56 protein-coding genes (2 of these 56 running past the window's edge) are annotated in these 55401 nt (G+C 73.1%); 24 read left to right on the top strand and 32 right to left on the bottom strand.

Translation table 11 applies throughout. From position 1 onward, the window contains the following. Positions 1 to 890, bottom strand: partial view of a methionine synthase gene (gene metH, locus M8C17_RS03145; RefSeq protein WP_256482080.1) — the 5' portion only. 2611 nt of this gene lie to the left of the window's left edge; only the first 890 of its 3501 coding nucleotides appear in the window; its start codon is at positions 888 to 890; its stop codon lies off the left edge, out of view. Between the two features lie 277 nt (positions 891 to 1167). Here metH and M8C17_RS03150 point away from each other — a divergent pair, with 277 nt between their 5' ends. Both M8C17_RS03150 and M8C17_RS03155 read left to right on the top strand, forming a co-directional pair. After that, the gene (locus M8C17_RS03150; protein ID WP_252414760.1) at positions 1168 to 2037 is read left to right on the top strand and encodes a PAC2 family protein; all 870 of its coding nucleotides are present in this window, start codon (positions 1168 to 1170) and stop codon (positions 2035 to 2037) included. A gap of 147 nt (positions 2038 to 2184) precedes the next feature. Next, positions 2185 to 2976: a GntR family transcriptional regulator gene (locus M8C17_RS03155; protein ID WP_252414762.1), complete on the top strand. Its 792-nt coding sequence runs from the start codon at positions 2185 to 2187 to the stop codon at positions 2974 to 2976. A 90-nt stretch (positions 2977 to 3066) separates the two neighbouring features. Here M8C17_RS03155 and mshC read toward each other — a convergent pair whose 3' ends face one another. The 4 genes from mshC to M8C17_RS03175 all read right to left on the bottom strand — a co-directional run bounded on the left by mshC (position 3067) and on the right by M8C17_RS03175 (position 6612). Continuing rightward, positions 3067 to 4305: a cysteine--1-D-myo-inosityl 2-amino-2-deoxy-alpha-D-glucopyranoside ligase gene (gene mshC / locus M8C17_RS03160; protein ID WP_252414764.1), complete on the bottom strand. Its 1239-nt coding sequence runs from the start codon at positions 4303 to 4305 to the stop codon at positions 3067 to 3069. A 66-nt stretch (positions 4306 to 4371) separates the two neighbouring features. Next, positions 4372 to 5190: an SCO1664 family protein gene (locus M8C17_RS03165; protein WP_252414766.1), complete on the bottom strand. Its 819-nt coding sequence runs from the start codon at positions 5188 to 5190 to the stop codon at positions 4372 to 4374. Beyond that, positions 5187 to 5771, bottom strand: a complete 585-nt coding sequence (locus M8C17_RS03170) for a DUF3090 domain-containing protein (RefSeq protein ID WP_252414768.1) — start codon at positions 5769 to 5771, stop codon at positions 5187 to 5189. Before M8C17_RS03170 ends, M8C17_RS03165 begins: the two co-directional genes overlap by 4 nt. A 118-nt stretch (positions 5772 to 5889) precedes the next feature. Then, positions 5890 to 6612 (bottom strand): MSMEG_4193 family putative phosphomutase, encoded by a 723-nt coding sequence (locus M8C17_RS03175; protein ID WP_252414770.1) that lies wholly within the window; start codon positions 6610 to 6612, stop codon positions 5890 to 5892. A gap of 968 nt (positions 6613 to 7580) precedes the next feature. Between M8C17_RS03175 and M8C17_RS03180 the strand changes: the two genes are divergently transcribed. Beyond that, complete coding sequence (locus tag M8C17_RS03180; protein WP_252414772.1) at positions 7581 to 8144, top strand: hypothetical protein; 564 nt, start codon at positions 7581 to 7583, stop codon at positions 8142 to 8144. 93 nt (positions 8145 to 8237) lie between these two features. On the opposite strand, the gene M8C17_RS03185 is transcribed toward M8C17_RS03180, so the two are convergent. After that, positions 8238 to 9074 (bottom strand): undecaprenyl-diphosphate phosphatase, encoded by an 837-nt coding sequence (locus tag M8C17_RS03185; RefSeq protein WP_252414774.1) that lies wholly within the window; start codon positions 9072 to 9074, stop codon positions 8238 to 8240. Next, positions 9071 to 10123: an LLM class F420-dependent oxidoreductase gene (locus M8C17_RS03190; RefSeq protein ID WP_252414776.1), complete on the bottom strand. Its 1053-nt coding sequence runs from the start codon at positions 10121 to 10123 to the stop codon at positions 9071 to 9073. The genes M8C17_RS03185 and M8C17_RS03190 overlap by 4 nt, the downstream gene beginning before the upstream one ends. Before the next feature lie 187 nt (positions 10124 to 10310). Between M8C17_RS03190 and M8C17_RS03195 the strand changes: the two genes are divergently transcribed. After that, entirely contained in the window at positions 10311 to 11282 is a 972-nt protein-coding gene (locus M8C17_RS03195; RefSeq protein ID WP_252414778.1) for an aldo/keto reductase, read from the top strand. A 24-nt stretch (positions 11283 to 11306) separates the two neighbouring features. Here M8C17_RS03195 and M8C17_RS03200 read toward each other — a convergent pair whose 3' ends face one another. Next, complete coding sequence (locus tag M8C17_RS03200) at positions 11307 to 12224, bottom strand: hypothetical protein (RefSeq protein WP_252414780.1); 918 nt, start codon at positions 12222 to 12224, stop codon at positions 11307 to 11309. Positions 12225 to 12244: 20 nt separating this feature from the next. Then, complete coding sequence (locus tag M8C17_RS03205) at positions 12245 to 12931, bottom strand: hypothetical protein (protein ID WP_252414782.1); 687 nt, start codon at positions 12929 to 12931, stop codon at positions 12245 to 12247. A gap of 32 nt (positions 12932 to 12963) precedes the next feature. On the opposite strand from M8C17_RS03205, the gene M8C17_RS03210 reads away from it, so the two are divergent. Both M8C17_RS03210 and M8C17_RS03215 read left to right on the top strand, forming a co-directional pair. After that, positions 12964 to 13116 carry a hypothetical protein gene (locus tag M8C17_RS03210; RefSeq protein ID WP_252414784.1) on the top strand — a complete coding sequence of 51 codons (153 nt, stop codon included), beginning with the start codon at positions 12964 to 12966 and terminating at the stop codon, positions 13114 to 13116. A 122-nt stretch (positions 13117 to 13238) separates the two neighbouring features. Continuing rightward, a complete protein-coding gene (locus M8C17_RS03215; protein ID WP_252414786.1) occupies positions 13239 to 13430 on the top strand; it encodes a DUF5703 family protein in 192 nt (63 codons plus the stop codon). Between the two features lie 88 nt (positions 13431 to 13518). On the opposite strand, the gene M8C17_RS03220 is transcribed toward M8C17_RS03215, so the two are convergent. Continuing rightward, the gene (locus M8C17_RS03220) at positions 13519 to 14181 is read right to left on the bottom strand and encodes a hypothetical protein (protein WP_252415073.1); all 663 of its coding nucleotides are present in this window, start codon (positions 14179 to 14181) and stop codon (positions 13519 to 13521) included. Positions 14182 to 14239: 58 nt separating this feature from the next. After that, on the bottom strand, positions 14240 to 15568 hold the full coding sequence (locus tag M8C17_RS03225; protein ID WP_252414788.1) for a M20/M25/M40 family metallo-hydrolase: 1329 nt from the start codon (positions 15566 to 15568) through the stop codon (positions 14240 to 14242). A 197-nt stretch (positions 15569 to 15765) separates the two neighbouring features. Here M8C17_RS03225 and M8C17_RS03230 point away from each other — a divergent pair, with 197 nt between their 5' ends. From M8C17_RS03230 to M8C17_RS03270, 9 genes are all read left to right on the top strand, one after another. After that, positions 15766 to 16368, top strand: coding sequence for a hemerythrin domain-containing protein (locus tag M8C17_RS03230; RefSeq protein WP_252414790.1), 603 nt, complete (start codon positions 15766 to 15768; stop codon positions 16366 to 16368). An 85-nt stretch (positions 16369 to 16453) separates the two neighbouring features. After that, a complete protein-coding gene (locus M8C17_RS03235) occupies positions 16454 to 17425 on the top strand; it encodes a LysR family transcriptional regulator (RefSeq protein ID WP_252414792.1) in 972 nt (323 codons plus the stop codon). A 186-nt stretch (positions 17426 to 17611) separates the two neighbouring features. After that, positions 17612 to 19153 (top strand): sugar ABC transporter ATP-binding protein, encoded by a 1542-nt coding sequence (locus M8C17_RS03240; protein WP_252414794.1) that lies wholly within the window; start codon positions 17612 to 17614, stop codon positions 19151 to 19153. Next, positions 19150 to 20154, top strand: a complete 1005-nt coding sequence (locus tag M8C17_RS03245; protein ID WP_252414796.1) for an ABC transporter permease — start codon at positions 19150 to 19152, stop codon at positions 20152 to 20154. Before M8C17_RS03240 ends, M8C17_RS03245 begins: the two co-directional genes overlap by 4 nt. Position 20155: 1 nt before the next feature. Next, positions 20156 to 21199, top strand: coding sequence for an ABC transporter permease (locus M8C17_RS03250; protein WP_252414798.1), 1044 nt, complete (start codon positions 20156 to 20158; stop codon positions 21197 to 21199). A gap of 34 nt (positions 21200 to 21233) precedes the next feature. After that, positions 21234 to 22424, top strand: coding sequence for a substrate-binding domain-containing protein (locus M8C17_RS03255; protein ID WP_252414800.1), 1191 nt, complete (start codon positions 21234 to 21236; stop codon positions 22422 to 22424). 81 nt (positions 22425 to 22505) lie between these two features. Next, positions 22506 to 23369 (top strand): sugar phosphate isomerase/epimerase, encoded by an 864-nt coding sequence (locus tag M8C17_RS03260; RefSeq protein WP_252414802.1) that lies wholly within the window; start codon positions 22506 to 22508, stop codon positions 23367 to 23369. 302 nt (positions 23370 to 23671) lie between these two features. Then, entirely contained in the window at positions 23672 to 27226 is a 3555-nt protein-coding gene (locus tag M8C17_RS03265; RefSeq protein ID WP_252414804.1) for a ThuA domain-containing protein, read from the top strand. A 76-nt stretch (positions 27227 to 27302) separates the two neighbouring features. After that, positions 27303 to 27548 (top strand): hypothetical protein, encoded by a 246-nt coding sequence (locus M8C17_RS03270; protein ID WP_252414806.1) that lies wholly within the window; start codon positions 27303 to 27305, stop codon positions 27546 to 27548. 51 nt (positions 27549 to 27599) lie between these two features. Here M8C17_RS03270 and M8C17_RS03275 read toward each other — a convergent pair whose 3' ends face one another. From M8C17_RS03275 to M8C17_RS03285, 3 genes are read right to left on the bottom strand one after another with little or no spacing between them, the layout of a single operon-like run. Then, positions 27600 to 27950 carry a DUF3140 domain-containing protein gene (locus M8C17_RS03275; protein WP_252414808.1) on the bottom strand — a complete coding sequence of 117 codons (351 nt, stop codon included), beginning with the start codon at positions 27948 to 27950 and terminating at the stop codon, positions 27600 to 27602. Continuing rightward, entirely contained in the window at positions 27950 to 28114 is a 165-nt protein-coding gene (locus tag M8C17_RS03280; protein WP_252414810.1) for a hypothetical protein, read from the bottom strand. Before M8C17_RS03280 ends, M8C17_RS03275 begins: the two co-directional genes overlap by 1 nt. 44 nt (positions 28115 to 28158) lie before the next feature. Next, positions 28159 to 30714 carry an ATP-dependent Clp protease ATP-binding subunit gene (locus M8C17_RS03285; protein ID WP_252414812.1) on the bottom strand — a complete coding sequence of 852 codons (2556 nt, stop codon included), beginning with the start codon at positions 30712 to 30714 and terminating at the stop codon, positions 28159 to 28161. Positions 30715 to 30851: 137 nt separating this feature from the next. Between M8C17_RS03285 and M8C17_RS03290 the strand changes: the two genes are divergently transcribed. From M8C17_RS03290 to M8C17_RS03310, 5 genes are all read left to right on the top strand, one after another. After that, positions 30852 to 31244, top strand: a complete 393-nt coding sequence (locus M8C17_RS03290; RefSeq protein ID WP_252414813.1) for a hypothetical protein — start codon at positions 30852 to 30854, stop codon at positions 31242 to 31244. A 152-nt stretch (positions 31245 to 31396) separates the two neighbouring features. Further along, entirely contained in the window at positions 31397 to 31657 is a 261-nt protein-coding gene (locus M8C17_RS03295) for a hypothetical protein (RefSeq protein ID WP_130400840.1), read from the top strand. Between the two features lie 6 nt (positions 31658 to 31663). Next, a complete protein-coding gene (locus tag M8C17_RS03300; RefSeq protein ID WP_252414814.1) occupies positions 31664 to 32674 on the top strand; it encodes a hypothetical protein in 1011 nt (336 codons plus the stop codon). After that, positions 32667 to 35342 carry an FtsK/SpoIIIE domain-containing protein gene (locus tag M8C17_RS03305; protein ID WP_252414815.1) on the top strand — a complete coding sequence of 892 codons (2676 nt, stop codon included), beginning with the start codon at positions 32667 to 32669 and terminating at the stop codon, positions 35340 to 35342. Before M8C17_RS03300 ends, M8C17_RS03305 begins: the two co-directional genes overlap by 8 nt. After that, the gene (locus tag M8C17_RS03310; RefSeq protein WP_252414816.1) at positions 35339 to 36004 is read left to right on the top strand and encodes a hypothetical protein; all 666 of its coding nucleotides are present in this window, start codon (positions 35339 to 35341) and stop codon (positions 36002 to 36004) included. The genes M8C17_RS03305 and M8C17_RS03310 overlap by 4 nt, the downstream gene beginning before the upstream one ends. A 117-nt stretch (positions 36005 to 36121) precedes the next feature. On the opposite strand, the gene M8C17_RS03315 is transcribed toward M8C17_RS03310, so the two are convergent. Beyond that, entirely contained in the window at positions 36122 to 37396 is a 1275-nt protein-coding gene (locus tag M8C17_RS03315) for a JmjC domain-containing protein (protein WP_252414817.1), read from the bottom strand. Between the two features lie 9 nt (positions 37397 to 37405). Then, positions 37406 to 37711, bottom strand: a complete 306-nt coding sequence (locus M8C17_RS03320) for a hypothetical protein (protein ID WP_252414818.1) — start codon at positions 37709 to 37711, stop codon at positions 37406 to 37408. 156 nt (positions 37712 to 37867) lie between these two features. On the opposite strand from M8C17_RS03320, the gene M8C17_RS03325 reads away from it, so the two are divergent. Beyond that, entirely contained in the window at positions 37868 to 38659 is a 792-nt protein-coding gene (locus M8C17_RS03325; RefSeq protein ID WP_252414819.1) for a DUF72 domain-containing protein, read from the top strand. Between the two features lie 34 nt (positions 38660 to 38693). Here the strand turns inward: M8C17_RS03325 and M8C17_RS03330 are convergent, their stop codons facing one another. From M8C17_RS03330 to M8C17_RS03370, 9 genes are all read right to left on the bottom strand, one after another. After that, on the bottom strand, positions 38694 to 39122 hold the full coding sequence (locus tag M8C17_RS03330) for a DUF2267 domain-containing protein (protein WP_252414820.1): 429 nt from the start codon (positions 39120 to 39122) through the stop codon (positions 38694 to 38696). A 293-nt stretch (positions 39123 to 39415) separates the two neighbouring features. After that, positions 39416 to 40288: a DUF72 domain-containing protein gene (locus M8C17_RS03335; protein WP_252414821.1), complete on the bottom strand. Its 873-nt coding sequence runs from the start codon at positions 40286 to 40288 to the stop codon at positions 39416 to 39418. Positions 40289 to 40336: 48 nt separating this feature from the next. Next, positions 40337 to 40735, bottom strand: a complete 399-nt coding sequence (locus M8C17_RS03340) for a TraR/DksA C4-type zinc finger protein (protein WP_203178243.1) — start codon at positions 40733 to 40735, stop codon at positions 40337 to 40339. Positions 40736 to 40899: 164 nt separating this feature from the next. After that, on the bottom strand, positions 40900 to 41547 hold the full coding sequence (locus M8C17_RS03345; RefSeq protein WP_252414822.1) for a uridine kinase: 648 nt from the start codon (positions 41545 to 41547) through the stop codon (positions 40900 to 40902). A 42-nt stretch (positions 41548 to 41589) separates the two neighbouring features. Further along, on the bottom strand, positions 41590 to 42192 hold the full coding sequence (locus tag M8C17_RS03350; protein ID WP_252414823.1) for a winged helix-turn-helix domain-containing protein: 603 nt from the start codon (positions 42190 to 42192) through the stop codon (positions 41590 to 41592). A gap of 247 nt (positions 42193 to 42439) precedes the next feature. Continuing rightward, positions 42440 to 42994: a winged helix-turn-helix domain-containing protein gene (locus M8C17_RS03355; protein ID WP_252414824.1), complete on the bottom strand. Its 555-nt coding sequence runs from the start codon at positions 42992 to 42994 to the stop codon at positions 42440 to 42442. 51 nt (positions 42995 to 43045) lie between these two features. Further along, complete coding sequence (locus M8C17_RS03360; RefSeq protein WP_252414825.1) at positions 43046 to 43534, bottom strand: rhodanese-like domain-containing protein; 489 nt, start codon at positions 43532 to 43534, stop codon at positions 43046 to 43048. A gap of 47 nt (positions 43535 to 43581) precedes the next feature. Beyond that, positions 43582 to 44037 carry a cysteine dioxygenase family protein gene (locus tag M8C17_RS03365; protein ID WP_252414826.1) on the bottom strand — a complete coding sequence of 152 codons (456 nt, stop codon included), beginning with the start codon at positions 44035 to 44037 and terminating at the stop codon, positions 43582 to 43584. Between the two features lie 108 nt (positions 44038 to 44145). Then, positions 44146 to 44523, bottom strand: a complete 378-nt coding sequence (locus M8C17_RS03370; protein WP_252414827.1) for a signal peptidase I — start codon at positions 44521 to 44523, stop codon at positions 44146 to 44148. Positions 44524 to 44586: 63 nt separating this feature from the next. Between M8C17_RS03370 and M8C17_RS03375 the strand changes: the two genes are divergently transcribed. Both M8C17_RS03375 and M8C17_RS03380 read left to right on the top strand, forming a co-directional pair. Next, positions 44587 to 44979 carry an ankyrin repeat domain-containing protein gene (locus M8C17_RS03375; protein ID WP_252414828.1) on the top strand — a complete coding sequence of 131 codons (393 nt, stop codon included), beginning with the start codon at positions 44587 to 44589 and terminating at the stop codon, positions 44977 to 44979. Positions 44980 to 45011: 32 nt separating this feature from the next. After that, the gene (locus M8C17_RS03380; protein WP_252414829.1) at positions 45012 to 45980 is read left to right on the top strand and encodes a DUF3500 domain-containing protein; all 969 of its coding nucleotides are present in this window, start codon (positions 45012 to 45014) and stop codon (positions 45978 to 45980) included. Between the two features lie 72 nt (positions 45981 to 46052). On the opposite strand, the gene M8C17_RS03385 is transcribed toward M8C17_RS03380, so the two are convergent. The 7 genes from M8C17_RS03385 to M8C17_RS03415 all read right to left on the bottom strand — a co-directional run bounded on the left by M8C17_RS03385 (position 46053) and on the right by M8C17_RS03415 (position 54716). After that, on the bottom strand, positions 46053 to 46811 hold the full coding sequence (locus M8C17_RS03385; protein WP_252414830.1) for a class I SAM-dependent methyltransferase: 759 nt from the start codon (positions 46809 to 46811) through the stop codon (positions 46053 to 46055). Between the two features lie 98 nt (positions 46812 to 46909). Beyond that, entirely contained in the window at positions 46910 to 47413 is a 504-nt protein-coding gene (locus M8C17_RS03390) for a DUF2231 domain-containing protein (protein ID WP_252414831.1), read from the bottom strand. A gap of 120 nt (positions 47414 to 47533) precedes the next feature. After that, positions 47534 to 48274: an ANTAR domain-containing protein gene (locus M8C17_RS03395; protein ID WP_252414832.1), complete on the bottom strand. Its 741-nt coding sequence runs from the start codon at positions 48272 to 48274 to the stop codon at positions 47534 to 47536. A 187-nt stretch (positions 48275 to 48461) separates the two neighbouring features. Then, positions 48462 to 50753: an accessory Sec system translocase SecA2 gene (secA2, locus tag M8C17_RS03400; RefSeq protein WP_252414833.1), complete on the bottom strand. Its 2292-nt coding sequence runs from the start codon at positions 50751 to 50753 to the stop codon at positions 48462 to 48464. A gap of 76 nt (positions 50754 to 50829) precedes the next feature. Then, entirely contained in the window at positions 50830 to 52572 is a 1743-nt protein-coding gene (locus M8C17_RS03405; protein ID WP_252414834.1) for an ABC transporter ATP-binding protein, read from the bottom strand. Positions 52573 to 52624: 52 nt separating this feature from the next. Beyond that, a complete protein-coding gene (locus tag M8C17_RS03410) occupies positions 52625 to 53713 on the bottom strand; it encodes a zinc-binding alcohol dehydrogenase (RefSeq protein WP_252414835.1) in 1089 nt (362 codons plus the stop codon). Next, on the bottom strand, positions 53706 to 54716 hold the full coding sequence (locus tag M8C17_RS03415; RefSeq protein ID WP_252414836.1) for a Gfo/Idh/MocA family protein: 1011 nt from the start codon (positions 54714 to 54716) through the stop codon (positions 53706 to 53708). The genes M8C17_RS03410 and M8C17_RS03415 overlap by 8 nt, the downstream gene beginning before the upstream one ends. Before the next feature lie 230 nt (positions 54717 to 54946). On the opposite strand from M8C17_RS03415, the gene M8C17_RS03420 reads away from it, so the two are divergent. Then, positions 54947 to 55401: the start of a glucosyl-3-phosphoglycerate synthase gene (locus M8C17_RS03420; protein WP_252415074.1), read on the top strand. The gene runs 529 nt beyond the window's last position; only the first 455 of its 984 coding nucleotides appear in the window; it begins with the start codon at positions 54947 to 54949; its stop codon lies off the right edge, out of view.

Raw genomic sequence — 55401 nt, forward strand, 5'->3', positions numbered from 1 at the left:
TCGGACAGCACCCGGATGTGCTCCGGGGTGGTGCCGCAACAGCCGCCGACCAGCGACACGCCGTACTCGGTGATGAACCGCTCCAGCGCGTCGGCCAGCTCGACCGGGGTGAGCGGGAAGTACGCCCCGTCGGCGGTCAGCACCGGCAGGCCGGCGTTCGGCATCACCGACAGCGGGATCCGGGAGTGCTGCGACAGGTACCGCAGGTGCTCGCTCATCTCGGCCGGGCCGGTGGAGCAGTTGAGCCCGATCAGGTCCACCCCGAGCGGCTCGATCGCGGCGAGGGCCGCCCCGATCTCGCTGCCCACGAGCATCGTGCCGGTGGTCTCCACGGCGACGTGGCAGATGATCGGCACCGACTGGCCCAGCTCGGCCATCGCCCGCTTCGACCCGACCACCGCGGCCTTGACCTGGAGGAGGTCCTGGCAGGTCTCAATGATCAGCGCGTCCGTGCCGCCGGCGATCAGCCCGGCGGCGTTCTCCTGGTATGCGTCGCGCAGTGTCGCGTAGGCGGCGTGCCCGAGGGTCGGCAGCTTGGTGCCCGGCCCGATCGAGCCGAGCACGAACCGGGGCCGCTGCGGCGTGCTGGCCGCGTCGGCGGCCTCGCGGGCGATCCGGGCTCCCGCCTCGGACAGCTCCCGGATGCGGTGCGGGATGTCGTACTCGGCGAGGTTGGCGAGGTTGGCGCCGAACGTGTTGGTCTCCACGCAGTCCGCGCCGGCGGCCAGGTAGGCGTCGTGTACGCCGCGCACCACGTCGGGCCGGGTGACGTTGAGGATCTCGTTGCACCCCTCAAGCCCGTCGAAGTCGTCGAGCGTGAGGTCAGCGGCCTGCAGCATCGTGCCCATCGCCCCGTCGGCGATGAGGATCCGGTCGGCCAGCACATCCATCAACGAAGTCCGCACCCGTTCAGGTTAGTGCGGGCCGTGCCTTGCTCAACCGCCCTCCGTGCTCGATCCCATATTGTGTCAGCGGGATCACCCCGTCCGGTTCGCCATCGTATGACCGGTCGTCGGTCGGGGCGGCCGGCGCGGCCGACGGGCCAGGCCCCCGCCCGGCACGTAGGCTGGCGGACGTGAAGCACAACAGGGACACCGCCGTGCCCTACGGCCCGACGACCGGGTGCGGTCCCGGTGCCGGCCGCGACGAGCAGGGTGAGGTGACGGCGTGACCGAGTTCGACGGACTGCCGGTGCTGCGGTCCCCGGTGGCCATCGCCGCGTTCGAGGGCTGGAACGACGCCGCCGACGCGTCCACGGCCGCCATCGAGCACCTGGAGCAGGTCTGGAACGCACGGCAGATCGCCGAGCTGGATCCGGAGGACTTCTACGACTTTCAGGTCAGCCGCCCCACCATCACGATGGCCGACGGGGAGACCCGCCGGGTGGAGTGGCCGACGACCCGGTTCATGGTCGCCAGCCCGGAGGGCACCGAGCGGGACGTGGTGCTGATCCGGGGCATCGAGCCGAGCATGCGCTGGCGGACGTTCTGCGAGCAGGTGCTGGAGATCTGCCACAGCCTCGAGGTGGAGCGGGTGGTCCTGCTCGGCGCGTTGCTCGCCGACGTGCCGTACACCCGGCCGCTGCCGATCAGCGGCAGCGCCTCCGACGCCCAGGCCGCGGAGCGCTACCAGCTCACCCCCACCCGCTACGACGGGCCGACCGGCATCGTCGGCGTGCTGCACGACGCCTGCACCCGCGCCGAGGTGGACGCCGTCTCGTTCTGGGTGCACGTGCCGCACTACGCCAACAACCCACCCTGCCCGAAGGCCACCCTCGCCCTGCTGCACCGGGTCGAGGAGGTCGTCGACCTGCCGGTGCCGATGGCCGACCTGGCCGAGGAGGCCGCCGAGTGGGAGCAGCGGGTGCGCAGCGCCGCCGAGCAGGACGCCGAGCTCGGCGAGTACGTCCGCGAGCTGGAGGAGCGCGTCGGCGACGAGGGGATCACCCCGCTGACCGGTGACGAGATCGCGCAGGAGTTCGAGAAGTACCTGCGGCGCCGGGGTGGCTCGGCCGGCCCCACGGCAGGCTCCTGGTAGCGCCTCTCCCCCGTTTCGAAACGGGCCTCGGACCTTCGGTGTCCGGGGCCCGTTTTCGTGTTCGCCATCCTTTTTGGTGTGTCCGGGGTGGCGGTGTCACACCCGCTAGGGCATCCTAGGAACCTAGCTGTGATCAAGGAGGCGGGCATGCAGATCAACCCGGGGGCCGCCGAGTTCCCGCACCGGCAGATCGCCGCGCAGCTCAAGGCCCAGGTCCGCCGTGGCGACTGGGGGCCGGGCGAGCGGCTGCCGTCCATCCCGGCCATCGCCGAGATGTTCGGCGTCGCCAAGCAGACCGTGCAACGCGCCGTCGACCAGCTACGGGTCGAGGGCATCCTGATCACCAAGCCCGGATCCGGTACGTACGTCCGGGGCACCAGGCGCCGACTCAACCGGCTCTCCCGCGGCCGGTACGGCGGCTTCCGTGGCTACCACACGGATCTCGCCGCCCGGTACCGTCAGCAACTCGTCTCGGTCGGCCGCGCCCCCGCCCCCGCCGAGGTGGCCGACGCGTTCGGCGTGCCCGACGGCACCGACCTGCTCTGCCGCCGACACCTGGTACGCACCGACGACTCCCCCGTCGAGGTCGGCGCCTCCTGGTTCCTGCCCGGCGACACCGCCGGCACCTCCCTGGAGCGCGCCGAGGCGTTCGGCCGGCCGCTCTACCAGGAGGCCGAGGAGGCCACCGGACGGCGCTACGTCTCGGCCACCGACACGATCAGCGCCCGCCAGCCCAGCCGGGAGGAGGCCGAGACCCTCCAGATCCGGCCGGACACCCCGGTGCTGCACCTGCTGCACGTCGCGTACGACAGCCACCGCAAGCCGATCGAGGTCGCCCAGGCCACCTGGCCCGGCCCGATGACGACCCTCACCGAGGAGTACCAGGTCCCCGGCCCGACCCCCGACCCGGAACCCGACCCCGGCCTGGTCCTGGGCTGACCGCGCCCATCGTTGATCATAAGGACGGGCCGAACAGTGACCGAATCCCCTGCCAGCCCCATGATCGACGCCCCTGAGGGGCGGGATTGGTCAGAGGCGGATGCCGAGAAGGGCGTCCACGGTCTTGGTGAAGAGGGCGGGGGCTCCAGGGTCATCAGTGGTGCCGGCGAGGGTCGCGTCGGCCCACCGGTCGGCCACCGCCAGGGCGCCAGGGGTGTCGAGGTCGTCGGCGAGGCGTTCGCGTACCCCGGCCAGCAGCTCGGCCCCGGACGGCCCGGCGGGCGCGGCGGCGGCCTGCCGCCAGCGGGCCAGGCGCTCCTGCGCGGCGGTCAGCAGCTCGTCCGTCCAGGTGCGGTCGCTGCGGTAGTGCCCGGACATCAGCGCCAGGCGGATCGCCATCGGGTCGACCTTGTCGGCGCGTAGCCGGGAGACGAAGACCAGGTTGCCGCGGGACTTGGACATCTTCTCGCCGTCCAGGCCGATCATCCCGGCGTGCACGTAGTGCTCGGCGAACGGCGCCTGGCCGGTGAGCCGCTCGGCGTGCGCGGCGGACGCCTCGTGGTGCGGGAACAGCAGGTCGTTGCCGCCGCCCTGCACGTCGATCCGGTCGCCGAGCAGGTTCAGCGCGATCACCGCGCACTCGATGTGCCAGCCCGGGCGACCCGGGCCCAGTTCCCCGCCCGGCCAGGACGGCTCGCCCTCGCGGGTGCCGCGCCACAGCAGCGGGTCCAGCGGGTCGCGCTTGCCGGCGCGGTCCGGGTCGCCGCCGCGCTCCGGGAAGATCTCCAACATCTGCTCACGGGTCAGGTTGGACTCGTAGCCGAACCGGGGCGTCGAGGAGATGTCGAAGTAGACGTCGCCGGTGCCGTCGTCGAGCCGGTACGCGGCGCCGTCCTTGAGCAGCACCTCGACCTTGTCGGCGATGTCGGGGATCGACTCGACCGCGCCCACGTAGTGCTCCGGCGGGATGATCCGCAGCGCCTCCATGTCCTCCCGGAACAGGGCCGTCTCGCGCATCGCCAGGACCACCCAGTCCTCGCCGTCACGGGCGGCCCGCTCCAGCAGCGGGTCGTCGATGTCGGTCACGTTCTGCACGTAGCGCACCGGGCGGCCGGCGTCGCGCCACATTCGCTGCACCAGGTCAAAGGTGATCATGGTGGCGGCGTGGCCGAGGTGGGTGGCGTCGTACGGGGTGATGCCGCAGACGTACATGCTTCCCGCGTCGGCGGGCTCACTCGGGTGGACGCCCTGCCGCGCCGAGTCGTACAACGCCAGTGGCTCGCCCCTGCCCGGCAGCCGTGGCACCTCGTGTCCCGCCCAAGACTCCATGGCCTCAGCCTAGCCAGCCCCGTGACCGCCCCGGGCCACCCCACGGGTGATCAAGATGACAGTGGATCACATGGGCGGCCAGGGCACCGCCGGCCAGTCCTCCGGAGGCTGCGGGAAGCGGCCGGTCTGCCGCAGCCGGTCGACGCGGGCGGCCAACTCGGCGATCTCGCTGATCGTCAGGTGGTCGGCCAGCTCGGCGCCGAGCGCCCCGGCGACCTGCCCGGCGAGCCCGTCGAGCATCTCCACGGCGTCCGGCGGCAGTTGCTTGCCGGCCCAGCCCCAGAGCACCGTGCGCAGCTTGTCCTCGACGTGGAAACTCACCCCGTGGTCCACGCCGTAGATCCGGTCGTCAGTGCCGACCAGGACGTGGCCGCCCTTGCGATCCGCGTTGTTGATCACGGCATCGAGCACCGCCAGCCGGGCCAGCCTCGGGTCGTCGGCGTGTGCGAGCACGTACGCGGCGCCGTCGTCGTCACGCGCCGCGGCGATCGGGAACCAGCGCGGCGGCAGCTCCTCGGCCGGCACGAAGCCGACCAGGGGCTCGGCGTCCTCCGGCTCGTCGATCCAGAGCTGACAGGACCCCGGCCCGAACGGGCCGTCCCGCAGCAGGGTGGGCGGCACCAGATCCCAGCCGGTGGCCCGGGACACCAGGTACGCCGACACCTCCCGGCCCGCGAGCGTGCCGTCCGGAAAGTCCCAGAGTGGGCGCTCGCCACGGACCGGCTTGTAGACGCAGCGGGCGGTGAGCCCGTCGAGCGTCAGAATGCCGCGCAGCGTCGTGTTCGACGCGTCGACCAGCCGCCCTTCCAGGTCGAGCGCGCCGTCGCGCAACAACCGCAGCGCGGCGTCGCCGTCCTGGCGGGGCTGGAGGCCGGACGAGGTCACCGGTGGTAACCGTTGTGCCGCGGGCAGAGGTGCCCGGCGGGGTCCAACGGCTGGCCGCAGAGCGGGCACGGGGGCCGGCCCGCGTTCACCACTCGCCGGGCCCGCTCGATGAACTGGCGGGTGGCCTGCGGGGTGAGCCGGACCCGGAGGCGATCCAGGTCCTCGTCGGGCTCGTCGTCCTCGTCCTCGTCGTCCTCGTCGTCGTCCTCGTCGCCCAGCTCGACCTCGGCCTCCACCTCGCCGGCGGCGATCGCCTCGATCACCACGGTCGCGGTGTCCACGTCGAAGGCCAACCCGAGGGTCCCGACCCGGAACTCCTCGTCGACCGGAGTGTCCAGTGGCTCGTTGTCGCCGATCACCGGCGCCAGCTCGGGCAGGTCCACCCCGAAGCGCCGCTGCGCCTCGGTGAGCAGCTCCTCCAGCTTCTCGGCGAGCAGGGAGACCTGGACCTTTTCCAGCGCGACGCTGACCAGCCGGCCGCCACCGCGAGCCTGCAGGAAGAACGTGCGCTCCCCCGGCGGCCCGACGGTCCCGGCGACGAACCGCTCCGGCGGTTCGAAGGCGTGCACCTGGTGGGTCATACCCACGACCCTATCCGGCCCGCCACGGCATCGCGCACCCCACCGACGCGAATCACCGCGCGCCCCGGCGCGCCCGGCGAATCGGGCACCACACCCGGGCGTGGCGGACGGCGGCCCGTCACCGCCCCGCCCCCGCGCCGCCGCCGACCGGCGCGTCGGAGTCGGCCGCTCCGGCCGCCCGCGCCGCCCGTCGACGACGCTTGGGCGGCGGCGGCACCAACCCCGTCAGGTCGCCACCGGTGTCGTTGAGCCGCAGCAGGAACGGCCGCAACGAGGTGTACCGGATCGCCGTCACCGACGCCGGGTCGGCCACGATCCGCTGGAACAGATCCAGGTGTACGCCGAGCGCGTCGGCCACGATGGCCTTGATCACATCGCCGTGGCTGCACGCCAACCAGACCGCCTCCGGGCCGTGCTCGGCCGTGATCCGGGCGTCCCACGTCCGTACGGCCGCGACCGCCCGTGCCGCCATCGCCGCCATGGCCTCCCCCTCGGGGAAGACGGCCGCGCTGGGGTGCTGCTGGACCACCGGCCAGAGCGGCTCCTTGGCCAGCTTCTTCAGCGGCTGCCCCTCCCACGCTCCGTAGTCACACTCGATCAGGCCCTCCTCCACCAGCGGGGCGGCCTCGGGCAGAGCCAGCTCCAGGGTCTGCCGGCACCGGATGAGCGGACTGGTCACCACCGCCGCAAGGGGGACGGGCCGCAGCCGCTCGCCGACGGCGGACGCCTGGGCCCGGCCCGTCTCGTCCAACTCGACCGGCTGGCGGCCGGCCAGGCCGCCGTCCGCGTTCGCGGTCGTCCGGCCGTGTCGCAGAAGCAGAAGGGTTGCCACGGTGACCACCCTAGGGCCTGCTCCCCGACCCCTGGCCTTGGCAGGCTCGCAGGCCATCTCGGGTTCCTTCATGCCGGCGTGCGGCTGGAGTCGGGGATGGGGTCGCTGTCATCCGTGGCCGTCATGTGCCGGGTGCGTGGGGGGTGGGGTGGGGCCCGCCGTGCCCGGCTCCGGGCGGTCAGGCTTGATCCCTGCGCCGGGCACGGCGGGCCCCACCCCGTCGGTGGTCGCTGTCCGTCCCGGCGCGGCAGGCTCACCCCGCACTATCCGTGCTGGTGTCCGCGCCGAGGCGCGGTAGCGCCCTGCCGGTGGTCCCGTCAGCCCTGACACCTACGGTGGGATGGCCGCGCCGCACCCGGGAGGCGGTCGCTGTCATGGCGGTGATACCTGTGAGGCATAAATATGCCTCTGAGGTATCAGGCGTCTTGCCGAGACCGGCCGGATGTCGCCTCCTGAGGTGATCGACTCGCGCTCAACGATGTCGGGGTGTCTGGGGTGAGGATGCCCCGATGTCAGGGATACCGAGTCGATCACCACCGCAGGGGCCGGTGTGACGCCGGAACGGTCGGGCGACTGACCCGGGAGTGGCCTTGTGTCCGGTTCATGCCGCGTTGACCTGTGACCCGGTGCACCCGTGCGCCGGAATGAGGGCCGGCCGGGGGTCGTTACATACCCTGACGATCGCAGCACCACGGCCCGCCGCCCCGACCCCCAGGGTTGGAATGCCAGGCCCCAGCCGGTCGTTACACATCCCCTGAACGACCGCACCAGCACCCGCACCACAGGGTGCCGCACCCCGGAATGACTCCGGCCCGGCGGTCGTTACACACAGACCCGGCGCCACGAGCCCTGCGCCCGTAGGCCGCCGAACTGACTTTTCCCCGTGTTTGAGAAGCGCCGGACGAGGTGCTTGCACCCCTATGCCGTTCCCCCGAGCGGCTCGATCGGGTGTCTACCCCCGTGAAGGAGCTACCCCCATGAACACGATCATCCGTAAGAGCATGCTGTCCGTTGCTGGTCTCGCGTTCGCCGGTGGTGTGTTCGCCGGCCCGATCGCCGCCCACGCCGCCACCCCGGTTGAGGGCAAGGCGGCCGCGGTTGCGGTGCAGACGGCCAAGCCGAGCCCGCAGGGCGAGCAGTCCCGGATCACCCTGAACGATGAGCAGGTGGCGAACGTGAAGGCGATCATCGCTGCGACGAAGAAGGCGGGTCTGCCGGAGCGGGCCGCGGTCATCTCGATCGCGACGAGCCTGCAGGAGTCGAAGCTGGAGAACCTGGGCCACCTCGGCGACCGCAACGATCACGACTCGCTGGGCCTGTTCCAGCAGCGGCCGAGTTCGGGTTGGGGTACTCCGGAGCAGATCACCGACCCCGACTACTCGACCACGGCGTTCCTGAAGGGTTTGAAGCAGGTTGACGGGTGGCAGGACATGCCGCTGACCGACGCCGCGCAGACCGTGCAGGTATCGGCGTACCCGGACGCCTACGCCCAGTGGGAGCAGCAGGCCACCGACCTCGTCGCCCAGCACTGGAACAGCTGACCCGCATAGAGAGCAACCGACCGCTGGCCGGCACCCGACACGGGTGCCGGCCAGCGGCATGTGGTGGTGCGGGCGGTCGACGGATCGGCCGGATCAGGTGGCCTCGATGGCGCCCGTCATCAGCAGGGCGAGGACCAGGGTGCCCAGCGCGACCCGGTACAGCACGAAGACGTACAGGGTGTGGTGGGCGACGTAGCGCAGCAGCCAGGCGATGGCCGCGTAACCGATACCGAAGGCGATCACCGTCGCCACGATCATCTGGGCCACGGACGGCACGGACGTGCCCGGGGCGGACGGCTCGAAGACGTCCCCGAGGCTGAACACGCCGGACATCACCACCGCCGGAATGGCCAGCAGGAACGAGTACCGTGCCGCCGCCTCCCGGGTCAGGTTGAGCAGCAGCCCTGCCGTCAGCGTGCCCCCGGAGCGGGACACCCCGGGAATCAGCGCCATCGCCTGGGCGAAGCCCATGACGACGCCGTCCTTCATCCGGAAGTTCTCCAGGGTGCGGGTCTGCCGCCCCCAGTACTCGGCGAACGCCAACACGAACGCGAACACGATCAGGGTGGTCGCCACCACCCACAGATTGCGCCCGGCGGTCTTGATCTGGTCCTTGAACACGAAACCGAACAGCCCGATCGGGATCGAGCCGACGATCACGTACCAGCCCATGCGGTAGTCGAGGCTGGAGCGGACCGACTTGTCCCGCAGCCCGACGAGCCACGTCCGGGTGATCCGCCAGATGTCCTTGGCGAAGTAGATCAGCACGGCCGCCTCGGTGCCGAGCTGGGTGACCGCCGTGAACGACGCGCCGGCGTCACGGTCGAAGAAGATCGCCGAGGTGATCCGCAGATGCCCCGAAGAGCTGACCGGAAGGAACTCCGTCAGGCCCTGGACGATGCCCAGGACGATGGCCTCGACCCAGGTCACTCGCCGACTCCCGAGAGGTCGAGAGCCTCGGCGACGGTACGCAGGGTCTGCACGCCGCTGTCCCGGTCGGCCACGAACAGGCTCACCGACAGCGTGGTGACGCCCGCGGCGGCGTACTCCCGCATCCGCTCGGCGATGCGCTCCTTCGGGCCGAGCAGCGAGGTGCGGTCGATGAACTCCATCGGTACGGCGGCGGCGGCGTCGCGCTGCCGCTTGGCCAGGTACAGGTCCTGCACCTCGCGGGCGGCGTCGCCGTAGCCCATCCGGGTGGCGAGCTGGTTGTAGAAGTTCTGCTGCCGGCTGCCCATCCCGCCGACGTAGAGCGCGGCGTACCAGCGGACCAGCTCGGCGCAGGACGCGACGTCGTCGCCGATGACCACCGGCACCGAGGGCACCACGTCGAAGCCGGCCAGTTCCTTGCCGACCCTGGCCCGTCCGGCGCTGACCGATGCGAGCTGCTCGTCGGCGAACTCCGGGGCGTAGAACACGGCCAGCCAGCCGTCGGCGATCTCGCCGGCCAGCTCCAGGTTCTTCGGGCCGACCGCGGCGAGGTAGATCGGGATGTGCTCGCGGGGTGGGTGGAAGCCCAGCCGCAGCGCCTTGCCGGGCCCGTCCGGCAGCGGCAGTGTGTAGTGCTCGCCGTCGTACGCCACCTCCTTGCGGGCGATGGCCAGCTTGACGATGTCCACGAACTCCCGGGTCCGGGCGAGCGGCTTGGCGAAACGCACCCCGTGCCAGCCCTCGGAGACCTGTGGGCCGGAGACGCCCAGGCCGAGCCGGAACCGGCCGCCGGAGAGCGCGTCGATGGTGGCCGCGGTCATCGCGGTGGCGGCCGGCGTACGGGCGGGGATCTGCATCACCGCGGCGCCCACGTCGATCCGTTCGGTCTGGCCGGCCATCCAGGCGAGCATGCTGGGCGAGTCGGAGCCGTAGGCCTCCGCCGCCCACACCACCGAGTAGCCGAGCCGGTCCGCTTCCTGGGCCAGCGCCAGGTGGTCTGCTGGCGTGCTCCACGCCGTCTGGTATCCGAGGCTGAGCCCGAGTCGCACTGGTCCTCCCCCATCCGTGGCACAGGTCGCACCAGGTTACGCAATGCCGATTACTGCCTCGATCACCGGCTCGGCACCAATGATCCCCCGTCCGTTGCGGTACCCGGCGACGGCGGAACCGGCAGAACCGGCAGAGATGACGGGAGCGAGGATATCGGTGGCGGCAGGTTCGAAATAAGGTTCACCCATGCAACAGCGACCGCTCGGCCGAAGCGGGCTGGCGGTTTCGCGGCTCGCGCTCGGCACCATGACCTGGGGCCGGGACACCGACGCCGACGATGCGGCCGCCCAGCTGAAGAGTTACCTGGACGCGGGTGGCAACCTGATCGACACCGCCGACGTGTACGGCGACGGGGACGCCGAGTCGGTGATCGGCTCCCTGCTGGGCACGCTCGTTCCTCGCGACGACCTGCTGATCGCCACGAAGGCGGGGTTGCGCCCGGGCAGTGGCCGGCGCCGCGACGGCTCCCGGGGGCACCTGCTGCGCACGCTGGACGCGTCGCTGCGCCGGCTCGGCACCGACCACGTCGACCTGTTCCAGGTGCACGGGTACGACCCGGACACCCCGCTGGAGGAGACCCTGGCGGCGTTGGACCACGCCGTGTCCAGCGGCAAGGTCCGCTACGTCGGGGTGTCGAACTTCTCCGGCTGGCAGACCGCGCGGGCCGCCGCCTGGCAGACCGCGTGGCCGGGTCGGGCGCCGGTGGTCGCCGCCCAGGTGGAGTACTCGCTGCTGGAGCGGGGCGTGGAGCGGGAGGTGCTGCCCGCGTGCGACGCGCTCGGCCTCGGCGTGCTGCCCTGGTCGCCGCTGGGTCGGGGGGTGCTCACCGGCAAGTACCGGCACGGGCGGCCGGCCGACTCCCGTGCCGCCTCGCCGCACTTCGAGCGGTTCGTCGCCACGTATCTGGAGCCGCGCTGCTCCAGCATCGTCGAGGCGGTGGCGACGGCGGCCGGCGGGCTGGGCGTGTCGCCGCTGGAGGTGGCGCTGGCCTGGATCCGCGACCGGCCGGGGGTGACCGCGCCGATCCTCGGCGCGCGGACGGTCGGGCAACTGCTCGGTGCGCTCCAGGTGGAGCGGATCACGCTGCCCGAGGAGATCACCACCGCTCTGGACGACGTCTCGTCGGTGCCGGTCGGCTACCCGGAGCGCGACAGCTAGCGGCCACCCCCGGGCCGGCCCGGCTCAGATCTGCGGCCGCTGGCCCGGAACGTCGCGGACGGCGGCGAGGAAACGCGCCTGGTCGTCGCGGGTCGCCGGGTTGACGATCCGGATCCACGAGCCGTCGTCGAAGCCGATGGTGGCCGGGAACTGCATCAGCCGGGCGGTGCCGTGGTCGCAGTCGATGCGGGTCACCCGGCGCAGGTCCACGCTCCACAGCACCCGGGGCTGCCGGCGGTCCGGCCGCCCCTCGTCCGGGCGGCGGCCCATCCGCAGCAGGTGCAGGTGCGTGTCGCTCACCGCCAGCGGCGTGCCGGTGTAGCGCTCCAGGAAGAGCAGCAGGCTGCCGGCGAGAGTGGCCAGGTCGCCGCTGAAGACGTACCGCCGGCGGTAGGCGATCTCCGCGAGCTGGTCGGCCAGCGGCCGGAACTGGCTCAACCGGAACAGCGCCCGGAATGCCTCCTGCTCCGGGGTCAACGGCAGCGGCTGTCGGGGCTCTGCGCCCTGGCGTGGCGTCGGCAGGCCCATCTCCTCCTCGGCCGTGTCGGCGACCCCGCCCGCCAGCGCGGCGGCCTTGCCGGGGAGCAGCAGGACACCCGCGGCGATCCGCACCGGTGCCAGCACGGCGTCCACCCAGACCACCGGATTGACGATGTTGAGCAGCCCGAACAGCGCGCGGGGCTCCAGCGATTCGGCAACCGCCTCGCTCATGGTGTCGGCGAACTGGCTGCCCACCCGGTGCAGCTCGTGCGCCCGCACCGGCGCCAACCCGACGTAGCGGACCTCCTGGTCGGGCAGCAGCGGCGCGACGAGGGCCCGCTCGGGTTCGTCGCTGGTGCGGAACTCGTCGCGCAGCTCGCGGGCCTTGTCGCAGGCGGCTCGCGCGCCACCGAGCACCGCGTCGGCGAACCGGCCGAGCCGACCCCGCTCCCCTGACGTCACGCGTTACCTCCTCGACCGGCCTAGCGGCCCGCCGGCTGGCCCGTGGGCGGCTGCCCGAAGACATTCTGGTCGACCCAGTCGGCGCCGCCCTGCACCGCCTGGTCGACCTGGTCGCCGACCTGCTCACTGCCGGGGACGGAGAGGCCGGTGGTGAGCGCGACGGTCCCCCAGGTGACGCCGTGCACCACCGAGTTCGGCACGTTCCACGGCAGGTTGGTCGCCCAGTCCCGGGCGATCACCCGGGCGCCGTCGGCGACGCCGTGTGCCCGCAGGGCGGCGGCCCGCTCCAGGGCGCCCATGTCGAACGGCGAACCGGACTTGCCGAGCTTGTAGGTGCCCTTCGCCGGGTCGAGGACCTTGTGGTGCCACTTGTCGGCCTTGCCGGCGGCGCGCCGCTTGTCGGCGTACTTCTGGCCGGTGCGCAGCTTCTTCTGCATGTCGACCAGCTTGTCGAGATGGTTGCGGAGCTTGCGCAGGTACAGCATGACCCGCTGGAGCAGGCGGATGACCTTCTGCAGGTGCGCCGCCAGCGGTCGGATGACCTTCAGCATCCGGGTGAGCACGATCAGGCCCCTGGTCACGGCGACCCCCATGCCCGCCGCCCAGGACGCCCCGGCGGTGAACGGAGCCATCAGCAACGCCGTCACCAGCGTCACCAGCAGGAAGTTCACGAACTCGACGCAGAGGTCGACTAGCACGTCGTGCACGGTCTGCAGACCGTCGGCGGCGCTGCGCAGGTGTGCCGTTCGTCGCGCTGCCCTGCGCCGAACTGCTGGAGGACTGGCCGGACGGGTCCTGGGGACTGGCGGTGAACGCGGGCAGCGCCGGGTCGGTCACCCTGGCCGCGCCAGCGCTCGCCGAGGTGCTCAGGGTCAACGCCCCGACCGGGTAGCGCCCCGTACGGAGCGGAGACCACGCGGCGGCGCCCAGGGCGACACGAACCGCCCACGGGAGCGGTGCCGGTCACCCCGCAGGGGGTGGCGAACGGCCGCTGGGCTGGGCAGCATGGATGGCATGGACTACGAATACGCGCCGCTGCGGTTGCCGCCGAACGTCGACCGGTTGACCGCCGCGGCGCAGCTGGCGATCCAGGCGGAGTTCTCCGGATGGGAGTTGGCCCGGGTGCGGTTGTTCCGGGACGGCACCCGGCAGGTGGTGCTACGCCGGCGGCGGGTCAACCACCCGCAGCCGGGCCTGTCGTACTGAGGGTCACCGGGCCGAGCCGGCGACCGGCCGGCCGACGGCACGCGCCCGGGGCCGATCGGCACTCGATCGGCCCCGGGCGTCGTCGTCGCTAGTGCTGGTGCCCGGCGTGGTCGTGGTCGTCGTCGAGCTCCAGGAACGGGTGCTCGTCGAGCCGGCCGACCAGCCGGTCGTCGGCCGCCGGCTGGAACGGGCCGGCCGGGTCGTCGTCGTCGAACGACTCCAGGTCGACCGGGGTGCCCACCTCGCTGACCATCACCACCCCGTCGAGCGGCTCCAGCTCGGGGACGTCCAGCGCGCCGAGCGAGCCGTCGCCGCTCTGCAGCAGCTCCAGCACCGCCTCGCCGACGCCCTCCACGGGCGCCGGCTCGTCGTCCTCCGGAGTGCCCTCGCGGCGGGCGACCTCGGCCACCCGCAGCAGCGCGGACACGCTCGGCACCCGGTAGTCGCGGCGCTGGCGTACCGAGATCACCCGCGGGTGCGGGTCGCTGGCCTCGGCCCCCTCGGCGCCGCCGAAGCGCTCGTCGGCCTCGTCCGGGTCGATCGAGTCGACGTCCCACGGCGTCACCTCACCGAAGGCGTCGAGCAGCTGCTCGTCGTAGGCGTAGGACGCGTTGTTCAACGCCACGTACGCCTGCCAGACGTCGTCGTCGTCGACGCGGCCCTGCGCGGCGCGTACGGCGGCCAGGTGGTGGCGGGCCGCTTCGATCACCCGCTCGAGAGCGGCGTCCAGCTCACCGTGCTGGTCGGTCATGTGGGGCAGTCCCTTCACGATGGGGAGGTTGCGCGTCGGCTGCAGCTGCCGGACGCGGCTAGCAGGTGCGGAGGAACCGGTCGAGCACCCGCACGCCGAACTGTAGTCCGTCCACCGGAACCCGCTCGTCGATGCCGTGGAACAACGCGGAGAAGTTCAGGTCGGCGGGCAGCTGCAAGGGCGCGAAACCGAAACAGCGGATGCCGAGCTGCGAGAACTTCTTCGCGTCCGTGCCACCGGAGAGCATGTACGGAACCGGCCGTGCTCCCGGGTCCTCGGCTCGCAGGGCCGCGGACATGGCCTCGACCAGGTCGCCGTCGAAGGTGGTCTCCAGGGCCGGCTGCCGCTGGATGTACTCGATGGCGATGTCCGGGCCGACCAGCTCGCGCAGCTGCCGCTCCAGCAGCTCCGACTGGCCGGGGAGGCTGCGGCAGTCGATGGTGGCGGAGGCCCGGCCGGGGATGACGTTGTCCTTGTAGCCGGCGTTCAGCCGGGTCGGGTTGGCCGTGTTGCGGATGGTCGCACCGATGATGTTGGCGATCGGGCCGAGCTTGGCGATCGCCGCCTCCGGGTCCTCCGGGTCCAGCTCGACGCCGAGCACGTCGGAGACCTCCTCCAGGAACGCCCGCACGGTGTCGGTGACCACCACCGGGAAGCGGTGCCGCCCGACCCGGGCCACCGCCTCGGCGAGCGCGGTGACGGCGTTGTCGTCGTGCACCATCGAGCCGTGCCCGGGGCGGCCCTTGGCGTGCAGCCGCAGCCAGTCCAGGCCCTTCTCGGCGGTCTCGATGAGGTAGAGCCGCTGACTGTCGTTGATCGAGTAGGAGAAGCCGCCGACCTCACCGATGGCCTCGGTGCAGCCGTCGAAGAGCTCCCGGTGGCGGTCGACGAGGAAGTGCGCGCCGTAGTCGCCGCCCGCCTCCTCGTCGGCGGTGTAGGCCAGCACGATGTCGCGCGGGGGCCGTACGCCGGTGCGCTGCCAGTGCCGCACCACGGCGAGCACCATCGCGTCGAAGTCCTTCATGTCGATGGCGCCGCGACCCCACAGGTAGCCGTCGCGCACCTCGCCGGAGAACGGGTGCACCGACCACTCGTCGGCGTCGGCGGGCACCACGTCCAGGTGCCCGTGCACCAGCAGCGCTCCCCTGCTCGGGTCGGTGCCGGGGATGCGGGCCACCACGTTCGCCCGGCCCGGCGCGGACTCGTGCAGCACGGACTCGACGCCGACCTCGGCGAGCTTCTCCGCCACGTACTCGGCCGCGCGGCGCTCGCCGACGCTGGTGTCGTTGTCGCCGGTGTTGGTGGTGTCGATGCGCAGCAGGTCGCGGCAGAGGTCCACGACCTCCGCGGTGGGGTCCGGTCGGGGTGAGGCGGCGTCGCTCGTCATCGCCTCTTCATACCAGCCCGACCGTGCCGACGGGCGGGCGCACCGGCGGGCCGGCGGGCCCGTGCACCGGCACGGCGGACCGGGCATTCAGGGCGGCGGATCCCGGTGACTGTTTCGGCGGACGCGGGATCGGGTACCGCCGCCGACGACCGCACGTCCCCTGCCGGCGCTTCCGCCCGCCAGTCGAGGAGGGCACCATGTCCGCCGTTCCCCTGCCGCCACTGCCGCCCACGCCCGAGGAGGGCTACCGGCCCGGCGGGCGCAGCATCGCCGACATCGTGGACCGGGAGCACCAGCAGCTGCTGGAGTTGCTGACCCAGTTGGACGGGCCGGACGCCACGCCGCAGGAGGGGCTGCCGGTGCTCACCGCCGCGCTGTCGCGGCACCTCTCCGCGGAGGAGCAGTACCTGCTCCCGGCGGTGCGGGCCGCGCTGCCGGCCGCCGCCGAGCGGGTGGACGCCGAGATCGACGCCGACGCCGCGCTGCTGGCCGCCCTCAAGGGACTGACCGACGAGACGCTGACCGACGTCGTCGCGCGGGTCCGCCGGCACGTCGACGGCGTGGGTGCTCTCGTCGCCGAGCTGCGCGCGGTGGCCTCCGAGGAGGAGCTGATCCGGTTGGGCAACCGGCTGGAGATCGCCGAGGAGGCGGCGCCGACCCGGCCGCACCCGGGCACCCCGGCCACCCCGCCGTGGAACCGGATCGTCGAGCCGGCGGTGGGCGTGGTGGACAAGGTCCTCGACGCGGTGACCCGCCGGCCCACGTACCTGGCGGACCTGCCGGAGCCACCTCGCGGTTGAGGAGCGGCGACACCGGCTATGCATTCAATCTCACCGATCCGTCCGGACTCTTCCGCCGGCTGCGACGTGGTCCTACCGTCACCGTATGAACCTGGAGCTGCGACACCTGCGGGTGGTCTGCGCGATCGCGGAGACGGGGAGCGTGACCAAGGCGGCGTCGGCGCTCGGCCTGGCCCAGCCGGCGCTCACCGCCCAGCTCCAGCGGATCGAACGGACACTGGGCGGGCCACTGTTCGACCGGGACCGGCGCGGCGCGCGGCCCACCGCGCTCGGTGAGCTGGTGCTGGCCCGGGCCCGCGTGCTGCTGCCGGCGATGAAGGGCCTGCAGGACGAGGCCGCCCGACTGGCCGGCGCCGGCGAGGTGCCCCGCTGGTACCGGTTCGGCGGGGTGAACAGCCCGATCCTGGGGCGGTTGGTGCACCGGCTGGCCGCCGAGCAACCGCCGGCACAGATCACCACCTACGCCTCCTGGTCGGTGGACGAGTTGGCGCAGCTGGTCGCCGGCGGCCGGCTGGACTTCGCGCTCACCGGGGTGTGCGGCGACGCCGTACCGTCGGCCGAGTTCGGGCTGAGCTGGCGGGAGGTGGCCGTCGACCCGGTGCTGGTGCTGCTGCCGGAGACCCACCCCCTCGCGGAGCGCGACGAGGTGCGCCTCATGGACCTGCGCCACGAGCAGTGGGTGGCCGCGCCGGGCGACGGCTGCTTCGGCGACTGCTTCGCCGCCGCCTGCGCCCGCGCCGGCTTCACCCCGCGCAAGGTGTACGAGACCGACGTGCGCGGCTGCGTCGACCTGGTGGACGCTGGCGAGGCCGTGGCGCTCTGCCAGGCGACGTTCCGCCCGGTGGCGGGGCTGGTCACCCGGCGGCTGGCCGGGATACCGCTGCGTTGGCGGCTGCTGCTGGGCTGGCACCCGGACTCCCCCGCCGCGCAGGGGGCCGAGCTGGTGCTGGAGACGGCCAAGGCGGCGTACACGGACTCGCTGGTCCCCCATCCCGGCTACCTGGCCTGGCTGCTGCGCAATCCCGGGTTCGGCGTGCGCCAGCCCAGCGGCGTCTGACCAGGATCCACGGTCCGGTTGGGAGCGGCGTGAAACCGCCGACCATCCACCTTCTACCGGACGGCCCGCGACTTTCAGTCGGAACTGCAAAAGTTCCGTGGGAGCGAGCTTAACTTCTGCTTTACACGTTCGTCATCCCATGCCTAGGGTTCGATGTCACAGTCGTCGATCCGTTGAGGTGACCGGATGACCGCTGACCCTCGCCCGCCCGACCCGGTCGTGCTCGGCATGCACGGCATCAGCAAGCGGTTCTTCGGCGTGACGGTCCTGGACGACGTACGCCTGGAGTGCCGGGCCGGCGAGATCCACGCGGTGATGGGCGAGAACGGCGCCGGGAAGTCCACCCTGATGAAGATCCTGGTCGGGGTGCACCAACCAGACGCGGGCCGGATCGAGCTGAACGGCGCGCCGGTGCGTTTCCACCACCCACGGCAGGCGCTGGCCGCCGGGGTGAGCATCGTCCACCAGGAACTCAACCTGCTCCCGCAGCGCACTGTCGCGGAGAACATCTTCCTCGGCCGCGAGCCCCGGCGCCGGTTCGGCGTGGACCGGGCCGCCATGGACCAGGCCGCCACCCGGCTGCTGGCCGCCCTGGGCGCGGAGGACGTGATCTCCCCGCGCAGTCTGGTCGGGCGGCTGCCGGTGGCGCGGCAACAGCTCGTGGAGATCGCCAAGGCACTCTCCTTCGACCCACGGGTGCTGGTGCTCGACGAGCCGACCGCCGCTCTGAGCCCGCACGAGGTGGCCGCCCTGTTCGACCGGATCCGTCGGCTGCGCGCGGACGGGCTGACCGTGCTGTACATCTCGCACCGCCTGCGTGAGGTCTTCGATCTCACCGACCGGATCACCGTGCTGAAGGACGGCCGGCGGGTGGACACGGTGGAGACCTCCGAGGTGGACACCCGTCGGCTGGTGCACCTGATGGTCGGCCGGGAACTGGACCACTACTACCCGCCGCGGGCCGCGCCGGAGCGGATCGGCCCGGTCCGACTCGCCGTCCGGAGCGCCGGCGCCGGCCTGCTGCACGACGTCGACCTGGACCTGCGTGCCGGCGAGATCGTCGGGCTGGCCGGGCTGGCCGGCTCCGGTCGCACCGAGCTGGCCCGGCTCCTTTTCGGCGCGACCCGGATGACCGCCGGCAGGCTGACCATCGACGGTAGGGCCAGCCGGCTGCGCTCGCCCCGGCACGCCATCCGACGCGGCATCGGCCTGCTCACCGAGGACCGCAAGAGCGAAGGGCTGGTGCTGCAACGGTCGGTGCGCGACAACACCCTGCTGGCCGCTCGGTCGCTGGGGCGCGGCGCCGCCCGCCGGGTCGCTCTGGCCGACCTGCTGGGCCGGGTACGGCTACGCGGGGGCGCCGACCGGGAGGTGCGCTACCTCTCCGGCGGCAACCAGCAGAAGGTGGTGCTGGCCCGGTGGTTGGCGACCGGCGCCCGGGTGCTGATCTTCGACGAGCCGACCCGGGGCATCGACGTCGGCGCCAAGGCCAGCATCCACGAGCTGATGCGGGAGCTGGCCGACGCGGGCGCGGCCATCCTGATGATCTCCTCCGAGTTGCCCGAGGTGATCGGGATGGCCGACCGGATCGTGGTGCTGCGTCAGGGCACCGTCGCCGGTGAGCTGCCGGCCGGCGCGACCGAGGCCGAGATCATGCTGCTGGCCACCGGAGAGCCCGACCGGGCCGGGGCCGCGGCCGGGGCAAGCAGGGAGGGCGGCACCGCATGATCGCCGACACGATGCCCGGACGGCTGCGCCCCCTCGGGCTGGGCCGCGACAGCGGGACCGCGTCCAGCGCGCCGGTCTGGCTGGTCTTCGGCGGGGTGTTCGCCGTTGCCTGGCTGCTGGTCGAGCTGAACGGCGGCCAGTTCATGACGGTGGACAACCTGCAGAACATGGCGGTCCGCTCAGTCGCGCTGGGCCTGGTGGCGGTCGGACAGACCATCGTGCTGATCGGCGGCTCGCTGGACCTGTCGGTGGCGTACCTGGTCAGCGTGACCGCCGTCGGGGCCTCGTTCGTGATGCAGGGCGACCCCGACCGGATGGTCCTCGGGGTCGTGGTCACACTTGCCATCGGCGCACTGATCGGCCTGGTCAACGGCCTGGTCATCACGGGTCTCCGGGTGAACGCTTTCATTGCCACGCTGGGCACCTCGCTGGTGATGAGCGGGGTGCTGAACGCGCTGTTCACCAACTTCACCGGCTCGGTCCCCCGACAGTTCCAGGCGTTGGGCTACAACGCGCTCGGCCCGGTGCCGGTTGCGGTGATCCTGCTGCTCGCGGTGGTCGCGCTGGCCTGGTACGTACTGCGCCACACCCGGTTCGGCTACCACCTGTACGCCGTCGGAGGCAACGCTGAGGTGGCCCGGCTCTCCGGGGTCCGTACCGACCGGACGGTGGTGCTGGCGCACGTGCTGTGCAGCCTGACCGCCGTCCTGACCGGGCTGTTCCTGGTCAGCCGGCTCCGCTCGGGCGCACCGTGGGTCGGCCCGGACGGTGGCTACGACCTGGAGTCGATCGCCGCCGCGGTGGTCGGCGGCACCGCGCTGGCCGGTGGCCGGGGCGCCGTGGCCGGCACCCTTGCCGGCGTGCTGATCCTCGCCGTGATCGACCAGGTCTTCAACGAGTTCGAGGTGAACGCCTTCCTCAAGACGCTGATCCGGGGCGTGATCATCGTCGGCGCGGTGGCGCTCTACGCCCTGCGCCGGCGGGACGAGGGGAGCTTCTGAGATGACCACGACCGCCGGGCCGCCGGGAGCGCAACCGCCGGCCGTACCGGAAGCACAGCGGACGGCCGCACCCCAAGGGGAGCCGGCGGGCGGGCGGGTCCGGCGGCTGCTGCGCGCGGTGCCGCCGATCTGGCTGGTGCTGGCCGCGGTGATCTTCCTCATCGCCTGGCGCAACCCCACCTTCGTCGAGCCGGCGCCGTTCCTGGCCTTCCTGCGTCGCTGCGCGCCGCTGGCGGTGCTCGCCGCCGGCCAGGTCTTTGTGATCATCGCCGGTGAGTTCGACCTGTCGGTCGGGGCACTGGTCACCGCCGTGGTGGTGGTGGCCGCCCGGCTCTCCGACGGCGACGCGGCACACACCTGGTGGCTGATCCCGCTGCTGCTCGCCGCGGGCGCGCTGGTCGGGCTGGTCAACGGCCTGGTCACCACCCGGCTACGGGTGCCCTCGTTCATCGCCACGCTGGGCATGCTGCTGGTGCTCGGCGGGGCGGTGTTCCTCTGGTCCGGCGGCGCGCCCCGGGGCTCACTGGCGGACAACTTCCGCCAGTTCGGCCGCTTCGGCGTCGAACTGCCCGGGCTCGGTCAGCTGCCGTACGCGGTGCTGATCCTGCTCGCCGTCGGTGTCGCGCTGTGGTTGCTGCTGTCGCACAGCCGCTTCGGACACCAGGTGTACGCGGCCGGCGGCAATCCGCGGGCCGCCGCGCTCTCCGGGGTTGATGTCCGCCGGGTGCGGACCGCGGCCTTCGTCATCTCCGGCCTGTCGGCGGTGGTCGCCGGGATCCTGCTCGGAGGCTTCACCGGGGTGACCGCCGAGGCCGGGGCGGGCTACGAGTTCCAGGCGATCGCCGCCGTCGTGCTCGGCGGCGCGGTGCTCGGCGGGGGGCGCGGCAGCGTCGGCGCGTCCGTCGCGGGCGCGCTCACCCTGCAATCGGTGTTCACGTTGCTCAACCTGCTCGGCCTGGCCAAGTCGCTGCGTGACGCGGTGCAGGGCCTGATCATCATCGGGGCGGCCGCGTACGCCGCACACCGGCTGCGCCGGTCGGGCTGACGCCCGTGCCTCGACCTGTCGCGAGGAGAAGCCCATGAGACGTCCGATGCGATACCGACTCGCTGTGCTCGGCGCCGCCGTCCTGGTCGCCGCCGGCTGCACCTCCACCGCGCCGGAGGAGGGCGACGACGGTCCGGCCGGCAGCGGCACCGGGCAGCAGTCGTCGTTCTTCGTGCAGGCCGATTACGACCGGCAGATCGCCCAACGCGATACGGCGCCCACCGGGCCGGCGGACCAGCCGTGGTTGCAGGCGATCAACCCGCAGCTCGTCGACACCGCGAAGTACAAGAAGGCGGGCAAGCACACCATCTGCTTCTCCAACGCCGCAGTGAACAACCCGTGGCGGGTGGTCGGCTGGACCACCATGCAGGCCGAGGCGAAGCTGCACCCGGAGATCGCCGCGCTGACCGCGGTGGACGCCGAGGGCAAGGACGACAAGCAGATCAGCGACATCGACGGTCTGCTGGCCAGCAAGAAGTGCAGCGCGCTGATCGTCTCACCGAACACCACGGCCGCTCTCACCCCGGCGGTGGAGAAGGCGTGCCAGGCCGGTCTGCCGGTGATCGTGTTCGACCGTGGGGTGAACACCGAGTGTCCCGTGACCTTCATCCACCCCATCGGCGGGTACGCCTTCGGCGCCACGGCCGCCGAGTTCCTCACCGGCGAGGTCAAGAAGGACGGCAAGATCCTCGCGCTGCGGATCCTGCCCGGCGTGGACGTGCTGGAGACCCGCTGGTCGGCCGCCAAGGTGATCTTCGACAAGGCGGACGTGGACGTGGTCGGGGTGGAGTTCACCGACGGTGACGCGGCCAAGGTGAAGACCATCGTCAACGACTACCTGGAGCGCTACGGCAGCATCGACGGCGTCTGGATGGACGCCGGGGCCACCTCGGTGGCGGCGGCCGAGGCGTTCGAGGACGCCGGTCAGCAGGTGCCCGCGATCAACGGCGAGGACCAGCAGGACTTCCTGCGGCTCTGGCAGGACAAGAAGTTGACCGCCATCGCCCCGACCTACCCCACGTACCAGTGGCGTACGCCGATCATCGCGGCGCTGGACATCCTGGCCGGCAAGCAGGTGCCCAAGGAATGGGTGCTGCCACAGCCGACCATCACCCAGGACAACCTCTCCCGGTACCTGCTGCCGCAGCTACCACCGCTGCACTACGCCCTGTGCGGCTGCGAGCAGATGCCCGGCTTCCCGCAGAACTGGGGCGGCAACCAGTGACCCGCCGCCGCTGGCGTGGGCCCGCCCCGGTGCGGCCCCACGCCGGTGGTGGCCGGCACGACGACCTGTGAGGAGCGCAGCGTGCACCCCCTCGGCGCGAACACCTGGATCTGGGTCTCGCCCCTGACCGACGCACGGCTGGCCGAGCTGGCCCCGCGGATCCGCGACTGGGGCTTCGACACCATCGAGTTGCCGATCGAGTCGCCGGGCGACTGGGACCCGGACCGCACCGCCGAGTTGCTGGCGGGGCTCGGTCTGGCCGCGACCGTCTGCGCGGTGATGCCGCCGGGTCGGGACCTGACCACCGACGACCTCGAGGTGGTCGAGCGGACCGGGGACTACCTGCGGCACTGCGTACGGGCCGCGGCCCGGGTCGGCGCCACCGTGGTGGCCGGTCCGATCTACGCGCCTGTCGGGCGGACCTGGCTGCTGGACCGCGACGCCCGGGCGGCGACCGTGCGACGGCTGCGCGAGCGGTTGACGCCGCTGGGCGGGGAGGCCGCCGGGCAGGGGGTCACCCTCGCCCTGGAGCCGCTCAACCGGTTCGAGACCAGTTTGCTGAACACCGCCGAGCAGACCGTCGAGGTGGTCGACGGCATCCCCGGGCTGGGCATCGCGCTGGACACCTTCCACATGAACATCGAGGAACGCGACATCCCGGCGGCGATCCGCACCGCCGGGAACCGACTGACGCACGTGCAGGTGTGCGCCAACGACCGGGGCGCGCCGGGCAGCGACCACCTGGACTGGCCCGGCATCGTCGAGGCGCTGCGCGACATCGGCTACACCGGGCCGCTGTGCATCGAGTCGTTCACCGCGGAGAACCGCACCATCGCCACCGCTGCGGCGATCTGGCGACCGCTGGCCCCGAGCCAGGACCAGCTCGCCACCGAGGGGCTCGCGTTCCTGCGGGCCCTGCTCGACCGGACAGCCTCCGCCGGGTAGGTCACGGCCGGACGGCCACAAGTCAACAGCACCAGACTCGGGCACCGTTGGATCGCCATCCGTCGACGGTGCGACCGGCCGTGTCCTGATATGCAGCGACACATTTGGTGATTTCACATTCTCTGCATTAGACGTTGACATGTATCGATTGCCGACGGAGGGTGACCGCAGGGCAGAACGTGGGGCCGGCCGGTCGGTCGACACCACTGGCGAGCGCGGGGAAACCCATCGGCGGCGCATCGCGACCCCCTCCGCCCGGCCCACGGGCGGCCCGTTTCCACGATTCGAGGAAGGGAGCCGGCATGCGCCGCCGACACCTCGTACTGGGCGCCCTGTCCATCCTGCTGCTGTCCCTGCTGGTCGCGCCGGCCACCCCGGCCACCGCCGCCGCCCCGTTCCGCGCGCTGCTGTTCTCCGAGACCGCCGGCTACCGCCACGACTCCATTCCGGACGGCGTCGCGATGTTCACCGAGCTCGCCGCGCAGCACGGCTTCACCGTGGTGCACTCCGAGGACTCCGCCGTCTTCACCCCGACCAACCTGGCCACCTTCGACGTGGTGGTGATGTTCCAGACCTCCGGCATGGTGTGGGACACCGACGCCCAACGCCAGGCGTTGCAGAGCTACGTCGCCGGTGGTGGCGGGATCGCGGCCATCCACAACGCCACCGACATGGGCATCGAGGGCTCCTTCCCCTGGTGGGACGACCTGGTCAACGCCGGCGCGCACATGCCCGAGCACTCCCCCGGGGTGCTGCCCGGCACCGCGCACGTGGCGGACCGGGTGCACCCGTCGACCGCCGGGCTGCCGGACCGGTGGCAACGCAGCGAGGAGTGGTACAACTTCGACAGGAACCCCCGGGGCGACGTGCACGTGCTGCTCACCGCCGACGAGCGCACCTACAACCCGGGCGGCAGCGCGATGGGCGCCGACCATCCGATCTCCTGGTGTCGACAGGTCGGCGGTGCGCGGGTCTGGACCACCGCGATGGGGCACGCCAAGGCGTCCTACACAGAGTCGCTCTTCCGACAGCACGTGCTGGGTGGCGTGCAGTGGGCAGCCGGGGTGGCCGCGGGCGACTGCGGCGGCACCGTCTGGGGCAACTTCGAGAAGGTGTCGCTCGATCAGAACACCGTCGACCCGATGGCGGTCGACGTGGCAGCCGACGGGCGGGTCTTCTACGTCCAGCGCGGCGGCCAGGTGAAGATCTTCAAGCCATCCACCAGCGGCACGGTCACCGCCGGCACGTTGCCGGTCTACACCGGCGGTGAGGACGGCCTGGTCGGCATGGCGCTGGACCCGAGCTTCGCCAGCAACGGCTGGATCTACCTGTACCACTCGCCGCAGGCCAGCCCGACCGACGTCAACCGGCTGTCCCGGTTCACCATCACCGGCGACACCCTCGACACCGGCAGCGAGAAGGTCCTGCTGGACGTGCCGGCGTACCGGGACCGCAGCTTCCCCGAGCCCGGGCACACCGGGGGCTACCTGGCCTTCGGCCCGGGCGGCAACCTCTACCTGTCCACCGGCGACGACAGTCCGCCGAACTACGACCCCGCCTGGCAGGGCTACGCGCCGCTGGACTGGCGGCCGGGCAAGAGCTTCCTGGACGCGGCCCGCTCCGCCGGCAACACCAACGACCTGCGGGGCAAACTGCTACGCATCCACCCCGAGCCGGGCGGGACGTACACCGTGCCGAGCGGGAACCTGTTCGCGCCGGGCACCGCGAAGACCCGGCCGGAGATCTACGCGATGGGCTTCCGCAATCCGTTCCGGTTCTCCGTCGACCCGGTCCGGGGGTGGGTCAATCTGGCCGACTACGGGCCAGATCGGGGCGGGCCGACCACCGAGCGCGGCCCGGAGGGGCTGGTCGAGCTGAACGTGATCAAACAGGCCGGCAACTACGGTTGGCCGTTCTGCCACGGCGACAACCAGCCGTACGCGCCATACAACCCGGACACTCAGGTGGTGGGGGCCAAGTTCAACTGCGCCAACCCGGTCAACAACTCCCCCAACAACACAGGCCTGAGCACCCTGCCGCCGCTGGTGCAGCCGCAGATCTGGTACGGCTACGGGGCGTCGCCGCAGTTCCCGGAGATGGGCTCCGGCGGGGCGGCACCGATGGGCGGGCCGGTCTACCGCTACAACGCGGCCAACCCGTCGCCGACGAAGTTCCCCGCGTACTACGACGGGGTGCACTTCTTCTACGAGTGGTCCCGCAACTACCTCAAGGAGATCCACGTCGACGCCGCCGGGTCGCTCGTGAAGATCAACCCGTTCCTGCCGGCTGGGAACTTCGTCAAGCCGATGGATCTGCGCTTCGGTCCCGACGGTGCGCTGTACCTGCTCGAGTGGGGCTCGACCTTCGGTGGCGGCAACAACGACTCCGGGCTCTACCGGATCGACTACGTCAGCGGCGGGCGGGCCCCCCTGGCGAAGGCCGCCGGCACCCCGACCAACGGGCGGGCGCCGTTGACCGTGCAGTTCTCCAGTGCCGGCTCCGCCGACCCGGACCCGGGCAACACCATCACGTACGCCTGGGACTTCGACGGCAACGGCAGCACCGACTCCACCGCGGCCAACCCGGCGCACACCTACACCGCCAACGGCGTCTTCACCGCCAGGCTGACCGTGCGGGACAACACCGGACGCACCGCCTTCGCCAACGTGCCGATCACGGTGGGCAACACCGCGCCGACGGTGCGGATCACCGGCCCGCCCAGCGGTGGGATGCTCGACTTCGGCCAGCAGGTGGCATACACCGTCACCGTCACCGACCCTGAGGACGGCACGATCGACTGCACGAAGGTGCTGGTCAACCCGGCGTTGGGGCACGACGACCACGAGCACGGCACCACCGACTACCCGGGCTGCTCGGGCACCATCTCCACGGACCTGCTCGGCGGGCACCCCGACGGCGCGAACCTCTACTACGTGCTCAACGCCCGCTACCAGGACCGGGGCGCGAGCGGCGTGCCGGCGCTCACCGGGTACGGCCGGGCGCTGCTGCAACCCAAGCACAAGCAGGCCGAGTTCTTCACCGCCCAGTCCGGGGTGCGGGTCGTCGAGCAGGCCGGCGCGGAGAGCGGCAAGCGGATCGGCGACGTCAGCAACGGTGACTGGATCATGTTCGACCCGATGAGCCTCCAGGGGATCAGCACGATCAGCCTGCGGGTCTCCTCGCCGTTCGGGGGCGGCAGCGTCGAGCTGCGCGCCGACTCGCCGACCGGGCAACTGCTCGCCACCCAGGCCGTGCCGAACACCGGCGGCTGGGACGTCTATCAGCAACAGCCCGCGGTGAGCGTGGCCGCGCTCGGCGGCACCCACCGGCTCTACCTGGTCTTCCGGTCCAGCCAGGACAACTCGTTCGATCTGGACTCGATGACCTTCGGCGGGTCCGGGGTGGGCACCGCCCCCACCGGGATCGCCGGGAAGACGTACACCCTCACCGCCCAGCACAGCGGCAAGCTCGCCGACGTCAACGGGGTGTCCACCGCCGACGGGGCCGTCGTGCACCAGTGGGCGGCCACGGGCGGCGCCAACCAGAGGTGGCAGGCGGTCGACGCCGGCGGTGGCGCGGTCACGCTGCGGGCCGTGCACAGCGGCAAGTGCCTGGCGGTGACCGGCGGTTCCACCGCCACCGGGGCCGCGGTCGTGCAGCAGACCTGCGGTACGGCCACCAGCCAGCAGTGGCAGGCGGTACCCACCGCCACCAGCGGGGTGTACGACGTCAAGGCCCGGCACAGCGGGCTCTGCCTGGACGTGAACGGCAATTCCACCGCCGACGGGGCGCCGCTGATCCAGTGGACCTGCACCGGTACGGCCAACCAGCGGTGGCGGCTGACCGTGGCCGGTTGAGCAGCTATCGCGGCGTGGCACGGTAATGCCGGGCCGATGGCGGTGCGAACCGCCGTCGGCCGGGTATCTGGCGGACATGACCGATCTCTACCCGACCACCGGCGACCGGGAGCTGCTCAGCCAGGCCGCCGCCGCGCACACCGCCGCCACCCGCGAGATGGAGGCGTTCCTGCGCCGGCTGCCGGAGGTGCCCGGCCCGGCCGACGTCGCCGAGTACGCCAATCTGCTCACCCGGGAGGAACGGACCCGCGGCGAGCGGGACGCTGCCGCGGACGGGGTCGGGCTGACCATCGGCAGCATGGAATCCGACCAGGGCCAGTAACTCGATGCGACGGTGCCGTCCCCCGGGGACGGCACCGTCGACGTGCCTCGCTCAGCGCTCGACGAGGGGATCGTGGCCCAGGTCGAGCAGCGAGTGCCGCCACTCGTCGTCGGCGTTGCCGCGCGGCGGCTTGGCGTCCATCAGCTCCCGGATCCGGTCGACCGCGTCCCGCATCACCTCGATGTCCTCCGGGGTGAGGTCGACCTTGCGCTTGGTCAGCACCTTGAGGATCTCCCGGCCCGGCTGGGGCAGGTCGAGGGTCGGATTCGAGCCGAACGACTCCTCCCCCGAACCCCGGGTCAGCAGCCAGCTGCGCAGTTGCGCCGACGGGACGTTGACCTCGGCGTGGAAGTCCTCCCAGAGCACTTCCACCTCGGGGTCGAGCCGAGCCTCGCGTACCATCAGGTCTCCTCTCCGGGCGGCGGCCCGGACGTCTCCGGGTCGTCCTGGTCGGTCTTCGGGTGCAGACCCTCGGGCGGCACCCGCGTCCTCCTGGGGTTCGCGGTCGGCGGCGCCAGGATCGGGTCGGGATGGTCGTCCTCGTCGCGGGGTTCCGCGCCCTCCACGGGCTCGTGCGGTTCCTCGGGTTCCGGTCGTCGCGCCGCCCCGCTCATCGCGGGTGCGTGGTCGTGGCGGCGGTGTACCCCCGCTCGCCCGCGGTCACGTCGAAGGTGAGCTGGCCCTCGCGGGCGTCCACGGTGACCTTCTGTCCGGGCGAGATCGCCGACTCCAGCAGCATCCGGGACAGGTGGTTGTCCACCTCCCGCTGGATCACCCGGCGCAGCGGGCGAGCGCCGAACTCCGGCTGGTAGCCGTGCTCGGCGAGCCAGTCGACGCCGGCGGTGGTGAACTCCACCTGGATGTCCTGGGCGTGCAGCCGGCGGCGGGTCTCCTCCAGCAGCAGGCCGGTGATCTGGCGCAGCTGCTCGGCCTCCAGCCGGCGGAAGATGATGACCTCGTCGATGCGGTTGAGGAACTCCGGGCGGAAGTTCTCCTGGAGGCGGCGCATGAGCCGCTCACGCAGCTCGTTGCTCTCCTGCTCGCTGCCCACGTCCCCGGTGCCGAACCCGACCGAGCGTTGCGCGCCGGTGATCAGCTCGGAGCCGAGGTTGCTCGTCATGATCAGTACGGTGTTCTTGAAGTTCACCGTACGGCCCTGACTGTCGGTCAGCCGCCCGTCGTCGAGCACCTGCAGCAGGATGTTGAACACGTCGGGGTGGGCCTTCTCGATCTCGTCGAGCAGCACCACCGCGTACGGGCGGCGGCGTACGGCCTCGGTGAGCTGGCCGGCCTCCTCGTAGCCGACGTACCCGGGTGGGGCGCCGACGAGCCGGCTGACGGTGTGCCGCTCCTGGAACTCGCTCATGTCCACCCGGACCATCCGGTCCGCCTCGCCGAACAACGCCTCGGCCAGGGCGCGGGCCAACTCGGTCTTGCCGACGCCGGTCGGGCCGAGGAAGAGGAAGCTGCCCATCGGCCGCTCCGGATCGGCGAGCCCGGCACGGGAGCGGCGGACCGCCTCGGCGACCGCGGTGACGGCGTCGTCCTGGCCGACCACCTTCTGGTGCAGGTGCCCCTCCAGGCGCAGCAGCCGGTCGCGTTCCTCCTCGGTGAGCTGGCTGACCGGGATGCCGGTGGCCCGGGAGACCACCTCGGCGATCTCCTGCGGGCCCACCTCCGGCACCTGGGAGGAGAAGCCGTCGTCGCCGTTGGCGCGGCGGACCTGCTCCTCCAGCTCGGCGATCCGGTCGCGCAACGTCGAGGCCCGCTCGTACTGCTCGTCGGAGACGGCCTGTTCCTTGTCCCGGCGTACCTCGTCGAGTTGCTGCTCCAGCTCCCGCACGTCGGAGGCGGGGGTACGGGTGCGCAGCCGGACCCGGGCGCCGGCCTGGTCGATGAGGTCGATGGCCTTGTCCGGCAGGAACCGGTCGGTGACGTACCGGTCGGAGAGCTCGGCGGCGGCGACCAGCGCCTCGTCGGTGAAGCGCACCTGGTGGTGGGCCTCGTACCGGTCGCGCAGCCCGCGCAGGATGGCGATGGTGTCGTCGACGCTCGGCTCGGGCACCAGCACCGGCTGGAAGCGACGGGCCAGCGCGGCGTCCTTCTCGATGCTCTTGCGGTACTCGTCGAGCGTGGTCGCGCCGATCACCCGCAGCTCGCCACGGGCCAACGCGGGTTTGAGCATGTTGGACGCGTCCATCCCGCCCTCGCTGCCCGCGCCACCGGCCCCGACCAGCGTGTGGATCTCGTCCATGAAGATGATCAGCTCGTCCCGGTGCGCCCGGATCTCGTCGATCACCTTCTTGAGGCGTTCCTCGAAGTCGCCCCGGTAGCGGGTGCCGGCGACCAGACCGGCCAGGTCCAGCTGGACCACCCGCTTGCCGAGCAGGGTCTGCGGCACGTCGCCGTCGCAGATCCGCTCGGCCAGGCCCTCGACGATCGCGGTCTTGCCGACGCCGGCCTCACCGATCAGCACCGGGTTGTTCTTGGTTCGCCGGGACAGGATCTCCACGGCCTGCTCGATCTCGTCGGCGCGCCCGATCACCGGGTCGATCTGGTCGGCGCGGGCCAGGTCGGTGAGGTCCTGCCCGTACTGGTCCAGGGTCGGGGTGCCGCGGTCCGGCTTCGGGCCGTTCATCGGGCCACGCTCGGCGTTGGCGGCCTGCAACGACTCCGGCTGGATCCGGCCGGCGGCGAGCATCCGCCCGGCCGGCGACTCCGGGTTGAGCGGCAGCGCCATCAGGATGTGCTCGGGACCGATGTAGTTGGCGCCCATCGCCCGGGACAACTGGTGGGCGTCGAGCAGCGCGCGCTTGGCCGCCGGGGTCAACGACAGGTTGGGCGGCACCTCCCCGCGTGGCGCGCCGTCGCCCCGGCCTCCGAGGGCGTTGAGCAGGGTGTCCGGGTCGGCGCCGGCCCGGCGGACGAGGTCGCGCAAAGGCTCGCGTTGCAGCGCCGCCCAGAGCAGATGGTCGGTGTCCAGGTCGCTGCTCTGCCGTTGCGCGGCCCGCCGGGCCGCGTCGGCGAGCATCTCCCGGGCGTCGGCCGTCATCAGCCGGGTGATGTCGACCCGGTGCGCAGGTCGGCGTCCTCCCTCACCCCGGCCGAAGTACCGGGCCAGGAACTCATCCCACGGGTCGGAGCCGAAGTCACCGGGTCCCATCATGTCTCCTCCGCAGTCGGGCGCGGCACGGTCGCCAGGGGCTACCCGGCGCTCGCCCCGACAAACGCCGCACCGGCGGCGGACGGGCGTTCCGGGAGTGGCAGCGGGACGGCGCCGGCCGGGGGTGGCAGGCTGACGCCATGGATGAGACCCCGCTGCTGATCGTGGACGGCGCCAACGTGGTGGGCTCCCGCCCGAACGGCTGGTGGCGGGACCGGGCCGGGGCCGCCGCCCGGCTGCGTGACTCCCTGGCGCCGGTGGCCAGCACCGGGCTGCCGGCCCGGCTGCCCGCCCCGGTCGAGGTGGTGCTGGTGGTCGAGGGCGCGGCGCGGGACGTTCCGGGCACCGAGGGTGTCCGGGTGGTCTCCGCCGCCGGTTCCGGGGACGACGCGGTGGTCGACCTGGTGGAGGCGGCGCCGCAGCGCCGCCGGCTGGTGGTCACCGCCGACCGGGAGCTGCGCGACCGCGTCACCGCCCTGGGCGCCGAGGTGTACGGGCCACGGTGGCTGCGCGACGCACCCGCCACAAGCTGAGAAGCGCTCACACTGGGACTCCCACAGAACGGACTCCCGGCACTTCCAGCACTCAATCGGACAGCCGGGCAGGAACACCGACAGGGCGGATGTTCTCCCACGGTCGCCGATAGGCTCTAATGGAGATCTCCCCGCCCCCAGGAGGTTCCGCCGTGGCGAGCGTCGCCGAGCTGAAGGCTGCCATCGATGTCGCCCTCCAACAGATCGGGGACGGGCAGACAGCCGTGCAGGCGGCCGGCGAGAAGCTGTCCGAGGCGCAGCAGACCCTGGCCGGCGCGCTGGAGGGCAGCGGGCACGAGACGGTGGAGGCGGCCCAGGCGTCGCTGACGCAGGCCAGCCAGGAGCTGGAGGAGTGTCTCGCCGCGACACTGGTCGCGGTGGAGCAGGCGCAGCTCTACGTCGCCACCCTGTAGGCCGCCGTGTCCATCATCGAGGACGTCGGTGGGCAGGTCCGTGCCGCCACCGAGGAGTTTCCGGTGGCCCTGATCGGCCAGGCGCTGGAGAAGTTCGGCCTGGCGGCGGAGCGGCTGCGCTGGGTCCGGCAGGAGTCGGCCAACCCGATGGGCGTGCCGGAGCTGTCCGCCGCGACCGAGCACGCCGAGAGCGCCAACTACGCGCTACGGGTGGCGCAGGAGCAGCTGTCGGCGTACCTGACCGCGATCGGGCTGAGCGCGGACGGCGCACCGGCACCCCGCCCCCAGCCGCGCGAACCACGCCACGACACGCCTCCCGCGGAAGGGCCGACCACGGTCGCGCCGGAGCCCGCCGAGCAGGTCCGGCTGCGCCGCTGGTGGTCGGTGCGGGTGGCGGAACTGACCGGCGGCCGCGACGGCGGCGCCGACGAGCCCGACGAGCGACTGGACGACTCCCAGGAGTTGCTGCGCCGGGTGGTCCGCGGGGTGCGTGCCGGCGACCGGGACCGGTTGCGTACCGAGCTGCGCCGCGCCCCGGCCGACGTGGGGCTGGGGATGGCGGCGCTGACGCCGCCGCTGCTCCGCGAGCTGGCCGGTGAGCTGCTGGGGCATCCGCCGCGCGCCAACGACCTCGGCCGGTTGCGCGGGGAGCTGGACGGGCGCGTCCGGGACCTGCTGCCCGGGCTGCCGCCGCCGGTGCTGGAGACACTGCTAACCCGGGTGTGCCGGATGCCGCCGCCACGCGCCTCCGGGGAGCCGCCGCACGCCGCGGACTCCGCGGTGACCGCGGGCGTGGCGACCGGTCTGCTGCTCGCCCGGCTCGGCCGGGACCTGCCCACCGCCGGCCCGCAGCCGGCCGCCGTCGCGCAGCCGGGTGGCTCGGCGCAGCGGCCGGGCGGCGCGGGGCAGCAGCCCGGCGCCGTCGGACGGCAGCGCTCCGGTGCGCTGCCGCCGAGCGCGGGCGGCCCGTGGCGGGACGCGCCGGCGCCGCCGCGCCGACGGAGCTCCGATGGCTGACCGGCGGGGCCAGCTGGCCACCCGGGTCCGGGACTCCCTCGCCGAGGCGCTGGGCGCCACCCGTACCCGCCTGTCGGCCGCGCAGGCCGAGTTGACCGCCGGCCGGGAGCGGTTGGCCCGGGTTCGCCGGGCGGCCGCCGCCGTACCGGAGCGGGTGGGCGGGCAACGGGATCGGCGGCTGGCCGAGATCGACGCGCGGCACTCCGCCCGGATCGCCGAGCTGGCCAGGCACGCGGCCGACGCCGCCCGCCTGGAGGCGCCCGGCTGTGCCGGCGCCGACTGGCCGGGATGGACGCCGACGCCGACCCGCCGGGCCGAACCGCCCGGCGCGCTGCGAGTCGGCACGGTCCGGATCGACGACGTCGACCCGGTGCCCGCGCTGGTGCCGCTGCTCGACGCCGGGCACGTGCACCTGTCCGGGGACGACCGCGCGGGTTGCGACGCGGTGGTCTCGGCGCTGCTGCTGCGGGCCGTCGGCCGCGGCGACCCGGGCCAGGTGCGGCTGATCGGGTACGACCCGGAGCACCTCGGCGGCGGCCTGGCCGGGTTCGCGCCGCTGGGCACCGCCGGGCTGCTGACGTTCGTGGGCCCCGGCGGGCTGGGCCCGTTGCTGGACGACCTGGTCGAGCAGATCCGCCGGATCAACGAGACCGTGCTGGCCGGCGAGTACGCCTCGCTGCGGGAGCTGGCCTCGGCGACCGGCCGCCGCCCCGAGCCGTGGCGGGTGGCGGTGCTGCTCGGCGGCGACGAGCTGAACCGGCACGAACGCGGGCAACTGGACCGGGTGGTGCGGGCCGGTGCGGCCTGCGGCGTGCACCTGGTGGTCCGCGGCGTGCCGCTGCCGGACGATCCGACGGTCACCCGGGTGGTGGCCGACGCGTCCGACGCCCGGATCGGCGGCCCGTCCGGCCTGCCGGTCCGGTTGGACCCGCCACCACCGGCGACGCTGGTCACCGACACGTGCCGGGAGACCGCCGCCCGGGTGAACGCCGGCCCGCCGCCGACCCCGTTCGCCGACCTGCTGCCACCCCCGGACCTGATGTGGCGGGAGGACTCCTCCGGTGGGCTGTCCGCCCCGATCGGCGAGGGGCCGCAGGGCCGGCCGGTACGGCTGACGCTGGGCGACTACCCGCCGCACGCGCTGATCGGTGGGCCGTCCGGCACCGGCAAGACCAATCTGATCTTCGCCTGGATCGGCGCGCTGGCGGCCCGCTACTCCCCCGCCGAGCTGGAGTTCTACCTGCTCGACTTCAAGGAGGGGGTGTCCTTCGCCCGGTTCGCGCAGGGTCGGCGCGACCCGAGCTGGCTGCCGCACATGCGGCTGGTCGGGATCAACGTCAACACCGACCGCGAGTTCGGGCTGGCGCTGCTGCGGTTCCTCGCCGAGGAGCTGCGCCGGCGGGCCGACGCGGCCAAGAAGCACGAGGTGACCAAACTCGCCGAGCTGCGCGCCGTCGACCCGACCGGGCACTGGCCGCGGATCGTCGCGGTGGTCGACGAGTTCCAGATGCTGCTGGCCGGCCGGGACGTGGTCGCCCGGGAGGCGGCCGACCTGCTGGAGGACCTGGCCCGGCGGGGTCGGTCGCAGGGCATCCACCTGGTGCTCGCCTCGCAGGACGTACGCGGCATCGAGGCGCTGTGGGGTCGTCCGGCGCTGGTCGCCCAGTTCACCCTGCGCATCGCGCTGCCCAAGGCGCTGCGGATCCTCGCCGAGCGCAACGACGCGGCGCAGTCACTGCCGCGCTGGCACGCGGTGGTCAACGCCGAGTCCGGCATGGTGGAGGGCAACGAGATCGCCCGGATCCCGTCGGCGAGCGACTGGGAGACGTGGAGCGGCCTGCAGAACCGGCTGTGGCGGATGCGTCCGCCCGACGCGGCGCCGGCCCGGCTCTTCGACGGCGACGCCATTCCCCGGCTGGCGGAGGCCCCGGATTTCCGGGCGCTCACCGCGCCGCCGGACGGGACCGCCCCGCGCACCCCGGTGGCCCTGCTCGGCGAGATCATCGACGTGCAGTCCCGGTCGGCGGCGCTGCGGCTGCCGCGCGCCCCCGGGCGCAACCTCGCGGTGCTGGGCACGCGCGTGGACGAGGCGTGCGCCGTGCTCGACGCGGCCGCCCGGTCGCTGGCCCGCCAGCATCCGCCGGGGACGGCCCGGTTCTCCATCGCCTGCCTGGACGCCGACGCCGACCCGGTGGCCCGGGCGCTCTACGACGACCTGGCCGACGACGCCGCCTGGTACGACGAGGAGACCGTCGGCGAGCTGATGGCCGAGACGGCCGACGGACTTGCCGCCCCGGGTGGCGCGCACTACCTGCTGCTGTTCGCGGTCGACGCGGCGGCCGGTGCGCTGGCGGCACGGACGGGCCGGCGCACCGGCCTGGAGCACCTGCGCCGGATCCTGCACGACGGCCCGGAGCGGCGGACCCACGTGCTGGCCTGGTGGCGAGGAGTCGCCCGGATGCGCGCCGACCTGGGCGGGCCGGCCGCCCGCACCGACCAGATCGGCGCCTGGGTGGCGCTGGACGCGCACGGCGGCGAGCTGGGTGCCTCGCTCTACCCGGGCACCGGCGGCCCCGACTGGTATCCCCGCCCGTGGCGGGGGCTCTTCTTCGACCGGGCGGTGCACCGCACCGGACAGGTGATCATCCCCTATGGACCGTCCCGATGAACCAACCGGTGACCAGTGAGACGTACGCGGCGCAGCTGCGGCGGCTGGCCGAGCTGACCGCCCGGGTGCGCGAGCAGCGCGCCGAGGCGCACACCTGGTACGAACGGCAGTGCGCGGCGGCTGACCGCGCCGTCGCCGACGCCGCCGACCAGGTGCGGCGGGCCGAGGAGGAGCTGGTCGCCGCCCGGGAGCAGCAGGAACGGGTGGACGCCGAGGTGGCGCACCTGTGGCAGCAGCTAAGGGAACGGCTCGGCGTGGGCGCCCGTCGCCTCGGTGGCCCGCCCGCCCCGGCCAACGGCGTGGTCACCGATCCGATGCTGCCGCTTCGCCGCGCCCGCGACCTGCTCGACCGGGCCGGCCAGCCGGGTGAGCTGCCGGGTTCGGTGAACCCGTTGCTGGCGCTCTGCGGGGTCGCCGGTGCGGTGCTGGCGTACGCGCTGGGCGCAGGCGCCCGGGCGCTCGGCGTCGGGTACGGCGGGGACCTGGCCGTCGGGATGCCCGTGTTGGGGCTGGTGGTGACCCTGCTCGGGCCGCTGGTCGGTCTCGTGCCGGCGCGGGTGCTCGCCGATCGTCGGCACGCGGTGCTCGGGCCAAGGCCGATCACGGTGGTGCTCGGCGCCGGCCTGCTCGCCACCGTGCTGCTGCTCCTGCTCGGCCGCTGACCCGGCCAACCTCTGCGCTACTGATCGACTCGACGTCCGGGAAGGCGCGCCATTCCCGCCACCGGACACCGCGACATCAAGGAAGCCGAGTCGATCACCCGCGGGCCGGAGGTGTGCTCACTCCGGCACGAGGACGGCCTCGCGCAGCAGCCGGCGGGCCAGGGTGACCCGGTCGGCGTCGTCGGGCAGCCCGGGCAGGTCGCCGACCCGGGTGACCGCGCCGGTGAGCAGCGCGCGGACCGCCGGCTCGCACTCGGACGGCAGGGTGATGGTGCGGTCGAACAGCCGCAGCGCCACCGTGTCCGACCCGTGGGGCACGAGCTGCCAGCGCAGACCCGGGCGCAGGGTGAGCCGGGAGTCGGCGTCCAGGGCGGCCAGCGCGCCGGCCTGGGCGAGCGGCCGGATCGGCGCCGGGCGGGCGGCCGGCCAGGCGCGCTGCCGCAGCCGTGCCGCGACGGCGCCGGGGTCGGCGCGCAGCAGCCAGTCCCGCAGCGCCTCCACGGTCTCGGTCAGCTCCGGCTCGATGGCGTCCGGGTCGGCGACGTCGGTGCCGAACGGCAGGCTGGCGCGCAGCCGCTGGTCCTCGGCGGCCAGCGCGAGCAGCTCCTCGACCAGGGCGTAGCGGGTCAGCGCGCGGACGCCCACGGTGAGGTGCAGCGAGCTGGCCTCCTGCGCCTGGGCGCTGTGCAGCCAGCCGCGTGGCAGGTAGAGGGCGTCGCCGGGGGCGAGCACCACGTCCAGCGCGGCAGGGCCCTCTGCGGTGGCGCCGACCTCGTCGGCGCGGCCTCCCCAGGGCTGCTTCTCCAGCGGGTCGGGCAGCACCGGCGGGTGGATCCGCCAGTGCTTGCGGCCGTCGACCTGGAGCACGAACACGTCGTGGGTGTCGTAGTGGGTGGCGAAGCCCTGACTGCCGGCCGGGGTGAGGTAGGCGTTGATCTGCAGCGGCTGGTTCAGCGCGAGGCCCAGGTCACGGGCGAAGTCGACCAGCGGCGGCCAGATCCGGTGCAGGCCCTGCAGCACCAGGGTCGCGCCGCCGGCGTACTGCTCCAGGATCCGCTCGTCGAGCACCTGGTCGGCGATCTCGGCGCCGGCGCCACCGCCGCCGGTCCACCGCGCCGCCGGGACGAGCTGCCCGTCCTTGGCCACGCGCAGGAAGGGGGTACGCAGACCGCGCCGGCTCAGCAGCTCGTCGGCGTCGGCGGTGCTGAGCAGGTCGGTGAAGCCGGCCGGGTCGGGCAGCTCGGCGGCGCGGGACAGCAGCGGGGTGTGCCCCCAGTGCGCGGCGGCGAACTTGGCCGGTTCGACCGAGACGCAGCGGGCCAGCGCCGCGGCGGCGGTCGCGGACGGAACCGCCGGGCGGCCGTGGCCGCCCGGCGGGTCGAGATGCGTCACGACGGACCCTTACCGTGCGCTGCCGTCAGCGCCACCGTCCTGTTGGCCCGGGGTCGCTCCACCGTCGGCAGGACCCTCCGCGCCACCGTCGGCGCCACCGTCCTGCTGGCCGGGGGTCGCGCCACCGTCGGCGGGACCCTCCGCGCTGCCGTCGGCGCCGCCGTCGTGCTGGCCGGGGGTCGCACCACCGTCGGCGGGACCCTCCGCGCTGCCGTCCGCGCCACCGTCGTGCTGACCCGCCGTCGCACCACCGTCGGCCGGGCCTTCCGGGCCGCCGCCGCCCGTGGTCTGCATGTCGTCGTCGTTGAGTGCCATCGGTACTCCCTCGGGTGTGCCGCCCCGCCGTACGCCGGGGTCCGTCGTGCTGCGGGTGGTACCCCACGCGCGATCTTCTCTAACCCTCACCGTAGACGCCGAACCGGGGCGACACGGGCGGTTCACCGGTGGCGGGGTCGGTGCCAGGATGGAGGGGTGATCCTGGTGGGCACCTCCGGCTGGCAGTACCGCGACTGGCGGGGCCGCTTCTATCCCGAGCGGCTGCCGCAGCGGCTCTGGCTGGAGCACTTCGCCGCCGGCTTCGCCACCGTCGAGGTCAACAACGCCTTCTACCGGCTGCCGGAGCGGGACACCTTCGCCGCCTGGCGTGCCCGGACCCCGGCGGACTTCTGCGTGGCCGTGAAGATGAGCCGCTACCTGACCCACATCAAGCGGCTGCGTGACCCGGCGGAGCCGGTCGCCCGGTTCCTCGGGCGTGCCACCGCGCTCGGTGACCGGCTCGGCCCGGTGCTGCTGCAACTGCCGCCGAACCTGCGAGCCGACGTCGACGCGCTCGACGCGACACTCCGGCTCTTTCCGGCCGAGGTGCGGGTGGCCGTCGAGCCACGGCACCCCTCCTGGTGGACCGACGCCACCCGCGCGGTGCTGGAACGCCGGCGGGCGGCGCTGGTCTGGGCGGACCGGCTGGGCCGCCCGGTCGCGCCGCTGTGGCGCACCACCGACTTCGGTTACCTGCGGCTGCACGAGGGGCGGGCGCGGCCCTGGCCCCGGTACGGCCGCACCGCGCTCGCCACCTGGGCACGCCGGCTGACCGACACCTTCGACGCGGACGAGCCGGCGTACGTCTACTTCAACAACGATCCGGGCGGCGCCGCCATCGTGGATGCCGTCGCCTTCGCCGCGCTGGCCGGGCGGACCGGCCATCCGGTGTCCCGGGTGCCGGCCGCGGTACCGCGACCCGACGGCGCGGGGCAGGCCGGCGGCTGAGCCCGCCCGAGTGCTTCCGGGCGGGCTCGCGGCGTCAGGGCAGCATCCGGGCCAGGTCCTTGGGCATGGTGTCCTTGACGTCCTGCCACTCGCCCTGGGTGACGTGCCGGCGCAGGGTGTCCAACACCACCTGCGTCACCCGCTCCGCGCCGCCCTCCACGTCGTACGGGAAGCCCTGGCGGACCTCGTAGAGGAAGTCGTCACGGTTGAGCTTGATCGGCACGTCCGAGGGGTTCCACCCGTCGAAGTAGATCCCGCGGACCAGCACCGGCAACTGCTGGGCGAACTCCACGCTCTCGTTGACCGGCAACCGGTCACGCAGCAGGTGCAGCACCGTGCGCAACGCCGCGTACGACTGGTTGCGCCGGTCCTTCGGCCAGCCGTAGGCGTTCTCGATGTCCTTGAGAATCAGGTTCGTCTTGTCGAGCGAGGACTCGAATGCCGAGATCTGTTGGTCAGCCATCGGTCGACCCCCGTTCCCCGGTGTCCCATCGTTGGTCGTCGTCGCGACGCGGCGGCCCCGCCGGTCCGCGTCGGGCCCGGATCGGGCTGCCCTGCGGCACGCGCCGGGCGTTGTCGGCCGTCCCGACCACGTGCAGGACGGCACCACGCCGTCTATCCGCCACCAGTCGAACCGTCATCCCGTCACCTCCGTGTCTTCTGCGGCGCCGGCCGCCGTCACGGCCGCACGCACCTGCCACCCTGCCGCCCGGGCGGGTGACCCGGCCCCACCCGGATCGGGTGAGCCGGGCGAGGTCAGTCCACGCCGAGGAGCCCGGCCAGGGTCTTCCCGTTGGTCTGCGCGTAGTCGCGGTAACAATTGTTCATGAGGACGTGGGTCTTCTCGGCGCTGTCGGCCAGCTCGCGCAGCTTCGGCGCCCAGTCGGCCAACTCACGCTTGGAGTAGTCGTAGCCGAACTTCTCGTGGATGTCCTTGCTGGTCCACTTGTCGCTGTGGCCGTGGAAGCGCACCACGGCGAGGTCCGCCGTGGCGGCCAGCACCGGCGGCACCGACGAGCGGTGGCCCTGCGGCATGTCCACGCAGACGAACGGCAGCCGGTGCTGCCGCAGGAAGGCCAGTGTCTCGTCGGCGTTGGCGCCGTCGAACCAGGAGGCGTGCCGGAACTCGTAGACCGGCCGCAGCGGCGCGCAGCGCTTCGCCACCTCCAGCAAATACTGCTTGTTGTCCCGCTTGATCGTGAACCAGGGCGGGAACTGGAACAGCAGTGCGCCCAGCTTGCCCGCCTCGACCAGCGGGTCCAACGCGGACAGGAAACGCGTCCACACCTCCTCGTACGCCTGCGCGGGCAGGTCGTCGGGGTAGACGTTCTTTTTCTCCGTCTCCGGCCGCAGGTCCTTGTAGAGCGCGCTGACCCGGGTGGGATGCCCGGTCAGCATGCTGAACGCCTTGATGTTGAACGTGAAGCCGGCCGGGGTGCGCTCGGCCCAGAGCCGCGCGGTCGCCTCGGCGGGCGGCGAGTAGTAGGTGGCGTCCACTTCGACCAGCGGAAACTGCCGGGCGTAGTACGCCAGCCGCTTCTCCGGTGTGTCGGCGGTCTGCGGATACCACCCGGAGTCGAGCAGCGTGCGGTCGGTCCAGGACGCGGTGCCCACGAGAATGTCACCCATGGGTGGAGTCCATCGCGTCGTGGACCGACCGGCAACCGCTGACGTCGCTCAGGCCGCCCGCCGCTCGCGGGTCTGCTTGCAGGTCACGCAGGTGGTGGCGGACGGGAAGATCTCCAACCGCTCCACCGGGATCGCCGCCGAGCAGCCTTCGCACCAGCCGTAGGTGCCCTCTGCGAGCCGGCCCAGGGCGTGCTCGTACTGGGCGCGGCGGTCGAGGATGGTGCGCAGCAGGGATTGGGCGGTGTCCCGCTCGGCGGTCTTGGTGCCGCTGTCGGCCTGGTCGTCGCCAGCGGTGTCACCGACCTCCACCAGCCGCAGCACCTGGCTCTGCAGCACGGCCTGCTCGTACTCCGCGGTCAACTCGTCGTAGCGCGCCTGGAGGGAGAGCCGGATCTGGTCGATCTCCGTCTGGGAACGGCCCGTACCGACCGTGTCGTGGACGAGCATCGCTGCCTGCCTTTCCTGGGCCTGTGGCTCAAGGTGAACCGGGATGCCGGCGGCACCTGGCCCCGGTCACGGTCGCATCCGGTGCACGGGCGGTCACCCGTGCTCTGTGAGCCGGGCGAGTACCCGCCCGGGGAGTCGACCAAACCGGCGATTTTCGCCGATCGTCAGCCGCCGGCTCCGGGCTCCACGAGAGCGGGGTGGCGGGGGTCGTCGGCCCGTACCACCACGTCGGCGAAGCTGGCCGGGACGACCTCCTCGGCGTACCGGTCGAAGGCCGGCAGGGTCCACTCCAGGGCCGGTTCGGTCCGCCGGCGCAGTGCCGCCGCGGACAGCTCCAGGTGGACGGTGACGTCGAAGGGCAGGCCGCCGCCGAGCAGCAGTGTGCCACTGACCAGGACGACGCCGCCGGGTGGCAGGTCGACGTAGCGGGCACGGCTGGCCCGGTCGGCGGCGGCGTCCCAGAGCGAGGGGAGCAGCCGGCCGTTCCCGCCGGGGCCGGCCGGGTCGAGCACCTCGCGGCGCAACCCGGTCTCGTCCACCCAGCCCTCGTAGTAGGCGTCCGGGTTGGTCCGGCCGAGCTCGAAGCGCAGCGACGCGGGCCGGAGGAAGTCGCTGGCGCGTACGTGCAGGACCGGGTGGCCCCGGGCACGCAGCGGGTCGATCAGCGTGGTGGCCAGTTCGTCCGGGCCGGCGGCGGGGGCGCCGTCCACCGCCACCCGTAGCCGCGCCGGCCCGACGGTCGCGGCGGCGTCGGCCAGCCGGCCGGCCAGCTCGGTGACGAGCAGGTCGGGCGAGATGGGTCGGATGCGCACCGGACCATCCTGCCCCGCCCAGCGGCGTGTCGGTGCGGCCGGTCAGCCGGTGCGGTCGATGGTGACGCGGGCGTCGTCGGCCAGGCGGTAGCCCACGCCGTAGACGGTGGTGACCAGGGGAACGTCCACGCCGACCTTGCCGCGCAGCCGGCGTACGTGCACGTCGACGGTGCGGACGCCGGCGTGCTCGTAGCCCCAGACGGCGTTGAGCAGTTGCAGCCGGGTGAACACCCGGCGGGGGTGGGCGACCAGGTGCAGCAGCAGGTCGAACTCCAGCCGGGTCAGCGGCAAGGGCTCGTCGTCGCGCAGCACCGACCGCGACGAGGCGAGGATGTGCAGGGCCGGGATGGTCGGGGTGACCGGCCGGGTCGACCGGTTGGCCGGCACGGCGTCGGCGCGACGTTCGGCCGGAACCGAGCTGGTGATGACCGCCTCGCCCCGCTCCAGGAGCTCGCGGGCCGCCTCGAGCAGCCGGCGGGCCGGCGGGGTCAGCGACTCCTCACAGGCGAGCGGGATGGACAGCGTCACGGTGAGCACGGGCGCGGCGGTGTTCGCCGGGCGGCGCTGGCCGCCGGGAGGTCGACCGGGCACCGCGGGTTGGGACGTATGCCATCCGGCGCGCGACGAGGCGGGGCTGACCGACATGGTCCTCCTTGGCTGGGTCCGGGTATCTCCCCACGGCCCGGGACGCCGCTTCATCGATGCTTCCCGGCGCCCGGGCGAGGGTCAAGAGGCGGCTGCGTTGCATGAATGTGACAATTGACGAACACATCGGAGCCGAGTGCTCGCTCTGCGTACGAAGCCAGATGATTACAGCAGAGCCGCCCAGATGACCCGATACGGGGGTCCCCGCCCGTTGACCGTGGCCGGTCCGGCCGCGTACGGCCGGTGCTCAGCGGCCGCGCTCCACGCTGATCCGCGCCTCGTCGGCCAGCCGGTAACCCACCCCGTAGACGGTGGTGACGACAGGAGTGCCGTCCAGTTTGGCCCGCAGCCGGCGCACGTGCACGTCCACCGTCCGGGCGACCGCGTGCTCGTAGCCCCAGACGCTGGCGAGCAACTGGAGGCGGGTGAAGACCCGGCGCGGGCGCTCGGCCAGGAACAGCAGCAGCTCGTACTCGATGCGGGTCAGCGGGACGACCCGGTCGCCACGGCGGACGATCCGCGAGCCGGCCAGGATGCGGACCTGGTCGGTGTCGTCGGCGGCGGACGGCTCGGCGGTGGCGTCGGCGACCGGACGCGGCCCCGGCGGGACGTGGTCGGCGGTGCGCAGCCGTCCCTCCCCCGACTCGGCCAGCTCGCCGAGCAGCTGCACCAGCCGCGCCAGCCGGGGGCTCAGCGGCCCGGGCGCGAGGTCGAGGGTGATGGTCAGGGTGGGACCGGTGCGCTGGCGGGCGGGGCGAGGGCCCGGGTGGTGGGGGCGCGTGGGGATGGCGACGACGGACATGGTGCCTCCTGGGATGGCGGTACGCCCGCCACGCGCGGTGCGGCGTGGCGGTCAGCGGCGCGCCGGGCCGGCGGTGACCGGCGACGCGAGAGGGGACCCGCGGTGCAGCGGGGTGGGGCCGAGGGCCGGCAGGCCGGCGATCCGCCAGGCGGCGAAGCCACCGACCACGTCCGTGGCCCGGTGCAGGCCGATGTCCTGCAGCGCGGCGGCGGCCAGCGACGAGGTGTAGCCCTCCTGGCAGAGGATCACCACGGGAACGTCGTAGTCGACCGCCTGCGGCAGCCGGGCGGGGCAGCGCGGGTCGAAGCGCCACTCCAGGACGTTGCGTTCGATCGCGAGCGAGCCCGGCACGACACCGTGCGCGGCCCGCTGGGCGGCCGGCCGGATGTCGACCAGCAGCGCCCCGGCCCGGTACGCCAGGTGCGCCCGCTCCGGATCGAGCCGGTCGAGCCGGTCGCGCGCGGCGGCCAGGATCTCGTCGATGCCCCGGGAGCCCGGTGGCGGCACGGGGGCCGGACACCGCTCGGCGGTCACCTGCATGGTCGGTTCCTTTCGGTGGTCGAGGGTGGATCGTGGGTGCCGGCCGCTCACCAGGAGCGGCCGGCCTCGGCGACCTCGGCGACCCGCAGCCGCCCGTCGGCGAGGTGGTAGCGGGTCATCCGGACCAGCGCCGGCCGGTAGACGTGCACGCTGATCGCCGGTTCCGTGCCCCGGTTGGTCACCACGTGCACGTGCCGGGGGCCGAAGCGGCGACCGGCGCCGGCGCCGAGCAGCCGGGGGCGCAACCGGCCACCGGCGACGGTCTCCTCGGTGAGCGCGCCGTCGACCACCCGGAACGCCCCGGCGGAGCCGCCGTGGTCGTGCAGGTCGGTGCCCTGCCCGGGCAGCCAGCTCAGCGCCCACACCTCGTGGTCGTCGCCGATGGCGAGCCGGGCGTACCAGCGCTCGTCGGGGTCGAAGCGCAGCGGCACCGGCCAGCGGGCCGGGTCGGCCCAGCGGGCGGCGACGGCGAGCAGGTCGGGCTCCGGGCCGTGGTGGTTCATGGCGGTCCTCGCGGTCGTTCGGCGGGTGCCCTCGTACTCTAGCCGTCAAACCCTATAGGTTTAGTAGGTAATACCACGTGCTGGGACGCCCGCTGCGCACGCCGCCTCTCAGCGCAGGACCGGCGGGTCCACCCGGTAGCCGGGCAGCGACGGCCACCGCACGGTCAGCACCACCGAGGCGCACTCGGCGTACCAGGAGTGATCCACCCCCCGGGCCCACACCACGTAGTCGCCCGGGGCGGCCAACCGCACCGTCCGGTCCGGCAACTCCACCCGGAACCGCCCCTCCACCAGTACGAGCAACGCGGTCCGCCGCTCCTCCGTCGCCCACCGCGAGCGGGCCTCCCCGGGCGGGTGCACGCCCCACTTCACCTCGACGTCGGTGCTGTGCCGGATCTCCCCCGGCGGCGCGAAGTGCCCGAGCAGCCAACCCGCGTTTCCGGCACCGTCGACACCGGCGTTGCCCACGTACACCGTCTCACCCAACGGACCCTCCCCCAGCGCACCGGCCGAGCAACCTATCAGTGCCCGGACGACTAACCTGGACCGGTGACCGACGACCTCGACGCCGAGACGTTGGCGTTCGCGCACCGGATGTTCGACCTCGCCCGCGCGGGCTCCACCGAGGAACTGGCCGCGCAGCTCGACGCCGGCCTGCCCGTCAACCTCACCAACGACAAGGGCGACACGCTGCTGATCCTCGCCGCGTACCACGCCCACCCCGCCACGGTGGCCGCCCTGCTGGACCGCGGCGCCGACCACACCCGGACCAACGACCGCGGCCAGACCGCCCTGGCCGCCGCGGTCTTCCGCAGCAGCACCGACGCCGTCCGCGCGCTGCTCGCCGCCGGCGCCGACCCGGCGCACGGCAACCCGTCCGCGATCGAGACCGCCCAGTTCTTCGACCTGCCGGAGATGACCGAGCTGCTGCGGGCCGGCTGACGCCGACCCCGGCGGGCCGGTATACAGAGTCGGTGGAAGATCCCCTGCCCGAGCAGATGCGGGCCGCCGCCACCGCGCTGCTCGCCGCGCTCGACCCGACGGCCCGCGACCAGGCCGTACGCCCGTTCGACGACGAGGCGGCGCGGCGCTGGCTGGAGTACCGGCCCCGGCCCCGCCCCGGCACCTGCCTCGCCGAGCTGGACATCGCCGGCCGCAAGGCCGCCCACCGGCTCCTGGCGACCGCGCTCAGCCCGTCGGCGTACGCGCAGGCGATGGCGATCGTCGCGCTGGAGGAGGTGCTGGACCGGGCCGAGGGCTGGCACCGCGGGCGGCACAGCGGCGACTACTGGATCGCGGTGTTCGGCGACCCGGCGCGCGACGACCGCTGGGCGTGGCGGCTGGAGGGGCACCACCTGTCGGTGAACATGACCGTGGTCGACGACCAGGTCTCCCCCGCGCCGATCTTCTTCGGCGCCAACCCGGCGGCGGTCCGGTACGCCGGCCGCCCGGTCTCCCGGCCGCTCGGCGTCGAGGAGGACCTCGCCCGCGCCCTGCTCGATGCGATGGGCCCGGCCGAGCGGGCCGCCGCGATCCTCGCCGACGAGGCACCGGCGGACATCATCAGCGCCACCCGAGGGCGGGTCGACGGGCCACTGGAGCCGCTCGGCGTGCCGGCGGGCCGCCTGGGGCCGACCGGCCGGGCGCTGCTCGACCAGGTGGTCGCGCTCTACCTGGACCGGCTGCCCCCGGAGCTGGCCATCCGGGAGGCACGCCGCCTCGACGGCGGTGAGCTGCACTTCGCCTGGGCCGGCCCCACCCGGCCGGGCCAGCGGCACTACTACCGGGTCCAGGGCGACGACCTGCTGATCGAGTACGACAACACCACCGAGGACGGCAATCACGCGCACACCGTGCTGCGCCGCCCGGCCAGCGACTTCGGCGCCGACGTCCTGGCCAACCACCACCAGACCCACCCCCACCCCTCCGACCAACGCGGTTGATCATGAAGTTGGCGGGCGCTTGACGGCCTGATCGGCCCGTCAACCTCATGATCGACCGTCCTGGGGCCGGGGTCAGGGGTTGGTGGCCTCGATGAGGAAGCGTTGGGCGTGGGCCACGAACGGGCCCTCGGTGGTGATGCGGTGGTGCAGGGCGAGCAACTGCGGGCGGTAGCGGTCCACCGTGAAACCGGGCGCCGTCCAGATCACCTTGCGCAGGAACCACACCACCGCCCCGACGTCGTGGAAGACCGCCCGGAGCGTGGCGTGGCGCAGGTCCACCACGGTCAGCCCGGCGGCCCGGGCGGCGGCCACCGCGTGCTCCGGGTGACGCTGGCTCGGCGGCGGCAGCGGGCCGAGGATCGCCTCGCTCACCTCGCGCATGGTGCCCGGACCGATCTGCTGGGACAGGAACGTCCCGCCCGGCCGCAGCACCCGGGCCGTCTCCGCCCAGTCGGTGCGGACGGGATGTCGGCTGACCACCAGGTCGAAGGAGTCATCGCGGAACGGCAGCGGCGCGTCCGGGGCGACCGCCACCACCGTCGCGCCGACCCGCCGCAGGGTGCGCCGAGCCACCTCGACGTTCGGCGGCCAGCCCTCGGTGGCCGTCAGCAACCTCGGCGGTCGGGGCACCTCGGCGAGCACCTCGCCGCCGCCGGTGTCCACGTCCAGCGCCGCGTCGACGCGCGCCATCCGGTCGGCAACCAGGTCGGCGTACCCCCAGGGCGGGCGTTCCTCGGTGGCCCGGCCGGCCAGCCAGTCGAACCCCCAGCCGTCGACCGGCGCGGCGGCCGCCTCCGCGATCAGGTCATCGACGTTGCGCGCAGTGTCCACGGCGGTCAGCCTCGCCGACCGCTCCCGCGCGGGCAACGCATTTGCCACCCAGGCCGCCCGGCTGGCGCATCACGCGACGCCGGGCCGGGCGGGTTGCCTCAGGGGCGCGGGCGGACCATCTCGACGGTGGAGCCGGCAACCCCGTTGAGCGCGTCGAAGGTGCCCGCCTCGGCGCGGCGGCGCCCGTCGAACTGACGCATCAGCCGGGCACCCAGGTAGACGCCGACCCCGCCGGCGGCCAGCGCGACCAGCTCGGTGACCAGGATCGCGACCGACGCGCCCCGCTGCGGGGAGTTGGCTCGGATCAGGCAGGTGACCAGGAACAGGCCGGCCATAGCGGCGTTCACCAGATTGAACGAGACGGCCGTGCGGCGGGTCCGGTCGCCGGGTACGTCCCACAGGTCGACCATGCCGGCGATCGCGGTCATCGCGGCGGCGAACAGAGCGGCGACAACGGTCCAGTAGCCGACCTCGCCCAGGAACGACGGCCCACCGATGACGTCGGTGAGATCGAAGACGGTGGCGCTGACGAAGAGCCCGAGCGGGAACGTCACCAACATCGGTTGGATGGGGTGCCCCTGCACCCGCAGCCGGCTCTGCATCGGTCCTCCCCCGGGTCGGCGCAGCTCAGCAGTACCAGAGTGCTACCCGAGCCCCATCCGGGCGAAACAATCGCGCCCGACTCGCCGCCGACCGGGAGAACGGGCACCAGCCGGGGTCGGTCAGTTGTCGCGCTGGCGGGAGACCGTCCGGACCAGCCGCTCGGCCACCTCGCGCAGCGGGATGTCCAGCGACGACGCGGCGGTACGCAGCACGTCGAGCGCTTCCGCCGGCGCGCACCCGCGCTGCGTCATGATCACCCCGACGGCCTGCTCCACCACCCCGTCCTGGAGCATCGAGGCGTCCCGCTCGCCGGCGAGCGCGACCTGCCGGCCCCGGTCGCGGACGGCGGCCAGCAGCAGCCCGGCGTGCTCGGCCAGCAGCATGGCGGTCAGTTGGTGCTGCGGGGTGAGCACGTCCGGTGCCGCGGCGTACAGGTTGATGGCCCCGATCACCTGGTCGTCGATGTCGACCGGCGCGGAGATCGCCCCGCGTACGCCCAGGTCACGCGCGCGCGCCGTCCAGGCCGGCCAGCGTCGCTCACCGGCCAGGTCGGCCGCGAGGATCATCTCCCGGCGCCGGATCGCGCTCATCGCCGGCGAGTCCGGCCCGTGCCGCAGGTCGTCCAGGCCGGCCAGCCGCTCGTCGGAGGCCGCCACCCCGGCCGGCTCACCGGCGCGCAGGGCGGTGAAGCCGCACCAGCGCACCCCTGCCACCGCGTCGCGGGTCACCCGGACCAGCGCCAGCAGCGCCTCGTCGAAGTCGCTCAGGGCGATCAGGCCGGCGGTCAGCTCCCGCAACAGCGCGGCTGTCTCCAGCACGCCGAGGCGCTCGGCCACCGGCTCCCGCATGTCCAGATTCACTGGCCCGCAGCCCTCGTACGCCCCCACGCGCGTCCAGCCGACGTCGTCACGTATGTCATCGTCTGCTCTCTCCCGACTTGACCGACCCGGGCTACTACCCTTGCAAACCCGGGTCGAAACGGCGTAAATCGGGGTCCCTGCGGCGCGCGGACGCGCGACAGGGACCCGGAAGCCGCGGCCCGTCGCGTCAGCGCGGGGCGCCGGCGAGCCGCCGCCCGATCGAGGCGATCAGCCGGTCGAGCTCGGAGCCGAACGGGTTGTCGTGCACCAGGTACGTCCAGGTCGCGGTCGGCCGGACCAGGGTGCCGTCCTCTGGGTCCCAGTCCTCGTCGAACTCGGTCTCGGCGAAGGTAGCGAGGGTGCGGGCCTCGATCTCCGGGACCAGGTTGTTGAACGCCGGCACCGCGGCCCGGTGGAACTCGTCCAGCGGGTCGAGCCGGCCCAGCGCGCGCAGGTGCACGCCCTCGCGGACCTCCGACAGCTCGGCCAGGTGCTCGGCCCAGAGCCGGTCCAGGTGGTAGAGCGCGATCGACCGGGCCGCCCGGGCGAGCAGGTCCTCGTCCATCTCGCCGGCCTTCTCGGGCATCTTGTCCAGCAGCATCAGTGCGGCCACGTCGCTGGTCAGCAACCGCTCCCGGCGCTGGGCGAGGGCCTTGCGCTGCTGCTCGATCACCACGCTGTAGCGCCACGTGTTGCGGTGGATCTCGTGGTTGACGCCCTCGGCGACGCGCTGGGCGTGCTCCACGGCGTAGTCCACCTGCTCGTCGGTGACGAGGCCGTCGGCGTTCATCCGCGGCGAGGGCGGCACCGCGTCCGCGGCGTGCCGGGTGACCAGGTCGTCCTCCAGGCTGACGAAGAAGACCGACCCACCCGGGTCGCCCTGCCGGCCGGCCCGGCCGCGCAGCTGGTCGTCCACCCGGCGGCTGTCGTGCCGGCCACTGCCGATGACGTAGAGCCCGCCCAGCTCGGCGACCCGCTCCTGGTCGGCCTGGTCGCTGCCGCCGAGCCGGATGTCCACGCCCCGGCCGGCCATCTGCGTGGAGACGGTCACCGCGCCGTACGCGCCGGCCTCGGCGATGATCGCCGCTTCCTCGTCGTCGTTCTTGGCGTTCAGCACCACGCAGGGCACACCGGCCGCGTTCAGCCCGGCGGCCAGCCCCTCGGACTCCTTGACGTCCAGCGTGCCGACGAGCACCGGCCGCCCCGCCTCGTGGCAGCGCCGGATCTCGTCGATCAGCGCCTCGTCCTTTTCGGCCCGGGTGGCGTAGATGCGGTCCGGCTCGTCCTCACGGACACACGGCGTGTTCGGCGGGATCACCGCGACCTCGAGGCCGAAGAACTCCCGCAGCTGGTCGCCGACCAGCACCGCGGTGGCGGTCATCCCGCAGACCGTCGGGTAGAGCCCAATGTAGGCCTGCACCGCGATGGTGCCCAGCACCTCGCCCTCGGCGGTGGCGTCCAGGCCCTCCTTGGCCTCGACCGCCGCCTGGAGCCCGTCGGGCCAGCGGCGGCGCTGGGCCACCCGGCCGCGCATCTCGTCGATCAGCTCGACCGAGCCGTCGCGGACGATGTAGTCCACGTCGCGGTGCAGCAGGGCGTGCGCGTGCAGCGCCACGTTGACCGCGGAGAGCTGCGCGACGTGCTCCTCGTCGTACAGGTCGATGCCCAGCTTGGCCTCGACGGCGGCCAGGCCGGCGGCGGTGAACGCCACGCTGCGCCCGTCCTCCGGGACGGTGTAGTGCCGGCCCTTGCGCAGCCCGCGCACCAGCGCGGCGGCGGCGTGCACCGGGTCCTGCTCGCCCGGCACCGAGCCGGCGAGGACCATCGGCACCCGGGCCTCGTCGATCATGATCGAGTCGGCCTCGTCCACGATCGCCGTGGACAGCGCCGGCTGCACCCGGTCGGCGACGTCGGTGACCAACTGGTCGCGCAGGTAGTCGAAGCCCGCCTCGCTGACCGAGACGTAGGTGACGTCACAGGCGTACGCGTCGCGGCGCTCCTGCGGGGTGGACGCCTCGTTGACCCAGCCGACGGTCAGGCCGAGCAGGGTGTAGACCGGCTCCATCCACTGGGCGTCGCGGCGGGCCAGGTAGTCGTTGACGGTGAGCACGTGCACCGGCCCGTTTCCGACCCGGACGTGCCCGTACGCGGCGATCGTGGCGGTCAGGGTCTTGCCCTCACCGGTGGCCATCTCGGCGACCTTGCCGGAAAGCAGCGCCATCGCGCCGAGCAGCTGGACGTCGTACGGCCGCTGGTCGAGGCCCCGGCGGGCGGCCTCCCGGCCGACGGCGCAGATCTCCTCGTAGCCGACGGCGTTGCCGGCGGCCTCGGTCAACTCGGCGTCGTCCAGCGCGGCGAGGTCATCCTCGCGCGCCTCGATCGCCGGCAGCAGCTTCTCCAGCGGGGCAAGATCCACGGTCGTGCCGGGGCGCTGGAGGAACCGCCGGAACTTGCTCTTGAACCGTTGCGACACACCCATAGGCGGCAACGGTACGCGACCCGAGCCGGCTTTCGCGGCCCGGCCGGCCGGGCATGTCGACCCCGACGCCGCCGGCTCACCCGACCAGCAGTTGGTGGGTGGCCAGCTCCCGGTAGAGCGGGTCGGTGGCGGTCAGCTCGGCGTGTGTGCCGACGGCCTGCACCCGGCCGCCGTCGAGGACGACGATCTGGTCGGAGTCGACCACGGTGGCGAGCCGGTGCGCCACGATCAGCAGCGTCCGGCGGACGGCCACGGCGTCGATGGCGCGGCGCAGCGCCGCCTCGTTGCGCGCGTCGAGGTTGCTGGTCGGCTCGTCGAGCAGCAGCACCGGCGGGCCGGCCAGCAACGCCCGGGCGATGGCCAGCCGCTGCCGCTCACCCCCGGAGAGCAGCACCCCGCCCTCCCCCACCTGGACGTTCAGCCCCTGCGGCGACCGGTGCGCCAGGTGACCCAGGTTGACCTTGTCCAGGACCTCGTGCAGCTGGTCGTCGGTGGCGCCGGGCGTGGTGATCAGCAGGTTCTCCCGCAGCGTGCCGGCCAGCACCGGCGCCTCCTGCTCGACGTAGCCGAGTCGGGCCCGCAGCGCGTCGCGGGGCAGTTCCCGCACGTCGGCGCCGTCCAGGCGGACCGCGCCGGCGCTCACCTCGTAGAAGCGTTCGACCAGGGCAAGCAGGGTCGACTTGCCGGCGCCGGACGGGCCGACCAGGGCGGTGCGGGTACCGGCGGGCACCGCGAAGCTCACCTCGTGCAGCACCGGTTCCCCACCCGGGTAGCCGAACCCCACCCGGTCGAACTCGATCATCGGGGCGGGGCGGCGGGGAGTCGCCGTGGCCACCGGCCGGTCCGTCGCCCCCTCGGCCGGCACCGCCATGATCTCCTCGATCCGCTGCAGCGCGCCCAGGCCGCTCTGCAACTGGGTGTACGCGTTCAACACCTGGGCCAACGGCAGGGCCAGGAAGAACAGGTACATGACGAAGGCGACCAGATCACCGACGGTGATCGCGCCGGCGGCCACCCGCGCCCCGCCGATGCCGAGCACCAGCAGGAACGCACCCTGCACGGTGACCGAGCCGACGGGCCCGACCACCGCCTGCACCCGGGCCACCCGCAGCCCCGCGGAGTACGCCGCCCGGGCGCTGCCGGAGACGGTCTCCGTCTCCCGGGCCTCGGCCCGGCTGGCCCGGATGGTCCGGGCCGCCGAGATGGCCCGCTCCACCGCCGAGGTCATCTCTCCGACCCGTTCCTGAGCGGCACGGGACAGCGCCCGCACCCGCCGCGCGAAGGTCGCCGCGAAGCCCAGCCCCAGGCCCACCCCGAGCAGGGTGACGCCGAACAGCAGCGGGTCGAGCAGCACCATGGCGGTGCCCGCGCCGAGCACCATCACCGCCCCGGTGACCGTCTCGAAGAGCCCGGAGGTGACCACCGCGCGCAGCAGGGTGGTGTCCGAGCCCACCCGGGAGAGCAGGTCGCCGGTGCGCCGGCGGTCGTACTCGGCGATCGGCAGGCGCAGCAGGTGCCCGGCCAGCCGACGCCGGGTGCCCAGCACGAGGCCCTCGGCCGTGCGTTGCAGGAGGTAGTTGCGCAGGCCGCCGATCGCCGCGCCCAGCACCACGAGCACCACCAGCAACGCCACCAGCCGGGAGACCCCCAGGCCGTCGCCCACCCGGTCGAGCACCGACCGGGTGAGCAGCGGCTGCGCCAGGGAGGCCGCCGCCCCGACCAGCGACAGCGCGCCCACCACGGCCAGGGTCGCGCGGTGCTCGCGCAGGTACGGCAGCAGGGCGGTCAGGCCGACGGGCCGACCTTCACGGGTGCTCATGGCAGGAACGGTAGCCCGCGGCGTCATCCGGCGAACGCGCTCCCGCGCCAGGTCAGCCGGCCAGCACCACCTGAAGCTCCTGGCGGCGCCGCTCCGCCAGGTCGGTGAGCAGGGTGGGCGCCTCGTCGAACGGCACCACCGCCGAGACGAGGTGCTTGCGGACCACGTCCCCGTACGCCCGGAGCAGGTCGATGGTCTCGGCGGAGAGCCGCTCCCGGTCCCAGGTGGGCGTGAGCCCGCGCGGCACCCGGCCGATCTGCGCGCAGCGCACCGACAGCCCGTTGTGGTGGAACTCCTCGCCGAGCCGGACGGCGTCCGCGCCGCCCTGGTAGAAGGCGAGGTCGATGACGGTGCCCTGCGGACGCAGGAGCCGCAGCGCGAGCTGCAACGCCCACGCCTGGCCCCGGCACTGGAACACGACGTCGGCACCCCGGTCGCCGGCGGTGTGCGCCCATCGGGTCTTGAGCACCACCGCCGGGTCGTCCGCGTCCGGGTCGAGGGTCTCCAGGCCCAGCGACTCGGCGACCTGGCGGCGCTGGGGCGTGGGGTCGAGCACCAGCACCGAGGCGGCGCCGTGCCGCCGGGCGAACAGCGCGGTCAGCAGACCCACCACACCGGCGCCGACCACGGCGACGCGCCGCCCGCGCACCCCGTCGCCGAGCGAACGGACGTCGGCGCCGTGCAGGTCGGCGGCGGCGTGCAGCAGGCCGTTGGCGCAGATCGGGCCCATGTGCGCGACGTAGACGCCGAGCAGCGGATCCAGGTCGTCGGGCAGCGGCACGAACCGCTCGGCGACCGGGTCGGCCACCCAGCCGGTGCGGTGCCCGTAGGTCATCGCACCGACCGTGCCCACCGCGACCGCCGGGGTCTCGCTCTCGACCACCCGGCCGACCTGCATGTAGCCCAGCCGGGTCACCGGGTACGGGGTGCTCGCGTCGCCCGGCTGGAACAGCCCGAGGTCGGCGTTCCACGTGACGTTCAGGTAGGGGTTCGTGCCCTTGACGTAGCTCAGCTCGGTGCCGGCGGAGACACCGCTGAACAGCGTCTCGACCCGGAACGTGCCGGGTCGCAGCGGTGCGGGCTCCTGTTCCACCAGCTCCACCCGGCCGGGGCCGGCGACCACCACGACCCGGTCACGCATCGACCGTCACCCCGCTGACGAGCACCGCGGGGGCGGCCGGGCTGGTGAGCCGCACGGTCTCACCGGTGCGGGCCGAGTCGGCCACCGCGAGAGCCAGCCGCTGGGTGCCCAGCGCCTCGGCGTACGGGACGCGGACGTCGTCGCCGACGCCCCGGACCGCGTCGATGAAGGACCGGTCGACCGCCACCCGGGCGGCCTCCGGGTCGGCCGGTACGTGTCGCTCGCCGTCGGCGTCGCGGATCAGCAGGGCGTCCTCGGTGATCGACAGCGCCAGCCCGTCGGCGAGGATCTCCAGCCCGGCCCGGTGCTTCCAGCCCAGCACGCAGGCCGCGCTGAGCGTGCCGACCGCACCACCGGCGAAGCGCAGCGTGGCGGTCGTCACGGAGTCGATGTCGGCGCCGTCCACCGGCGGCGGTGTGCCGTTGCCGTACGCGGTGACCTCGGTGACCTCGCCGACCAGCGTCCGGATCAGGTCCAGCACGTGCGCGGCCTGCTCCACCACAGGGCCGCCGGAGCGGTCACGCCGTGACCACCAGGCCACCGGCGGGACCTTGTCCAGCCAGGCGCCGCTGACCATCCGCACGGGACGGTCGGCGAGCAGCTCGCGGGCCTGGTCGAGGAAGCTCAGGTAGCGCCAGTGGTGCCCGACGGCGGTGCGCAGCCCGCGTCGCGCCACCAGGTCGGCGATCCGCTCGGCGGTGGGCAGGTCGACCGCGACGGGCTTCTCCACGAACATGGGCAACCCGGCCTCGATGACGGCCTCCTCGGCCGGGCCGTGCGCGAACGGCGGCACGCAGACGTACACCGCGTCGAGGCCGGCGGCCAGCAGCTCGGCGACGTCGGCGTAGGCCCGCCCGCCGTGCTGCCCGGCCAGCGCCGTGGCCGCCTCCGGCGCCACGTCGGTGACCCCGACCAGTTCGACGTCATCGAACGCGGCCAGGACCCGGGCATGCCGTTGTGCCACTCCCCCGGCGCCCACCAGACCAACACGGCACATCTGCATTCGACAACCTTTCCGAGAACGTTTCCACTTCGACGGGGACAGTCCCCCGAGCTGTGCGCAATCAAACGTTCATCCCCCGGGAACGCGGTGGCGTACCCCTTGTGATCAAGCTGTTGCCCTGGGAGCGGTTAGCGCATGGTGCGGAGTGGGAACAAACAATCTCGGATTTTTCCGCCCACGGATCGGGAGGGGTGCCCGTGCGGGATACGACATCGAGCGTGTCACCGGTGGTGGAGGCGTGGGCCACATACCGGACCACCTCGGCGGCAGACTGGCCGGCTCGCCGGCTGCTGCGCGCCAAGGGAGATAGCCGAGTCAGCGTGGTGCTGCCGGCGCGCAACGAAGAAGCGACGGTCGGCGCGATCGTGTCGACCATCCGGGAACACCTGATGGATCGGGTCGCCCTGGTCGACGAGCTGATCGTGGTGGACTCGCGGTCGACCGACCGCACCGCGCAGGTGGCCCGGGCCGCCGGGGCCGAGGTGGTCAGCCAGGACGAGATGACCCGCGGGCTGCCCCGCCTCACCGGCAAGGGCGACGCGCTCTGGGCCGGCCTGGCCGCCGCCGAGGGGGACGTGGTGGCGTTCATCGACGCTGACCTGCGGGAGTTCCGCCCACACTTCGTGAGCGGGCTGCTCGGCCCCCTGCTGACCGACCCGTCAGTCGATTTCGTGAAGGGGTTCTA

Origin of the sequence: Micromonospora sp. RHAY321, assembly GCF_023896955.1 — a bacterium.
GTDB lineage: Bacteria > Actinomycetota > Actinomycetes > Mycobacteriales > Micromonosporaceae > Micromonospora.

What these genes read in the sequence shown, in the direction of transcription:
- M8C17_RS03155 (WP_252414762.1), top strand. Translation starts at nt 2,185, where the DNA reads ATGCAGATCAACCCGGGGGCCGCCGAGTTCCCGCACCGGCAGATCGCC.
- mshC (WP_252414764.1), bottom strand. Translation starts at nt 4,305, where the DNA reads ATGGAGTCTTGGGCGGGACACGAGGTGCCACGGCTGCCGGGCAGGGGC.
- M8C17_RS03170 (WP_252414768.1), bottom strand. Translation starts at nt 5,771, where the DNA reads ATGACCCACCAGGTGCACGCCTTCGAACCGCCGGAGCGGTTCGTCGCC.
- M8C17_RS03180 (WP_252414772.1), top strand. Translation starts at nt 7,581, where the DNA reads ATGAACACGATCATCCGTAAGAGCATGCTGTCCGTTGCTGGTCTCGCG.
- M8C17_RS03195 (WP_252414778.1), top strand. Translation starts at nt 10,311, where the DNA reads ATGCAACAGCGACCGCTCGGCCGAAGCGGGCTGGCGGTTTCGCGGCTC.
- M8C17_RS03215 (WP_252414786.1), top strand. Translation starts at nt 13,239, where the DNA reads ATGGACTACGAATACGCGCCGCTGCGGTTGCCGCCGAACGTCGACCGG.
- M8C17_RS03220 (WP_252415073.1), bottom strand. Translation starts at nt 14,181, where the DNA reads ATGACCGACCAGCACGGTGAGCTGGACGCCGCTCTCGAGCGGGTGATC.
- M8C17_RS03225 (WP_252414788.1), bottom strand. Translation starts at nt 15,568, where the DNA reads ATGACGAGCGACGCCGCCTCACCCCGACCGGACCCCACCGCGGAGGTC.
- M8C17_RS03230 (WP_252414790.1), top strand. Translation starts at nt 15,766, where the DNA reads ATGTCCGCCGTTCCCCTGCCGCCACTGCCGCCCACGCCCGAGGAGGGC.
- M8C17_RS03235 (WP_252414792.1), top strand. Translation starts at nt 16,454, where the DNA reads ATGAACCTGGAGCTGCGACACCTGCGGGTGGTCTGCGCGATCGCGGAG.
- M8C17_RS03240 (WP_252414794.1), top strand. Translation starts at nt 17,612, where the DNA reads ATGACCGCTGACCCTCGCCCGCCCGACCCGGTCGTGCTCGGCATGCAC.
- M8C17_RS03245 (WP_252414796.1), top strand. Translation starts at nt 19,150, where the DNA reads ATGATCGCCGACACGATGCCCGGACGGCTGCGCCCCCTCGGGCTGGGC.
- M8C17_RS03250 (WP_252414798.1), top strand. Translation starts at nt 20,156, where the DNA reads ATGACCACGACCGCCGGGCCGCCGGGAGCGCAACCGCCGGCCGTACCG.
- M8C17_RS03255 (WP_252414800.1), top strand. Translation starts at nt 21,234, where the DNA reads ATGAGACGTCCGATGCGATACCGACTCGCTGTGCTCGGCGCCGCCGTC.
- M8C17_RS03265 (WP_252414804.1), top strand. Translation starts at nt 23,672, where the DNA reads ATGCGCCGCCGACACCTCGTACTGGGCGCCCTGTCCATCCTGCTGCTG.
- M8C17_RS03270 (WP_252414806.1), top strand. Translation starts at nt 27,303, where the DNA reads ATGACCGATCTCTACCCGACCACCGGCGACCGGGAGCTGCTCAGCCAG.
- M8C17_RS03275 (WP_252414808.1), bottom strand. Translation starts at nt 27,950, where the DNA reads ATGGTACGCGAGGCTCGGCTCGACCCCGAGGTGGAAGTGCTCTGGGAG.
- M8C17_RS03285 (WP_252414812.1), bottom strand. Translation starts at nt 30,714, where the DNA reads ATGATGGGACCCGGTGACTTCGGCTCCGACCCGTGGGATGAGTTCCTG.
- M8C17_RS03290 (WP_252414813.1), top strand. Translation starts at nt 30,852, where the DNA reads ATGGATGAGACCCCGCTGCTGATCGTGGACGGCGCCAACGTGGTGGGC.
- M8C17_RS03305 (WP_252414815.1), top strand. Translation starts at nt 32,667, where the DNA reads ATGGCTGACCGGCGGGGCCAGCTGGCCACCCGGGTCCGGGACTCCCTC.
- M8C17_RS03310 (WP_252414816.1), top strand. Translation starts at nt 35,339, where the DNA reads ATGAACCAACCGGTGACCAGTGAGACGTACGCGGCGCAGCTGCGGCGG.
- M8C17_RS03320 (WP_252414818.1), bottom strand. Translation starts at nt 37,711, where the DNA reads ATGGCACTCAACGACGACGACATGCAGACCACGGGCGGCGGCGGCCCG.
- M8C17_RS03330 (WP_252414820.1), bottom strand. Translation starts at nt 39,122, where the DNA reads ATGGCTGACCAACAGATCTCGGCATTCGAGTCCTCGCTCGACAAGACG.
- M8C17_RS03335 (WP_252414821.1), bottom strand. Translation starts at nt 40,288, where the DNA reads ATGGGTGACATTCTCGTGGGCACCGCGTCCTGGACCGACCGCACGCTG.
- M8C17_RS03340 (WP_203178243.1), bottom strand. Translation starts at nt 40,735, where the DNA reads ATGCTCGTCCACGACACGGTCGGTACGGGCCGTTCCCAGACGGAGATC.
- M8C17_RS03350 (WP_252414823.1), bottom strand. Translation starts at nt 42,192, where the DNA reads ATGTCGGTCAGCCCCGCCTCGTCGCGCGCCGGATGGCATACGTCCCAA.
- M8C17_RS03355 (WP_252414824.1), bottom strand. Translation starts at nt 42,994, where the DNA reads ATGTCCGTCGTCGCCATCCCCACGCGCCCCCACCACCCGGGCCCTCGC.
- M8C17_RS03360 (WP_252414825.1), bottom strand. Translation starts at nt 43,534, where the DNA reads ATGCAGGTGACCGCCGAGCGGTGTCCGGCCCCCGTGCCGCCACCGGGC.
- M8C17_RS03365 (WP_252414826.1), bottom strand. Translation starts at nt 44,037, where the DNA reads ATGAACCACCACGGCCCGGAGCCCGACCTGCTCGCCGTCGCCGCCCGC.
- M8C17_RS03390 (WP_252414831.1), bottom strand. Translation starts at nt 47,413, where the DNA reads ATGCAGAGCCGGCTGCGGGTGCAGGGGCACCCCATCCAACCGATGTTG.
- secA2 (WP_252414833.1), bottom strand. Translation starts at nt 50,753, where the DNA reads ATGGGTGTGTCGCAACGGTTCAAGAGCAAGTTCCGGCGGTTCCTCCAG.
- M8C17_RS03405 (WP_252414834.1), bottom strand. Translation starts at nt 52,572, where the DNA reads ATGAGCACCCGTGAAGGTCGGCCCGTCGGCCTGACCGCCCTGCTGCCG.
- M8C17_RS03410 (WP_252414835.1), bottom strand. Translation starts at nt 53,713, where the DNA reads ATGCGTGACCGGGTCGTGGTGGTCGCCGGCCCCGGCCGGGTGGAGCTG.
- M8C17_RS03415 (WP_252414836.1), bottom strand. Translation starts at nt 54,716, where the DNA reads ATGCAGATGTGCCGTGTTGGTCTGGTGGGCGCCGGGGGAGTGGCACAA.